Annotated in this window: 56 protein-coding genes, 1 tRNA gene and 1 pseudogene (2 of these 58 running past the window's edge); 41 read left to right on the forward strand and 17 right to left on the reverse strand. The window is 63.1% G+C overall.

The window, feature by feature from the left end:
- Positions 1-538: the 3' end of a magnesium transporter gene (mgtE, locus tag NTD82_RS01320; protein ID WP_110969527.1), read on the forward strand. The gene continues 905 nt to the left of window position 1, outside the view; only the last 538 of its 1,443 coding nucleotides appear in the window; the start codon falls outside the window, past its left edge; it ends in the stop codon at positions 536-538.
- Between the two features lie 123 nt (positions 539-661).
- On the opposite strand, the gene NTD82_RS01325 is transcribed toward mgtE, so the two are convergent.
- Positions 662-988, reverse strand: a complete 327-nt coding sequence (locus NTD82_RS01325; RefSeq protein ID WP_003254499.1) for an Arc family DNA-binding protein — start codon at positions 986-988, stop codon at positions 662-664.
- Positions 989-1,326: 338 nt separating this feature from the next.
- On the opposite strand from NTD82_RS01325, the gene phnN reads away from it, so the two are divergent.
- Positions 1,327-1,923, forward strand: coding sequence for a phosphonate metabolism protein/1,5-bisphosphokinase (PRPP-forming) PhnN (gene phnN / locus NTD82_RS01335; RefSeq protein ID WP_262127485.1), 597 nt, complete (start codon positions 1,327-1,329; stop codon positions 1,921-1,923).
- On the opposite strand, the gene NTD82_RS01340 is transcribed toward phnN, so the two are convergent.
- A complete protein-coding gene (locus NTD82_RS01340) occupies positions 1,920-2,108 on the reverse strand; it encodes a hypothetical protein (RefSeq protein ID WP_095156842.1) in 189 nt (62 codons plus the stop codon). The genes phnN and NTD82_RS01340 overlap by 4 nt on opposite strands.
- Positions 2,109-2,402: 294 nt before the next feature.
- Here NTD82_RS01340 and NTD82_RS01345 point away from each other — a divergent pair.
- A tRNA-Arg gene (locus NTD82_RS01345) sits at positions 2,403-2,479 on the forward strand.
- An 8-nt stretch (positions 2,480-2,487) separates the two neighbouring features.
- Here NTD82_RS01345 and NTD82_RS01350 read toward each other — a convergent pair.
- Entirely contained in the window at positions 2,488-2,952 is a 465-nt protein-coding gene (locus NTD82_RS01350) for a MarR family winged helix-turn-helix transcriptional regulator (RefSeq protein WP_262127486.1), read from the reverse strand.
- 257 nt (positions 2,953-3,209) lie between these two features.
- Between NTD82_RS01350 and NTD82_RS01355 the strand changes: the two genes are divergently transcribed.
- From NTD82_RS01355 to NTD82_RS01365, 3 genes are all read left to right on the forward strand, one after another.
- Entirely contained in the window at positions 3,210-4,163 is a 954-nt protein-coding gene (locus NTD82_RS01355) for a PDR/VanB family oxidoreductase (protein WP_262127487.1), read from the forward strand.
- A gap of 31 nt (positions 4,164-4,194) precedes the next feature.
- Complete coding sequence (locus tag NTD82_RS01360; protein WP_262127488.1) at positions 4,195-5,274, forward strand: aromatic ring-hydroxylating dioxygenase subunit alpha; 1,080 nt, start codon at positions 4,195-4,197, stop codon at positions 5,272-5,274.
- A 93-nt stretch (positions 5,275-5,367) separates the two neighbouring features.
- A complete protein-coding gene (locus NTD82_RS01365) occupies positions 5,368-6,297 on the forward strand; it encodes a LysR family transcriptional regulator (protein WP_262127489.1) in 930 nt (309 codons plus the stop codon).
- On the opposite strand, the gene NTD82_RS01370 is transcribed toward NTD82_RS01365, so the two are convergent.
- Both NTD82_RS01370 and NTD82_RS01375 read right to left on the reverse strand, forming a co-directional pair.
- Complete coding sequence (locus NTD82_RS01370) at positions 6,288-6,731, reverse strand: GlcG/HbpS family heme-binding protein (protein WP_095156851.1); 444 nt, start codon at positions 6,729-6,731, stop codon at positions 6,288-6,290. The two genes, NTD82_RS01365 and NTD82_RS01370, sit on opposite strands and share 10 nt — an antisense overlap.
- A gap of 2 nt (positions 6,732-6,733) precedes the next feature.
- A complete protein-coding gene (locus tag NTD82_RS01375) occupies positions 6,734-8,077 on the reverse strand; it encodes a metal-dependent hydrolase family protein (protein ID WP_262127490.1) in 1,344 nt (447 codons plus the stop codon).
- 259 nt (positions 8,078-8,336) lie between these two features.
- Here NTD82_RS01375 and NTD82_RS01380 point away from each other — a divergent pair, with 259 nt between their 5' ends.
- Positions 8,337-8,714 (forward strand): nuclear transport factor 2 family protein, encoded by a 378-nt coding sequence (locus tag NTD82_RS01380; RefSeq protein ID WP_262127491.1) that lies wholly within the window; start codon positions 8,337-8,339, stop codon positions 8,712-8,714.
- Positions 8,715-8,763: 49 nt separating this feature from the next.
- Here the strand turns inward: NTD82_RS01380 and NTD82_RS01385 are convergent, their stop codons facing one another.
- The gene (locus tag NTD82_RS01385; RefSeq protein WP_110969514.1) at positions 8,764-9,702 is read right to left on the reverse strand and encodes a LysR family transcriptional regulator; all 939 of its coding nucleotides are present in this window, start codon (positions 9,700-9,702) and stop codon (positions 8,764-8,766) included.
- A 400-nt stretch (positions 9,703-10,102) separates the two neighbouring features.
- Between NTD82_RS01385 and NTD82_RS01390 the strand changes: the two genes are divergently transcribed.
- The 12 genes from NTD82_RS01390 to NTD82_RS01445 all read left to right on the forward strand — a co-directional run bounded on the left by NTD82_RS01390 (position 10,103) and on the right by NTD82_RS01445 (position 24,377).
- The gene (locus NTD82_RS01390; protein ID WP_262127492.1) at positions 10,103-11,782 is read left to right on the forward strand and encodes a DUF1302 domain-containing protein; all 1,680 of its coding nucleotides are present in this window, start codon (positions 10,103-10,105) and stop codon (positions 11,780-11,782) included.
- A gap of 10 nt (positions 11,783-11,792) precedes the next feature.
- Entirely contained in the window at positions 11,793-13,157 is a 1,365-nt protein-coding gene (locus NTD82_RS01395; RefSeq protein ID WP_095156856.1) for a DUF1329 domain-containing protein, read from the forward strand.
- A 57-nt stretch (positions 13,158-13,214) separates the two neighbouring features.
- Positions 13,215-14,312: a WD40/YVTN/BNR-like repeat-containing protein gene (locus NTD82_RS01400; protein WP_262127493.1), complete on the forward strand. Its 1,098-nt coding sequence runs from the start codon at positions 13,215-13,217 to the stop codon at positions 14,310-14,312.
- A 5-nt stretch (positions 14,313-14,317) separates the two neighbouring features.
- Positions 14,318-16,741 (forward strand): efflux RND transporter permease subunit, encoded by a 2,424-nt coding sequence (locus NTD82_RS01405; RefSeq protein WP_262127494.1) that lies wholly within the window; start codon positions 14,318-14,320, stop codon positions 16,739-16,741.
- Positions 16,734-17,927, forward strand: coding sequence for an MFS transporter (locus NTD82_RS01410; protein ID WP_262127495.1), 1,194 nt, complete (start codon positions 16,734-16,736; stop codon positions 17,925-17,927). The genes NTD82_RS01405 and NTD82_RS01410 overlap by 8 nt, the downstream gene beginning before the upstream one ends.
- 10 nt (positions 17,928-17,937) lie before the next feature.
- On the forward strand, positions 17,938-18,705 hold the full coding sequence (locus tag NTD82_RS01415) for an SDR family NAD(P)-dependent oxidoreductase (RefSeq protein WP_262127496.1): 768 nt from the start codon (positions 17,938-17,940) through the stop codon (positions 18,703-18,705).
- A gap of 12 nt (positions 18,706-18,717) precedes the next feature.
- The gene (locus tag NTD82_RS01420) at positions 18,718-19,290 is read left to right on the forward strand and encodes a cupin domain-containing protein (RefSeq protein ID WP_262127497.1); all 573 of its coding nucleotides are present in this window, start codon (positions 18,718-18,720) and stop codon (positions 19,288-19,290) included.
- Positions 19,287-20,279, forward strand: coding sequence for a fumarylacetoacetate hydrolase family protein (locus tag NTD82_RS01425; protein WP_262127498.1), 993 nt, complete (start codon positions 19,287-19,289; stop codon positions 20,277-20,279). Before NTD82_RS01420 ends, NTD82_RS01425 begins: the two co-directional genes overlap by 4 nt.
- Positions 20,270-21,256 (forward strand): NAD-dependent epimerase/dehydratase family protein, encoded by a 987-nt coding sequence (locus NTD82_RS01430; protein WP_262127499.1) that lies wholly within the window; start codon positions 20,270-20,272, stop codon positions 21,254-21,256. Before NTD82_RS01425 ends, NTD82_RS01430 begins: the two co-directional genes overlap by 10 nt.
- Before the next feature lie 11 nt (positions 21,257-21,267).
- Complete coding sequence (locus NTD82_RS01435; protein ID WP_262127500.1) at positions 21,268-22,062, forward strand: cyclase family protein; 795 nt, start codon at positions 21,268-21,270, stop codon at positions 22,060-22,062.
- Between the two features lie 15 nt (positions 22,063-22,077).
- A complete protein-coding gene (locus tag NTD82_RS01440; protein WP_262127501.1) occupies positions 22,078-23,715 on the forward strand; it encodes an arylsulfatase in 1,638 nt (545 codons plus the stop codon).
- 257 nt (positions 23,716-23,972) lie between these two features.
- Positions 23,973-24,377, forward strand: a complete 405-nt coding sequence (locus tag NTD82_RS01445; protein ID WP_262127502.1) for a hypothetical protein — start codon at positions 23,973-23,975, stop codon at positions 24,375-24,377.
- 108 nt (positions 24,378-24,485) lie between these two features.
- On the opposite strand, the gene NTD82_RS01450 is transcribed toward NTD82_RS01445, so the two are convergent.
- A complete protein-coding gene (locus NTD82_RS01450) occupies positions 24,486-25,421 on the reverse strand; it encodes a VOC family protein (RefSeq protein ID WP_095156866.1) in 936 nt (311 codons plus the stop codon).
- 21 nt (positions 25,422-25,442) lie between these two features.
- Positions 25,443-26,600 carry an alpha/beta hydrolase family protein gene (locus NTD82_RS01455; RefSeq protein WP_262127503.1) on the reverse strand — a complete coding sequence of 386 codons (1,158 nt, stop codon included), beginning with the start codon at positions 26,598-26,600 and terminating at the stop codon, positions 25,443-25,445.
- A 1,252-nt stretch (positions 26,601-27,852) separates the two neighbouring features.
- On the opposite strand from NTD82_RS01455, the pseudogene NTD82_RS29180 reads away from it, so the two are divergent.
- Positions 27,853-28,044 (forward strand): annotated as a pseudogene (locus tag NTD82_RS29180) (HAMP domain-containing protein); the annotation flags it as partial.
- Positions 28,045-28,119: 75 nt separating this feature from the next.
- Positions 28,120-28,905 carry a methyl-accepting chemotaxis protein gene (locus NTD82_RS29185; RefSeq protein WP_371864300.1) on the forward strand — a complete coding sequence of 262 codons (786 nt, stop codon included), beginning with the start codon at positions 28,120-28,122 and terminating at the stop codon, positions 28,903-28,905.
- Positions 28,906-28,914: 9 nt separating this feature from the next.
- On the opposite strand, the gene NTD82_RS01465 is transcribed toward NTD82_RS29185, so the two are convergent.
- On the reverse strand, positions 28,915-29,838 hold the full coding sequence (locus tag NTD82_RS01465) for a LysR family transcriptional regulator (protein WP_095156869.1): 924 nt from the start codon (positions 29,836-29,838) through the stop codon (positions 28,915-28,917).
- Positions 29,839-30,025: 187 nt separating this feature from the next.
- On the opposite strand from NTD82_RS01465, the gene NTD82_RS01470 reads away from it, so the two are divergent.
- The 15 genes from NTD82_RS01470 to NTD82_RS01540 all read left to right on the forward strand — a co-directional run bounded on the left by NTD82_RS01470 (position 30,026) and on the right by NTD82_RS01540 (position 43,440).
- The gene (locus NTD82_RS01470; protein ID WP_175651457.1) at positions 30,026-31,150 is read left to right on the forward strand and encodes an FAD-dependent oxidoreductase; all 1,125 of its coding nucleotides are present in this window, start codon (positions 30,026-30,028) and stop codon (positions 31,148-31,150) included.
- A 61-nt stretch (positions 31,151-31,211) separates the two neighbouring features.
- Positions 31,212-31,544, forward strand: coding sequence for a Rieske (2Fe-2S) protein (locus NTD82_RS01475; RefSeq protein ID WP_262127505.1), 333 nt, complete (start codon positions 31,212-31,214; stop codon positions 31,542-31,544).
- A gap of 488 nt (positions 31,545-32,032) precedes the next feature.
- The gene (locus NTD82_RS01480) at positions 32,033-33,031 is read left to right on the forward strand and encodes an ATP-grasp domain-containing protein (protein ID WP_177454436.1); all 999 of its coding nucleotides are present in this window, start codon (positions 32,033-32,035) and stop codon (positions 33,029-33,031) included.
- Positions 33,032-33,104: 73 nt separating this feature from the next.
- Complete coding sequence (locus NTD82_RS01485; protein ID WP_262127506.1) at positions 33,105-34,244, forward strand: trypsin-like peptidase domain-containing protein; 1,140 nt, start codon at positions 33,105-33,107, stop codon at positions 34,242-34,244.
- Positions 34,245-34,314: 70 nt separating this feature from the next.
- A complete protein-coding gene (locus NTD82_RS01490) occupies positions 34,315-35,442 on the forward strand; it encodes a phosphoribosyltransferase domain-containing protein (protein WP_095156873.1) in 1,128 nt (375 codons plus the stop codon).
- Positions 35,432-36,190: a trehalose phosphatase gene (locus tag NTD82_RS01495; protein WP_262127507.1), complete on the forward strand. Its 759-nt coding sequence runs from the start codon at positions 35,432-35,434 to the stop codon at positions 36,188-36,190. Before NTD82_RS01490 ends, NTD82_RS01495 begins: the two co-directional genes overlap by 11 nt.
- Positions 36,183-37,277, forward strand: coding sequence for a cysteine protease StiP family protein (locus NTD82_RS01500; protein ID WP_262127508.1), 1,095 nt, complete (start codon positions 36,183-36,185; stop codon positions 37,275-37,277). Before NTD82_RS01495 ends, NTD82_RS01500 begins: the two co-directional genes overlap by 8 nt.
- Positions 37,277-38,227 carry an HpcH/HpaI aldolase/citrate lyase family protein gene (locus tag NTD82_RS01505; protein WP_095156875.1) on the forward strand — a complete coding sequence of 317 codons (951 nt, stop codon included), beginning with the start codon at positions 37,277-37,279 and terminating at the stop codon, positions 38,225-38,227. Before NTD82_RS01500 ends, NTD82_RS01505 begins: the two co-directional genes overlap by 1 nt.
- Positions 38,224-38,937: an HAD family hydrolase gene (locus tag NTD82_RS01510; RefSeq protein ID WP_095156876.1), complete on the forward strand. Its 714-nt coding sequence runs from the start codon at positions 38,224-38,226 to the stop codon at positions 38,935-38,937. Before NTD82_RS01505 ends, NTD82_RS01510 begins: the two co-directional genes overlap by 4 nt.
- A gap of 2 nt (positions 38,938-38,939) precedes the next feature.
- The gene (locus tag NTD82_RS01515) at positions 38,940-39,530 is read left to right on the forward strand and encodes a TerD family protein (protein WP_095156877.1); all 591 of its coding nucleotides are present in this window, start codon (positions 38,940-38,942) and stop codon (positions 39,528-39,530) included.
- The gene (locus tag NTD82_RS01520; RefSeq protein WP_262127509.1) at positions 39,527-40,684 is read left to right on the forward strand and encodes a TerD family protein; all 1,158 of its coding nucleotides are present in this window, start codon (positions 39,527-39,529) and stop codon (positions 40,682-40,684) included. The genes NTD82_RS01515 and NTD82_RS01520 overlap by 4 nt, the downstream gene beginning before the upstream one ends.
- 50 nt (positions 40,685-40,734) lie before the next feature.
- Positions 40,735-41,184 (forward strand): tellurite resistance TerB family protein, encoded by a 450-nt coding sequence (locus tag NTD82_RS01525; RefSeq protein ID WP_095156879.1) that lies wholly within the window; start codon positions 40,735-40,737, stop codon positions 41,182-41,184.
- Positions 41,185-41,228: 44 nt separating this feature from the next.
- Complete coding sequence (locus NTD82_RS01530) at positions 41,229-42,233, forward strand: TerC/Alx family metal homeostasis membrane protein (protein ID WP_177454443.1); 1,005 nt, start codon at positions 41,229-41,231, stop codon at positions 42,231-42,233.
- A 21-nt stretch (positions 42,234-42,254) separates the two neighbouring features.
- A complete protein-coding gene (locus tag NTD82_RS01535; RefSeq protein ID WP_095156881.1) occupies positions 42,255-42,830 on the forward strand; it encodes a TerD family protein in 576 nt (191 codons plus the stop codon).
- A 31-nt stretch (positions 42,831-42,861) separates the two neighbouring features.
- A complete protein-coding gene (locus NTD82_RS01540; RefSeq protein ID WP_095156882.1) occupies positions 42,862-43,440 on the forward strand; it encodes a TerD family protein in 579 nt (192 codons plus the stop codon).
- A gap of 108 nt (positions 43,441-43,548) precedes the next feature.
- Here the strand turns inward: NTD82_RS01540 and NTD82_RS01545 are convergent, their stop codons facing one another.
- The 3 genes from NTD82_RS01545 to NTD82_RS01555 all read right to left on the reverse strand — a co-directional run bounded on the left by NTD82_RS01545 (position 43,549) and on the right by NTD82_RS01555 (position 46,492).
- On the reverse strand, positions 43,549-44,799 hold the full coding sequence (locus tag NTD82_RS01545) for a VWA domain-containing protein (RefSeq protein WP_262127511.1): 1,251 nt from the start codon (positions 44,797-44,799) through the stop codon (positions 43,549-43,551).
- A 130-nt stretch (positions 44,800-44,929) separates the two neighbouring features.
- Entirely contained in the window at positions 44,930-45,829 is a 900-nt protein-coding gene (locus tag NTD82_RS01550) for a DMT family transporter (protein WP_095156884.1), read from the reverse strand.
- Positions 45,830-45,865: 36 nt separating this feature from the next.
- Positions 45,866-46,492 carry a glutathione S-transferase family protein gene (locus NTD82_RS01555; RefSeq protein WP_262127512.1) on the reverse strand — a complete coding sequence of 209 codons (627 nt, stop codon included), beginning with the start codon at positions 46,490-46,492 and terminating at the stop codon, positions 45,866-45,868.
- A gap of 85 nt (positions 46,493-46,577) precedes the next feature.
- Between NTD82_RS01555 and NTD82_RS01560 the strand changes: the two genes are divergently transcribed.
- A complete protein-coding gene (locus NTD82_RS01560; protein ID WP_262127513.1) occupies positions 46,578-47,435 on the forward strand; it encodes an AraC family transcriptional regulator in 858 nt (285 codons plus the stop codon).
- A 15-nt stretch (positions 47,436-47,450) separates the two neighbouring features.
- On the opposite strand, the gene NTD82_RS01565 is transcribed toward NTD82_RS01560, so the two are convergent.
- Complete coding sequence (locus NTD82_RS01565; RefSeq protein ID WP_262127514.1) at positions 47,451-48,245, reverse strand: hypothetical protein; 795 nt, start codon at positions 48,243-48,245, stop codon at positions 47,451-47,453.
- Between the two features lie 71 nt (positions 48,246-48,316).
- On the opposite strand from NTD82_RS01565, the gene NTD82_RS01570 reads away from it, so the two are divergent.
- Together NTD82_RS01570 and NTD82_RS01575 are read left to right on the forward strand one after the other, a co-directional pair.
- Complete coding sequence (locus NTD82_RS01570) at positions 48,317-49,030, forward strand: conjugal transfer protein TraX (protein ID WP_262127515.1); 714 nt, start codon at positions 48,317-48,319, stop codon at positions 49,028-49,030.
- 70 nt (positions 49,031-49,100) lie between these two features.
- Complete coding sequence (locus tag NTD82_RS01575) at positions 49,101-49,850, forward strand: FadR/GntR family transcriptional regulator (protein ID WP_262127516.1); 750 nt, start codon at positions 49,101-49,103, stop codon at positions 49,848-49,850.
- Positions 49,851-49,889: 39 nt separating this feature from the next.
- On the opposite strand, the gene NTD82_RS01580 is transcribed toward NTD82_RS01575, so the two are convergent.
- From NTD82_RS01580 to NTD82_RS01595, 4 genes are read right to left on the reverse strand one after another with little or no spacing between them, the layout of a single operon-like run.
- Entirely contained in the window at positions 49,890-50,804 is a 915-nt protein-coding gene (locus NTD82_RS01580) for an aldose 1-epimerase (RefSeq protein WP_262127517.1), read from the reverse strand.
- On the reverse strand, positions 50,797-51,675 hold the full coding sequence (locus NTD82_RS01585) for an SMP-30/gluconolactonase/LRE family protein (protein ID WP_262127519.1): 879 nt from the start codon (positions 51,673-51,675) through the stop codon (positions 50,797-50,799). The genes NTD82_RS01580 and NTD82_RS01585 overlap by 8 nt, the downstream gene beginning before the upstream one ends.
- Positions 51,676-51,687: 12 nt before the next feature.
- The gene (locus NTD82_RS01590; protein ID WP_262127520.1) at positions 51,688-52,497 is read right to left on the reverse strand and encodes an NAD-dependent epimerase/dehydratase family protein; all 810 of its coding nucleotides are present in this window, start codon (positions 52,495-52,497) and stop codon (positions 51,688-51,690) included.
- Between the two features lie 51 nt (positions 52,498-52,548).
- Positions 52,549-53,277, reverse strand: coding sequence for an oligogalacturonate-specific porin KdgM family protein (locus tag NTD82_RS01595; RefSeq protein ID WP_095156892.1), 729 nt, complete (start codon positions 53,275-53,277; stop codon positions 52,549-52,551).
- 357 nt (positions 53,278-53,634) lie between these two features.
- Here NTD82_RS01595 and NTD82_RS01600 point away from each other — a divergent pair, with 357 nt between their 5' ends.
- Positions 53,635-54,789 carry a mandelate racemase family protein gene (locus tag NTD82_RS01600; RefSeq protein ID WP_262127521.1) on the forward strand — a complete coding sequence of 385 codons (1,155 nt, stop codon included), beginning with the start codon at positions 53,635-53,637 and terminating at the stop codon, positions 54,787-54,789.
- A gap of 71 nt (positions 54,790-54,860) precedes the next feature.
- Positions 54,861-55,546, forward strand: the 5' portion of a protein-coding gene (locus NTD82_RS01605; protein ID WP_262127522.1) for an ABC transporter substrate-binding protein. The gene runs 925 nt beyond the window's last position; the window shows 686 of its 1,611 coding nt (coding positions 1-686); the start codon lies at positions 54,861-54,863; the stop codon falls past the right edge of the window.

Raw genomic sequence — 55,546 nt, forward strand, 5'->3', positions numbered from 1 at the left:
AGAAGATATCTTCGCATCGGTCTGGCGCTCTCTGCGCAACCGCTGGGCCTGGCTGGCGATCAACCTGATCACGGCCTTCCTGGCCTCGCGGGTGATTGGCCTGTTCGAGGGTTCGATCGAGAAGCTGGTTGCACTGGCGGCATTGATGCCGATCGTGGCCGGTATTGGTGGTAACTCGGGTAACCAGACCATCACCATGATTGTGCGAGCGATGGCGCTGGATCAGGTCAGTCCCGGTAACACCACGCGCCTGATGCGCAAGGAACTGGCGGTCTCTCTGCTCAATGGTCTGATCTGGGGTGGTGTAATCGGTGTAGTTGCCTTCCTGCTTTACAGCAGTTGGTCGCTGGGGCTGGTGATGATGGCGGCGATGACGCTCAACCTGTTATTGGCGGCGCTCATGGGCGTACTCATTCCGATGACCCTGGTACGACTCGGGCGAGATCCCGCCATGGGCTCCAGCGTGATGATTACCGCAGTGACCGACAGTGGTGGCTTCTTCATCTTCCTCGGCCTGGCCACGGTGTTCCTGCTGTAACGCCCAACTGAAGCAAAAGAAAGCCAGCAGAGATGCTGGCTTTTTTGTGGGCGCTGAAAAGCAAAACGCCCGATGCAATGCATCGGGCGTTTTGTTCTGAAGCGGGTTCAGGAATAAAGAGGGTCAGGAAGCGTCCGCTGCCATCTCTACGTCGTGGGCGATCAGAGCCACCAGGGCGTTTTGCTGGCGATGGGACAGTTGACGGAAGCGTTGTAGCAGCTCGCGTTCATGCAGGGACAGTTCCGGGCTGTCCAGGCGCATGCTCAGCTCGTCTCCCAGTGCGCCTTCCTGGATAAGGCTCTGCTCCAGGCGGGCAATGATCTCGGAGTTCATGCTGCGGTGATGGTTACGCGCAACCTCGGCAATGCGCTCACGCATTCCGTCGGGTAGGCGGACGACGAATTTGTCTGCGGTGCGGCTTGAGTAAATAGCCTGTTTCATTGGGCGCATATAATTGACCGGTTTAGTTCAGGGGAAGCGGTTCTTGAAATTGGCCGCGCGATGAGACTACGACCATCATCACGGTCAAATGTTCAACCTGAATTGTGAATGAGGCCGTTATGATGCCTCATTGTCGCCGGTTCCTTGGCGTCAATTCTGTGACAAATATTGAACCGGGTGGAGGCTTTTTGCCAGTACCAATTATCAGAAATGAGTACTGGTTTGAAAAGTTTTGTGTCACCACTTTTCCGATTCAGCCACCTTTTTACCTGCCATCAGCAACAGGCGAAAAGGTCATGGAAAGCGCCTAGAATGCGCGGGCTTTCCTATCTATGAGCATAGTGGCTATGCAGCATGACGCAAGGGGCGACGGCCCGTTGGCCGCCCACGGCAGGTTGATCTACCTGATGGGACCCTCCGGGTCTGGCAAGGACAGTGTGATTGATCACGCACGACCTGCGTTGCAGGCGTTGGGGGTGGCTGTCGCCCGACGCGTCATTACTCGTTCCGCCGAGGCGGTGGGCGAAGTGGCGCATAGTGTATCGCCATGGCAGTTCGCCACGCTACGTTCGAATGGGGCTTTCGCGCTGGATTGGCAGGCAAATGGCCTTTCGTACGGCATCCCTGTGGAGATCGATACCTGGCTCGCTGAAGGCCGGTCGGTCCTGGTCAACGGCTCCCGTGGCCACTTGCCGGCGGCGCGTGCGAAGTATCCTGACTTGGTGCCGATTCTTCTTACGGCGTCTGCAGAAGTCTTGAGAGACCGACTGCTGCGCCGCGGCCGGGAAGGCGTAGCGGAAATCGAGGAGCGACTGGCGCGCAACCTGCGGATTGCAGGTCAATTCGATGAGGGTGTGTACCTGCTGGACAATTCCACGACGCTCGACGCTGCCGTGCAGCGCCTGCTGGCGATACTGCGGGAGGAGGGCGTCAGTAACGTCTAGAAGGAGAGGGTATGCTCGGCGACCGGAGTGGCGGACTGCTGCGGTGCCTCGCCCAGAACGGCACGGTTTGGCTGCATCGAGGTTTTGTAATCCAGAGAGCCCACAGAAGTTTGCGCAGGCATGAGGTTCAACCCGATCACGGCCGTCAGGGCAAGGGCGTTCAAGGCGATGAGGACGTGATTCATGGCGTGGGTTCCAGGGCTGTGGGATCAATACATTCCATTGTGGTTGATACAGCAGTTGTCGTGCCAATCGAATTTTTTAAAATTTTACTTTTAAATCAATTAGTTAGATGTTATTTGAGCTGGCGTTTTCGTGCATCCTGCAATGATGGCTTTATGCTTTATTGCAGAATGCACGATTGGTTACGTAAGCCTCGCGACGTCGGCAGGCAAAAAGCCCGATTCACGGCATGACAAATAACTCCCTGCTGGTTAACATGCACGCCTTCCGCCGCGCGGCGTCCGCTGCCGGCTTGTGTCCCAGTAGCTCAATTGGATAGAGCATCCCCCTCCTAAGGGGAAGGTTGGCCGTTCGAACCGGCCCTGGGACACCATCTCGATTTCACTCCTCCGGCTCCACCGCATTCACCTTGTCCAACTGAGCAGTCATCCGGTGCAGAAAGCCGATGAGTGTTTCAACTTCGGTTTCTGTCAGATCCCCCAGCAATAGCCGCTCCCGCTCCAGCGCGGTGACCAGCACCCGATCATGCAACGCATGCCCCGCTTCAGTGAGCGAGACGGTGTAGCGACGCGCATCTTTTGCATCCACCTCAGTCGATACGTGCCCATCCCGTTCAAGCGTCTGCAGCGCGCGGCTGATGGCGCTTTTATCCAGCCCGATCACCTGCACCATGCGGTTCGCGCTGATGTTGTTCTCAACCGCGAGCATCGCCAGCAGTCGCCATTCGACGATGCCAATCCCGAAATGCTTGCGGTAGCAGGCGGATGCGCCACTCGACATTTTGTTGGTCAGGAAGGTCAGCAGCGCCGGTACGTAGCGCTCCAGATTCAGTGGCGTATGTGGCATGGCAGGAAAGATACCCGTGCATTGAAATGAAATTAGTTGACACCGCAACTAAAATGACTAGGATGAAAATCACGTGAGGATTACGCGTCCGCATCATAAGCGCTCGCGACACTACAACAAAAACCAGAGGTCCCGTGTCATGACTCGCTTGTGCCCTTCGTTCCTGCCTGATCCGTAAATCCCGCTTTTCCCGCCGGTGTGCCCGGCATTCCCGTACTCATTTTCAAACACTGCATAACCGTGGTGAGGGCAGGCTCATGCTCGAAGTTTGTGTGTCACAGAAAACCATCGAAGCCGACGGCGTTTGCAGTTTCGAACTGCTCGCCGTGGAGGGGGCGGCGTTGCCCGCGTTCACCGCGGGTTCGCATGTCGATGTTCAGGTTGCGCCAGGTGTGGTTCGGCAGTATTCGCTGTGCAATTCCCCGCAGGAGCAAGGTCGCTATTTGATTGCCGTGCTTCACGAAGCCGAATCCCGTGGCGGTTCAAGGGGCATGCACCTGGATGTCGGGGAGGGTGCCCGGCTCACTATCGGCACACCGAGAAACCTGTTCGACCTCGATCTGACGGGGGAGCGCTATCTGCTGTTCGCGGGCGGCATCGGCATTACGCCGATCCTGGCAATGGCTCACACGCTGATTGCCGCCGGCAAGGATTTCGAGCTGCATTACTGCGGACGTTCGGTTCAGCGCCTGGCCTTTGTTGAACTGCTGAACAGCCCGCTTTTCAGCCGCCACCTTCGACTGCATGTGGATGACGGACCTGTCGAGCAGCGGTTCAACGCCGCGCAGGTGCTCGCGAGCCCTGCCGCGGGTGACCAGCTTTACGTCTGCGGCCCGGCGGGCTTCATGACCCATGTTCAGTCCACCGCCAACGCCTGCGGCTGGAACGACCAGCAGATTCATCGAGAGGATTTCGCCGCGCCGCCCCAGGTGCTTGAGGGCGACCGTGCTTTTGATGTCGAGCTTGCGCGCTCCGGGCGGGTCATCAGCATCCCGGCCTGCCGCACCGTGCTTGAGGTGTTGCTGGAGAACGCCATCGATATCGACAGCTCCTGTGAGCAGGGTATTTGCGGCGCCTGCGTCACCGCGGTGCTGGCCGGCGAGCCGGATCATCGCGATCAGTTCATGACCGAAGCGGAACACGCCCGCAATGACAGTTTCACCCCGTGCTGCTCACGTTCGAACAGCCCCCGCCTGGTGCTGGACCTGTGACCCCCCAACAAGAAGATGAAAGGAGATCGTTATGAGTGCATCCCATGCTCACGCGCTTGCCCACGCGGTAGGCGCGACAGCCGAAGAACCGAAGTTCCCGCTGAACCAATGGTACGTCGCCGGGTTCGCCTGGGAGCTCAAGGACAAGCCGCTTGGCCGGACATTGCTGGGCAAGCCAGTGGTACTTTTCCGCACCGCTGACGGCAAGGCCGCCGCACTCGAGGATCGTTGCTGTCACCGGGCACTTCCGCTGTCCAGCGGCACGCTGGAAGAGCAGGGTTTGCGTTGCGGTTATCACGGCCTTTTGTTCGACGCCATGGGGCAGTGTCTCGAGGTGCCTGGCCAGGCGAAGGTGCCGACCAAGGCTAGGGTCCAGGCGTATCCCGTTCAAGAGCGCGACCAGATTATCTGGATCTGGTTCGGCAGCGCCTCGCAGCCGCAGCCAATGATCGAGCCGCCGGCGTACGACGTTCACAGCAGCGGCGAATACGTCTTCGAAGGCGGCATCTATCACTACGATGCGCCGTATCAACTGATCCACGACAACCTGCTGGACCTGAGCCACCTGGGCTACGTGCACCTGCGCACCATCGGCGGCAACGCCAGCGTTCACATGAATGCGCAGATGCGCGTCGAGAGTGATGACACCTCGGTGAAAGTGGTCCGCCATATGCCCGGGTCGCAGCCACCCCCGACGTACAGCGCGGCGTATCCCTTCAAGGGCAAGGTCGATCGCTGGCAGGAAATCGAGTTTCTGGTCAGTCATCTGCGCATCTGGACCGGCGCGGTCGATGCCGGAACGGACGCTCTCGATGACCCTCGTCGTGGCGGCTTCCACATGCGCGGTTTCCATGGCGTGACGCCAGAGACCGAGACGACCAGCCACTACTTCTGGACCATGGCGACCAACCCCGAAAGCAATGTCGAAGAGGTCAAGGCCAAGGTCGTCGAGCAGACCGCGCTGACTTTCGATGAAGACAAGGTGGTGATCGAGGCCCAGTACAAGAACATGCTCGGTTTCGGTCCCAGGCCGATGGTCGATATCCACGTGGATGTTGGCGCCAACCGCGCGCGCAAGATCATCGAACGGCTACGCCTGGCGTCTGCCTGATGTCACCGGCCACAGGCGAGGTATCGCCTGTGGCGATACCTGGTAGCGCGAAACTGGCACGCGGGCGATGACCCGGCAGGGTATAAGTCGCCCATGCGCTACCGTCGTCTCGATCTGAACCTGCTGGTCGCTTTGAATGTGCTGCTGGAAGAATGCAGCGTCAGCAGAGCGGCCCAGCGCCTGAACCTCGGCCAGTCGGCAACCAGTGCCGCGCTGGGGCGGCTGCGCGAGCATTTTCAGGACCCGTTGCTTGTCCCGCTCGGTCGCGGCTTGCAGCTCAGCCCGCTGGCCCGTCAACTCGCACCCAAGGTGCGCGATGTACTCGACCTGGCCGGCGAACTCGTGGAAACCACCGCCGACTTCGACCCCGCCCGCTGTGAGCGGCGTTTCACCCTCGTGGCGTCGGACTATGTGGCGGCCACGCTGATACCCGCCGTCAGCCGCGAACTGTGCCGTCTGGCGCCCGGCGTATCGCTGGTGGTGCGGGATCTGTCGCTGTCGCGTGACGGCGACCAGGTGGGCGAAGCGCTGGAGTACCGCCGCAGTGATCTGGTGATCGTGCCGCAACGGCGGATCAATCCCGCGTATCCCCACGCTCCGCTGCTCGAGGATGAACTGTGCTGCATTGTCTGCGCGGAGCATTGGCCTGAAGGCAATGACCTGAACCTCGCCCGTTACCGCGCCGCCGAGCACGTGGTGCGAGAGTTCGCCGATGGGCAAAGCCTGTCGCTGGACACGCAGCACCTGAGGGACATCGGCATCGACCGACGGGTGGTCGCGACGGTGCAGAGCTTCGCCCTGATGGCGGATTTCGTGATCGACACCCCGCGGGTTGCCACGCTGTTCCGCCGCCAGGCCGAGGCGCTGGCGCGACGGTATCCGTTGCGGGTGCTGCCGGCGCCTATCGAATTTCCGCCAGCCTCCCAAGCGCTGCAGTGGCACCCGCAACAGGTGTGCGACCCGACGCTGGCCTGGTTCCGCCAGGTGCTGGTGGAGCAGGCCGGGTTGCTGCGTCAGGGCTGAGGGTCACCGGTTTCGCCGTGCAAACCGACCTCTTCGATGGCCAGTAGCGCACAGCGCTCGTCATTGTCCGAGGTGTCGCCGCTGACGCCGAGGGCGCCCAGCAAGCGGCCTTCGGCGTCGCGCAGGAGTATGCCGCCGGCCACCGGGATCACTTCGCCGTCGGTCAGGCTGTTGATGGCATCGAAGAACGCCGGCATCGCCTGGGCCCGGCGCGCCAGTTCGCGACCGCCCATGCCCATGCCCAGGCAACCGCGAGCCTTGCCGGTGGCGATTCGCGGACGCAGGAAGCTGGCGTCCTCATCGCGCAGCACGGCCAGCGGGTGGCCGGCGCCATCGAGCACCGCCGCGGCGAGCGGGCGCAGGCCGAGCTTGCGGGCATGGCGAAGGGTGGCTGCCGCGAGGCGCGCGGCGTGTTCGACGTCGAGACGGGTCATGTTCATTGGCTCCATTTGCCGAGTTCCGCAACGCGGCTGCGGGTGTAGAGATCGGTCCACTTCAAGGTGTTGAAGTCCGACACCTGTTTCGGGTTGTAGGCGGTCCGTTGCAGGTTCACCGGTTCGCCGGCTTTGTAGACGGCGTGCAGGCGGTTGCGGTCCTGAAGGATGCGGATGTCATCCAGCGGCGAGCCGTCGAGTATCAGCAGGTCGGCCTGCTTGCCCGGCTCCAGGGTGCCGATGGTTTCACCGCGGGGCATCAGGCGCGCGCCGACGTTGGTCGCGGCAAACAGTGCTTCCGCCGGGGTGAAGTCCAGGCGGCGGACCAGCAGTTCCAGTTCACGGGCATGCCACTCGCCGTAAGGCGTGACTGCAAAGCCGCTGTCGCTGCCGCAGGCAAAGGGGATACCGGCGGCTTTGGCCCGCTTGAGTACCGGCGTACCGACTTCCAGAGTGCGTGCGCAGTAACCGGCGTAGCCGGTGGTGATGGCCGGGTCGTGGGGCTGGCAGAAATCCACGGTGTTCTGCGGGAAGGTCATCGTCGGCGCCAGCACGGTGCCGGCTTCGAGCAAGGCCTCGATGCAGGCGTCGTCCATGTAGAACGCATGAAAGACCAGGTCCACGCCCGCCTTGGCGGCGTACATCACGGCCTCGCGACCGTAGGCGTGAGTGGCCACGCGGCAACCGAGCCGATGGGCTTCCTCGACCATCTCGCGGGTTTCGTCGGCGGTGAAGGCGGCGATGATTTCGCCGTTGGGACGACGCTGGGTGCCGTCCATGGCGATCTTGATCAGGTCCACGCCATCCTTGGCCTGCTTGCGGATTTCCGCGATGGCGTCGGTACGGCTGGTGACCAGCGCGGCGGTGAAGAATTCCGGTGCGCCGACGCGGCTCGGGAACCAGTCGTTGAGGCTCTGCCGGTTGGTGATCACGCGGCTGCTGGCGGCGATTCGCGGCCCGGCGAAAAGCCCCGCGTTGACCGAGTTGCGCACGGCGATGCTGAGTTGGCCGCTGTCGCCGGGACAGACCATGGACGTCACCCCGGCAGCCAGCACGTGCTGGGCGAAGAACAACCCGCGCAGGGCGCGAAATTCGTCACTGGTCCAGATGTCGATATCTTCCTCGCTCTGGGCGTTGCCGAACGCCAGGTGGGTATGCACGTCCACCAGGCCCGGCATGACGAAATCGCCACGGACTTCCCGGTCGCCTGCCGCGGGCCGTGGGGCCTGGGCTGTCGGGCCGACATGGCGGATCACGCCGTTCTCGATGACCAGGGTCTGCTGCTGGCGGACTTCCAGGCTGGTGCCGTCAAACAGGGTGGAGCAGTGCAGGTGCAGGGCGCTCATGGTTGTGGATCTCCTCGTCTTGTTTGCCCCGGAGGCTAGGGCGCCACTGCCTTGATGCACTATCAGATGCTATCGATGGCGAACCATCGACGCCGTGGATAGCTGGCGCAAGCCGCGCAGGGCCTGGGCGCGAGAGGAAAAACAGCGGGGCCGAGCAGGTATCGGGAGTGGCGATGCCAGGCATGGGGATTGGCGATTTTTCCCCGGGGCGTGGTGAGGCGAGGATGCGCCTCCCAATCACCTCGGAAGGAAAATGCCCATGAATGTTGTTGATGACCTCCTGCGACGGGAAGCCGAACGCCAGCGCGCGCTGGTCGAAGAAGACCATGCCGGGCTCGAAGGTCTGTTTGCCGATGAGCTGGTGTATGTCCATACCACCGGACTGGTGCAGGACAAGGAGCAGTACCTGGATTATGCCCGGCAAGCGGTGCGTTACCTGGCGGTGGAGCGGGGTGAGCTGACGGTTCGCCTGTTTGGCGACAGCCTCGCGTTGATGAGCGGGCCGCAGTGCAATCTGCTGCAGAAGCGCGGAGGTGGCGAGCCGGTGCGCGCCGAAGGGTTTGCCACGCAAGTCTGGGTGAGGGAGGACGCCGGTTGGCGCATCGCCTCGTTCCATGGCACTCGCACCGCGGGCTAGGCAAACACCGCCCCGACGCCGGCGCGGCGCTCGGGGTGGCGGGGCGGTTTCAGCCGGTTGCCAGCCAGTCGCCTTCCTGCTGGTCGATGCGCTGGATGCAGTCGCGGATGCGCTCGCGCAACCAGCGGTGCATGGGGTCGCCCTCCATGCTCCGGTGCCAGAGCATGAATTCGCGCATCACCGGGATTTCCATCGGCGTCGGCAGGATGCGCAGGGGCAGGTAGCGCGCATAAAGCCGGGCCAGGCGACGGTGCATGGTCGCCAGGCGCGGGGTGCCCACCAACAATTGCGGCAGGGTGTTGAAGTCGTTGCTGATCACCTCCAGCCGGCGGTTGACGCCGTACTGGTTCATGATCCAGTCCTCGATGCTCAGGTGCCGGTTGCGGCCGAAGCCCACCGAGATGTGGCCCATCTCCAGGTACTGCTCCAGCGTCAGCGAATCGCCGACGGCGGGGTTGTCGCGCCACACCACGCAGACATGGTCTTCCTCGAACAGCAACTGCGCGGGATGGTCGTCGATGATGTAGCGCTCGGGGACGATCATCATGTCCACCTCGCCGCGCATCAGCAATTCACCACTGTTGTCGCCGGGGCTGATGATCTCGAAGGTGATGTGCGGCGCTTGCTGGTGGATCTTCTGAATGACCTGGGCGAACAGCACGCTGATCAGGTAATCCGAGGTCACCAGGCGAAAATGCCGCTTGCTGCTGGCAGGGTCGAACACCGGGCGTGCCGTGATGGACGAGCGGATGGTCAGCAGCACTTCACGCACCGGTCCCGCCAGTTCCAGCGCATAGGGGGTGGGCTGCATCTTGCGCCCGACCTGCACCAGCAATTCGTCTTCGAAGAATGTCCGCAGGCGGCCCAGCACACCGCTGGTGGCCGATTGGGTCATGTGCAGGCGCTCGGCGGTGCGGGTGATGTTCTGCTCTTCCAGCAGCACATCCAGCGCGACCAGGAGATTGAGGTCCAGGTGGTGAAAACGCATGGTGATGGCTCGCGGTTCTTGTAGTTGTTTTGCCGATACCTTCCCGTCGCTCCCGCGTTGCGTCAATCCCCCGGTTCCCCTGAAAAGCGGCAAATGCCCGGCGCCATGGCCCGCCGCACAGGTATCGCGATTGCCGATGCCTGGCATCCCCGTTGGCGATGGATCCGGTCGCTCACGCCCCGTGTAACGGCGCGTTTCAGGTATCGCGCTGCTCGATAGGTCACATCCCGACAAGCGATTAGTCAGAGGCGGCAGCGCAAGTCAACCTGTGCCCGTCGCCCGGTCTATCCCGCCGGGTGGCGCCACCTCGGCATTTCGACCGTACCGGTCCGGCTGCCTTACCGGCCGGTGGTGGCTGAGAAAAAAATGCCAACAAAAACAATAAAAGAGGGTTAGTTCGATGGCTATTCGCTCCATCGCCGCATCGCGGCGTGCGCCCTTCACCCTGACGCTCGCGGCGGCGCTGGTAATCGGTCTTCCGTCTGCCCAGGCGTTCGAGATCCAGACCGGCAACCCCGACCTGAGCCTGCGTTGGGACAACACCATCAAATACAGCGCCGCCTGGCGCACCCAGGACCAGAGCAGCAAGCTCACCACGGGCCAGGTCGCCCTGAACCAGGACGACGGTGACCGCAACTTCAACAAAGGCCTGATTTCCAACCGCCTCGACATCCTCTCGGAACTGGACATCGGTTACCGCGATTTCGGCGCACGCGTCAGCGGTGCCGGCTGGTTCGACACCGAGTACCAGAAGGACAACGACAACAACGATCCGTCCCGGGCCAACGTGCGCTCGGTGGCCTATGACCAGTTCAGCGACGACACCCGTCACCTGCACGGCGGCGATGCCGAGTTGCTGGATGCATTTGTGTACTGGAACGGCGACGTGGCGGATCGCGCCGCCTCGGTACGGCTCGGTCGTCACGGCCTGATCTGGGGCGAGAGCCTGTTCTTCGGCGCCAACGGCATTGCCGGCGGCATGGCCCCGGTGGACGTGGTCAAGGCCGTGTCGGTGCCCAACACCCAGTTCAAGGAAATCACCCGTCCGGTCAGCCAACTCTCCGGCACCTTTCAACTGACCGACGCGCTCTCGCTCGGCGCCTACTACCAGTTCGAATGGGAAGAAACCCGGCTGCCGGGGGCCGGCAGTTATTTCTCGGTCAGCGACACCATTGGCGAGGGTAACGAGCGCCTGATCACCGGCGCACCGTTCCCGGCGTTCCTCGGTGGCAATCCGAACAGCCCGGCGGCGTTCTTCCACGGCAACGACAAGGAAGCGAAAAGCTCGGGGCAGGGCGGCCTGCAGTTGCGCTACACCGCCGACACCGTCGAGTACGGCCTTTACGCCATCCAGTACCACGACAAGTCGCCCAAGCTGTACCTCAAACCCAACGCCACCGGCCCGAACTTCGCCACCGGGCAGATCGGCGAGTACTACTGGGTTTACCCGGAGGATATCCGCGCACTGGGCGCCAGCTTCGCCACCAGCGTCGATGAATTCAGCTTCGCCGGTGAGGCGTCGATGCGCTGGAACATGCCGCTGGTGTCCAACGGCCAGACCGTCACGCCGGGCATGGTCGCGGACAACGACGACCACCCGCTGTATGCCGTCGGCCGCACCGCGCACCTCAACCTGAACATGATCGCCTCGCTGGGCCCGTCGTTTATCGCCAATGAGGCCAGCCTGGTGGGCGAGGTCGCCTGGAACCGCCTGCTCAGCGTGACGAAGAACCGCGCCGCGCTGGACCCGGGCGCCACCGACGATGGCGTCGGCCTCAAGCTGGTCTACACCCCGACGTATCGCCAGTTGTTCCCCGGCATCGACCTGAGCGTGCCGCTGGGCATCAGCTACTTCCCCATGGGCAAGTCGGCGGTGGTCGGCAGTTTCGGCCCTGACCGCGGTGGTGATTTCAACGTTGGCGTCACCGCCACCTACCTCGACCGGGTCACGTTCGGCCTGACCTACACCCACTACTACGGCCCCGAGGACACCAACCTCAATTCGCTGTCGCAGTTCACCTTCAAACAAGCACTGAAAGACCGGGACTACCTGGCCTTCTCGGTTAAAACAACATTCTGAGGGGACGTTCATGACCTTGCCTTTTTCTCTCAAGACCTTCTGCGTCGCCGTGCTCGGCGCCGCGGCCCTGAGCCTGCAACCGGCCCAGGCCGCCAGCCCCGATGACCTCGGCAAGCAGTTGACGCCCATGGGCGCCGAGCGCGCCGGCAACGCTGACGGCAGTATCCCGGCCTGGGATGGCGGCTACACCAAGGTGGATCCGTCCTTCAAACAGGGCGGCACGCGCAGCGATCCCTTCAGCGGCGACAAGCCGCTGTACAGCATCACCGCGAAGAACCTCGACCAGTACGCCGGCAAGCTCAGCGATGGCACCAAGGCCATGTTCAAGCGCTACCCGGAGAGCTACCGCATCGACGTCTACCCGACCCGCCGCAGCGCCGCCGCACCGCAATGGGTCTATGACAACACGCTGAAAAATGCCCGCGACGCGAAGCTGGTGGACAGCAGCGCCGGGCCGGTGCCGGAAGGTGCTTATGGCGGCATCCCGTTCCCGCTGCCGAAGAATGGCGCGGAGGCGATGTGGAACCACCTGCTGAACTGGCGCGGGACTTCGCTGGCCATGGATTTCCGGCACTACCTGATGACCGCCGACGGCGCCCAGGTGATGACCACCGACGGCAAGGCCATCCAGGAAATGCCGTACTACTACCAGGACGGTAACGCCGCCAGTTTCGATGGTGATTACTGGCTGTTCCGCCTGCTCAACGTCGGCCCGGCGCTGCGGGCCGGCGAGCAGATCATGGGCCGCACCAACATCAACGGCGACAAGTCCCAGGCCCACGTCTACCTGACCGGCCAGCGCCGCGTGCGCAAGTTGCCCAACGCCTGTTGCGACACGCCGACGCCGGCCACCGCCGGGGTCATGTCGTTCGATGAACTCAGCGTGTTCCAGGGCCGCATGGACCGCTTCGACTGGAAGCTGGTGGGCAAGCAGGAGATGTACATCCCCTACAACACCAACAAGATCCAGACCGCCGCGAAACCCGAGGACCTGTTCGCCAAGCACCACCTCAACCCCGACTACGTGCGCTGGGAACTGCACCGGGTCTGGGTGGTGGAAGCCGACCTGGCGCCGGGCAAGCGCCACCAGTTGCCGAAAGGCCGCTACTACCTCGACGAGGACACCTGGCAGGCCATGCTCGGCGACCGTTGGGATGCCAATGGCCAACTGGCCAAGACCCTCTGGTCGCTGCCGTCGGTAATGCCTGACCTGCCCGCCGTGGCCCAGTTGTCCTCGGGCTTCTACGACCTGGTGTCCGGGGCCTGGTTTATCCAGAACCTCTACACCGGCAAGGACCAGCAATACGCCATCGTCGATCGCTACAAGGCCGCCGAGTTTTCCCCGGCCGCCATGGCCGGACGCGGCGTGCGCTGATGAGCCGAGGGGAGGGCGCCCGTCGTCCTCCCGTCCAGGACTGGAATCGAGGTAGATATGAACAGAGTGCTTCAGTTGAGCGGCCTGTTGCTGGCCCTCGCCTTGCCGATGGCGTCGCAATGCTTCGCCCAGGCGTCGCTGCATCGGCTGACGGTGGGCGATGTGCTGGAGAGCCCGGCGAGCCAGGTGCCGAACCCGCAGCGGGCGGTGTACACCGCGCTGGCGCGGGCCGGCGAGCGGCTGGTGGCGGTGGGGGAGCGCGGGCTGGTCCTGCTGTCCGATGACAATGGCCGGCAATGGCGGCAGGTGCCGGTCCCGGTATCGGTGGGCCTGACGGCCGTGCAGTTCGCCGATGCGCGCAGTGGTTGGGCGGTGGGGCACGCCGGGGTGGTGCTGGCGACCCGCGACGGCGGCGAAAGCTGGGTCCTGCAACTGGACGGAAAGGATGCTGCTCGACTGGAGCTGGAGGAAGCCACACGGGCCTTGCCCGGCGCGGCGGATCAGGCGGCGCAGTCGCGCCTGGAGACCGCGCAGCGCATCGCCGCGGAACAACCGGACAAACCGTTCCTGGCCATCGCCGCCAGCGATGCCGCCAACGTGCTGGTGGTCGGCGCCTATGGCCTGGCCATGCGCAGCACCGACGGCGGCGAGCATTGGCATTCGCTGATGGGCCGCATCGATAACCCGGACGGCTTGCACTTGTACGCCGTCGCCCGCCAGGGCGAGGCCTGGGTGCTGGCCGGCGAGCAGGGTTACCTGGCCCGTTCCGCCGACGGCGAAGACTTCCAGCCATTACCCAGCCCTTACGGCGGCAGCCTGTTCACCCTGGCACCGCGGGGTGATGGCGCGCTGCTGATCGGCGGGCTCAAGGGCAATGCCTTCGTGCTCGCGGCCGACGCGCAAGAAGCCGAAGCCCTGCCGGCCCTGGCGCCGGTGTCGTTCAGCGACGCCATCACCCTGGGCGACGGCCGCGTGCTGTTGGCCAACCAGGCGGGCGGCTTGTTCGCCAGCTCGCCCGATGGCTTTGCCGCCGTCTTCGAGCCGCTGCGCAAACCGGTGTCGGCCGCCATCCAGGCCGCCGATGGCAGCCTGGTGTTCGCCGGCTTTACCGGGCTCTCGCGCGTCGCGCCGCCCGCTGTTTCCGCTTCGGAGTGACCTTCATGAATTGCGCTAGCCGCCCTCCCGCCGACAGCGGCCCGGAGGCGTTCGATCCCCGTTCCGGCTCGCTGGTCGAGCGGGCCTTGTTCAACCACCGCCACTGGGTCCTGCTGCTGTGCCTGCTGACCACCGTCCTGCTGGGCTGGCAGTCGGCACGCCTGGAACTCAATGCCAGCTTCGAGAAGATGATCCCGACCGGGCATCCCTACATCGCCAATTACCTGGAGCGGCAGCAGGAGCTGTCGGGCCTGGGCAACGCCTTGCGCATTGCCGTGGCGAACCCCAAGGGCGATATCTATGACGCCGGCTACCTGCGCACGCTGCAGGCCCTGAGCGAGCAGATCTACCTGCTGCCGGGCGTCGATCGCGCCTACATGAAATCGCTGTGGACCCCGGCGACCCGCTGGGTCTCGGTCACCGAGGACGGCCTGGATGGCGGTCCGGTGATCCCGGACGACTACGACGGCAGCCCGAAGTCCCTCGGCGAACTGCGGCGCAATGTGCAGTTGTCCAACGAGATCGGCCAACTGGTGGCGTTCGACCAGCGCTCGAGCATCATTTACGTGCCGTTGCTGGCCCGCACCCCGGACGGCCAGGCGCTGGACTACGCGGTGCTGTCCGAGCGGCTGGAAGCCTTGCGGGCGAAGTTCCAGGGCGACAGCGTCGACATCCACATCACCGGCTTCGCCAAGAAAGTCGGCGATCTGATCGAGGGGCTGCAACAGATCCTGCTGTTCTTCGCCGTGGCCATCCTGATTACCACCGCGGTGCTCTACGCCTACACCCGCTGCGTGCGCAGCACCTTGCTGGTGGTGGCCTGTTCGCTGGTGGCGGTGGTCTGGCAACTGGGCCTGCTGCCCTTGCTGGGCTTCCAGCTCGACCCCTATTCGGTGCTGGTGCCGTTCCTGGTGTTCGCCATCGGCATGAGCCACGGCGCACAGAAAATGAACGGCATCATGCAGGACATCGGCCGCGGCATGCACCGCGTGGTGGCGGCGCGCTTCACCTTCCGCCGGCTGTTCCTGGCCGGGCTGACGGCCTTGCTCTGCGATGCGGTGGGTTTCGCCGTGCTGATGATTATCCAGATCAAGGTCATCCAGGACCTGGCGATCATCGCCAGCATTGGCGTGGCGGTGCTGATTTTCACCAACCTGATTCTGCTGCCGGTGCTGCTCTCTTACGTTGGCGTCAGCCCACGCGCCGCCGAGTTGAGCCTGCGCAGCGAGCGGGCCGAGGAGAGCGGCAAGGCGCGTCATCCGTTCTGGCGTTTTCTCGATCTGTTCACCCGCAAGCCTTGGGCGAAGCTGTGCATTGGCGTCAGCCTAGTCATGGCCGTGCTCGGTTTTCTGGTCAGCCTGCACCTGGCCATCGGTGACCTCGATGCCGGTGCGCCGGAGCTGCGCGCCGACTCGCGCTACAACCGTGACGATGCCTTCATGACCCAGGCCTACGGCGCCAGCAGCGACCTGTTCGCGATCATGGTGCAGACCCCTGCGGGGGCCTGTGCCCGGTACGACGTGCTGCGCAAGGTCGATGAACTGGATTGGCAACTGCGCAGCCTGCCGGGCGTGGACTCTACCAATTCGCTGGCGCTGCTCAATCGGCGGATGCTGGTCGGGCTGTCCGAAGGCAACCCGAAATGGTACGAGCTGCAGAACAACCAGGCGATGCTCAACATGATCACCGCCAGCGCGCCGCGCGGCTTGTACAACGAGTCTTGCAGCCTGTTGACGCTGTACGTCTACCTCAGCGACCACAAGGCCGAGACCCTGACCCGGCTGGTCGAGCATGTCGAAGGCTTCGCCGCGGCCAATGACACCGACGAGGTGAAGTTCCTCCTCGCCGCCGGCAACGCCGGGATCGAGGCCGCCACCAATATCGTCGTGCGCGAGGCCAACCGCGAGATGCTGTTCTGGGTCTACGGGGCGGTGATCCTGCTCTGCCTGGTGACCTTCCGTTCCTGGCGCGCCACGGTCTGCGCGGTGATTCCGCTGATGCTCACCTCCATCCTGTGCGAGGCGCTGATGGTCTGGCTCGGCATCGGGGTCAAGGTCGCCACGCTGCCGGTGATCGCCCTCGGGGTAGGGATCGGGGTCGATTACGCGCTGTACGTGATGAGCATCCTGCTCGGCCATCTGCGCCAGGGCGCGAGCCTTTCCGAGGCGTATTACCGTGCCCTGGTGTCCACCGGCAAGGTCGTCATGCTGACCGGCGTGACGCTGGCCATCGGCGTCGGCACCTGGATGTTTTCCCCCATCAAGTTCCAGGCCGACATGGGCGTGCTGCTGGCCTTCATGTTCGTCTGGAACATGGTCGGCGCGCTGGTGCTGCTGCCGGCGTTGGCGCGCTTTCTGTTGCCGGTGCGCAACCGGCCCGGGCAGGACGCCGCGCAAGCGTCCGCCACCAAGGAGGTGACCCATGCGTAATCAAGCCCAGGCGGGCCTGCCGCAATCGCTGTTGCTGTTGCTCGGCAGTTGCCTGCCCGTGTTGGGTGCCGTGCTGTTGGCGCCGGTGCTGCCGCGCATGCACGAGCACTTTGCCAACGATCCACTGGTCGCCGTGCTGGTGCCGGTGAGCCTGACCATCCCGGCGCTGGTGATTGCGTTGTTGGCGCCCTTCGCCGGACTGATCGCCGATCGCCTCGGGCGCAAGCCCTTGCTGCTGGGTTCGATGCTGCTGTACAGCCTGTTCGGCCTGTTGCCGCTGTGGCTGGAATCGTTGCCGGCGATCGTCGCCAGCCGCGCCGGCCTGGGCCTGGCGGAGGCGGGAATCATGACTTGCTGCACCACACTGATTGGCGACTACTACCAGGGCGCCCGGCGCGAGCGTTTGTTCGCCTTGCAGATGGTTTGCACCTCGCTGTCGGCGGCGGTGTTCATCAGCGTTGGCGGCGCATTGGGACAGGACGACTGGCGCACCCCTTACACCTTGTATGGCGTCGGCCTGCTGTTTTTGCCGCTGATGGCGTGGCTGTTGTGGGAGCGCGAGACGTCCTCGATCCCGCTGGAGGCCGAACCCTCCGGGTTCCCCTGGAGCACCTTGCTGCCGCTGTACCTGTTCAGCTTGCTGGCCGGCGCCAGCCTATTCATCGTGCCGGTGCAGGCGGGCTTTTTGCTGGGGCTGTTGCAGGTCGATTCGCCGCAGCAGATCGGCATGGTGATGGGCGCCAACCAGTTGGGCGTGATGCTCGGCGCCCTGAGTTTCCGCCTGTTCCATCGCTGCGCCCGGCAACACTTGTTGCTGCTGGCCTTCGTCACCGCCGGGCTTGGCGGATGGTTGATGGCGCGTGCCGGTGACCCAGCGTTGCTGACCCTCGCAGTCGCTCTCAATGGCCTGGGGATCGGGCTGATGTTGCCGACGCTGATTACCTGGATCATGTCCCGGGCCAGTTTCGCCCAGCGTGGGCGGGCGACCGGCGGTTTCACCGCCGCGCTGTTCGCCGGCGAATTTGCCAGCCCGCTGCTGGTGCTCGGGCTGACCGGAGGCAATCACCAGGCACTGCCGGACGCGCTGGCGCTGGTGGGGTTGGCGCAACTGCTCCTGGCCGTGAGCTGCCTGCTGTTGCCGCGCTTGATCGCGTCGCGGGCGGTGCCTGCGCCGACCTTGCCGTGAGGGCGCGAACATGAACGTCCATCCGCTGTTTTCCCTCGCAGGCAAACGCGCCCTGATAACCGGCGGCACCCGCGGCATCGGCCTGGCCATCGCCCGCTTGTACGGGCAGGCCGGCGCCCGCCTGGTGATCAGTAGCGAGAACCAGGAGGACTGCCAGCGGGTTGCCGCCGAGCTGAGCGAGGAGGGCTTCGACGCCAGCGCGTTCGCTGCCGACCTGGCTGACCGTCAACAGGTCCTGGCCCTGGCCCGTCAGGCGGGCGCCGTCGATGTGCTGGTGTGCAACGCCGGCGTGGCGCCGCACTTCGGCCCGTTGCACAGCATCGACGAGCCGCAGTGGCGTACCACCCTCGGCGTCAATCTTGAAAGTGCGCTGTGGCTGAGTGCTGCCCTGTTGCCCGGCATGGCCGAACGCGGCGGCGGCAGCGTGGTGCTGATGGCAAGCATCGCCGGTGTGCGCGGCAACAAGGCGCTCGGCGCGTATGGGCTGACCAAGGCGGCGCTGGCGCAGTTGGCGCGCAACCTGGCGGTGGAGTGGGGGCCGGCCGGTATCCGGGTCAACGCCATCAGTCCGGGGGTGATCGAAACCGCCTTTGCCCGCCCGATGACCGACAACCCCGACATCATCCAGCGCCGTCTGGCGCTCACCCCGCTGCGCCGTGTCGGCACGGCCGACGAGGTCGCTGCACTGGCCTTGCTGCTCGCCACACCCGGCGGCGCCTTCATCAGTGGACAGAATCTGATCGTCGATGGTGGAACCACCATTGGCGATGGCAATTGAACGGAGTACCCCATGCAATCACTTCCCCCCTTCAAACGCGTCGTCACCGGTCACAGCGCCGCAGGCACGGCGCTGGCGGCGCTGGTCGGCGCGGTGCCCAACAGCTTCGATCTCAAGGCCGTGCCCGGTACGGTTTTTCATGAGGTCTGGAACAGCGATACCAGCCCGGCGGCGCTGGACAACGGCGCGGACCCGACGCTCAAACCGCTGGTGCTGAGCCCTGCAACGCTGGGCAGCCTGATCCGCGTCGTGGACATCCCGCCCGACAGCGTGCAGAACCAGGTCAGCGACGCCAGCGCCGCGGCGGTGTTTGCCGAAATCGGCCAGGCCCATGCCGGCACTGGCCAGCGCGATTCGAAGCACAAACTGATGCACCGCACCGAAACCCTCGATTACGGCATCGTCACCGAAGGTGAGGTGTGGCTGGTGCTGGACGATGAGGACGTGCACCTCAAGCGCGGCGACATCGTTGTCCAGCGCGGCACCAATCACGCCTGGAGCAACCGCACCGATGCGATGGCACGGATGGTCTTCATCCTGCTCGACGGGCGTTATGCCGACAGCCTGCGGGAGGTGCTGCCATGAAGCTGGCGACCTTGGCCGACGGCAGCCGCGATGGTCGCCTGCTGCTGGTTTCCCGGGACCTGGGCCGGGCGGTGGAAGTCACCGATATCGCCACGACGTTGCAGGCGGCCATCGACGATTGGGCCCGCGTCGAGCCTGTGTTGCAGGCGCGCTACGAGGCCTTGAACCACGGCGATATCGAAGGCGCCTTCGCCTTCGATCCAGAGCAGGTCATGGCGCCGTTGCCGCGCGCCTGGCAATGGCTCGATGGCTCGTGCTTTCTCAGCCATGGCGAGCTGATGCAGCGGGCGTTTCACCTCGACCCCATCGAAGGGGTCGAAGACACGCCGCTGATGTACCAGGGCGCGGGCGATGACTTCCTCGGGCCGCGCCAGGACATCGCGTTGCCCAGCGAAGCCCATGGCATCGATTTCGAAGGTGAGTTCGCGGTGCTGGTGGGCGAAGTGCCCATGGGCTGTTCCGCCGCCGATGCGCTGAAGCATGTGCGCTTGATTCTGCAAGTCAACGACGTCAGTTTGCGGGCGCTGGCGCCACGGGAAATGAAGACCGGTTTCGGCTTCATCCAGGCCAAGTCGTCCTCCAGCTTTGCGCCGGTGGCCGTGACCCCGGACGAACTGGGCGAGGACTGGCGGGACGGCCGCGTGCACCTGCCGCTGAACGTGACCCGCAATGGCGAGTGGTTCGGTCATCCACACGGCGGCGCGATGCACTTCGGCTTTCACCGCTTGATCGCCCATGCGGCCCTGACCCGGCGCTTGAGCGCCGGCACCCTGATCGGTTCCGGCACCGTCTCCAACGCCGATCGCAGTGTCGGCTCGGCGTGCATCGCCGAACGTCGCGCGGTGGAGATGATCGAGCACGGCGCGCCCCGCACCGCGTTCATGCACTTCGGCGAGCGGGTGCGCATGGAGGTCCGCTGCCGTGACGGCGCGGCGCTGTTCGGCAGCATTGACCAGCAGGTGGTCGAGGCAGGTGCGCCATGCGCGTGATGGTCACCGGCGCCGCGGGCTTTCTCGGTCGCCAACTGGTGCAGCGCCTGCTGGCGGAGGGGCAACTGCGCGGGCGTCGCATCGAGGCGCTGATCCTGCTTGATCAACGTCTCGACGGCTTTCCCGACGACCGCCGCCTGCGCCATCTGAGCGGCAGCATCACCGACCCTGCGCTGCTGCGCCGGGGGCTGGCCGATGGCGTCGATGTGGTCTTCCACCTGGTCAGCATCGCCGGAGGCGCCGCCGAGGAAAACTATGGCCTGGGCCGGCAGGTGAACCTGCTCGCCAGCCTGCAGTTGCTGGATTTGCTGCGTAATGCGCAACAGCCGCCGGTGCTGGTGTACGCCAGCAGCGTGGCGGTCTACGGCGGCGACTTGCCGGCGCGGATGGACGAGCACTATCGGCCGCGACCGGCGCTGTCCTATGGCGCTCATAAGCTGATGATCGAAAACCACCTGAACGATCTTGGCCGGCGCGGCGAGGTCGATGGTCGCGCCTTGCGCTTGCCCGGCATCGTCGCCCGGCCGGGTGACGGCAACGGCCTGCGCTCGGCGTTCATGAGCGTGCTGCTGCAGCGTTTCGCCTCGGGCGAGCCGTATGTGTGTCCGGTATCCGCCGACGCCACTTCGTGGTGGATGTCCGCGTCCTGCTGCGTGGACAACCTGCTGCATGCCGCCGGGTTCGACCTGGCGGCGGATGCGCCGTCGCGGGTCTGGCAACTGCCGGTCTTGCACCTGTCCATTGGCGACGTGGTGGATGCCCTGGCCGAGGTCTTCGGCGAGGAGCGCCGGTCGCTGGTCAGCTTCCAGCCGGATGCGGCCCTGGAAGCCCTGTTCGGACGTTTTCCAGCGTTGCGCACCCCGTTGGCCCGCGAGCGTGGCTTTCGTCACGACGGCACGGCACGGGCACTGGTGCGCCACGCCCTTGACCTTACTCAACGTCCGCGCGTTCCACGCGTGGACGCCGCAACCGCTTGAGAGGAACTGCGATGACTCTGCCCCTGACCCGAAAGCGCCGCCTGGTCGATCTGTCGGTAACCCTGGACAACAACCCCTACACCGACCCGCCGCCGCTGCTGCCGAAAATCGACTACATGGACCACCAGCAAGGCTGGCCGGAAATGGCCGCGATGTTCCCCGGCCTGACCCTCGATCAGATGCCCGGACAGGAATCCTGGGCCGCCGAGCGCCTGTCGATCACCACCCACAGCGGCACGCACATGGATGCGCCCTGGCACTACGCCTCGACCACCGACGGTGGCAAGCCGGCCTTCGGCATCGATGAGCTGCCGCTGGACTGGTGCCTGCAACCGGGGGTGAAGCTGGACTTCCGGCACCTGCCCGATGGCCATATCGTCAGCGCCGCCGAGGTCGAGGCCGAACTGCAACGTATCGGTCACGCGTTGCAGCCGCTGGACATCGTGCTGATCAACACCCGCGCCGGCAGCCTGTTCGGCCAGCCGGGCTACCTGGATGCGGGGATCGGCATGGGCCGCGAGGCGACCCTGTACCTGCTCGATCGCGGTGTGCGCGTGGTCGGCACCGACGCCTGGAGCTGGGATGCGCCGTTCAGCTTTACCCGCCAGCGCTTCGCCGAGAGCGGTGATGCGTCGATCATCTGGGAAGGGCACAAGGCGGGTCGCGACATCGGCTACGGGCAGATGGAAAAGCTCGCCAATCTCGACGGCTTGCCGGCCAATGGTTTTCTGGTGTCGTGCTTCCCGTACAAGATCAAACACGCCTCCGCCGGGTTTGTCCGTGCGGTTGCCATCTTCGAAGAATAAAAAAGTGAGGTTCGCATGCGTTTTCCCTTTCTCCTGGCCGCGCTGGCATGCGCGGCGCCGACTTTTGCTGCGACTGCCGAGCGGCCGAATATCCTGCTGATCGTCGCCGATGACCTCGGCTATTCCGATCTCGGCGCCTTTGGTGGCGAGATCGACACGCCAGTGCTGGATCAACTGGCGTCCACAGGGCTGCAACTGACCAACATGTACGCGGCCCCGACCTGCTCGCCGACCCGCTCGATGCTGATGTCCGGCACCGACAATCACCTGGCCGGGCTGGGCACCATGGCCGAGGGCATCCAGCCGTTCCAGCAGGGCAAACCGGGCTATGAGGGCTACCTCAACCAGCAGGCCCATTCGATTGCCGAGCTGCTGCGCGACGGCGGCTATCGCACTAGCATGGTGGGCAAATGGCACCTCGGCCTCACGCCCGAGCAGGGCCCTGACCGACGCGGCTTCGAGCAGTCGTTCACCTTGCTCGAAGGCGGTGGCGTGCACTTCAAGCCACCGGCGCAGGCTACGGCGAAAATCGAGCAGATCACCTACCGCGAGAACGGCAAGCCGGTGGAACTGCCGGACGATTTCTACTCCTCGGACTTCTACACCGACAAGCTGATCGACTACCTGCGCCAGGGCCAGGGCAGCGGCAAGCCGTTCTTTGCCTACGCCGCCTACACCTCGCCGCACTGGCCGTTGCAGGCGCCGGATGCCTGGCGGGACATTTACCGCGGGCGTTACGACGAAGGCTACGACAAGGTCCGCGAGGCGCGGATCGAGCGGCTGCGGGAGAAGGGCCTGCTACCGGCGGACTTTGTGGCGGCGCAGCGTTTGCCGGTGGCGCCGAACCTGCCTGGCTGGGAGCAACTGAGCGCGGATCAGCGCCGCGTTGAAGCGCGCAAGATGGAGATCTACGCGGCGATGGTCGGCAACCTCGACCACAACATCGGCCGGCTGCTGGACTACCTGAAAAGCACCGGGCAGTACGACAACACCCTGATCGTGTTCATGTCCGACAACGGTGCTGCCGGTGAACGGCATGAGCAGTTCTACCCGGCGGGGCCGGATACCGATAACCGGCTGGAGAACCTCGGCCGACGCGGTTCGCAGGTCGACTACGGTCTGCGCTGGGCGGAGGTCAGTGCTGCGCCGTTGCGTCTGTTCAAGGGCAGCACTGCCGAGGGCGGCATCAGCGTGCCGGCCATCATCCATCTGCCGCAGGCGCTGGCTCGCCAAGGGCTGGAGCGCAGCGTGGCGCGGGTCGATGACCTGGCGCCGACCTTCCTCGCGCTCGCCGGCCTGCCAGATCCGGGTGATCGCTACCAGGGGCAGCCGAAGCATCCGATCACCGGTCGCTCGATGGTGCCGATGCTGGAAGGCAAGGCGCCGGCATCGCCTGTGCTGGCGGGTGAATTGTTCGGCAGCCTGTATTACCGCGAAGGCAACCTGAAACTGCTGGGGCTGCGCCCCTGGACCATGCCGGGCGAGGCGCCGCAGCCTTTGCGCTGGCAACTGTTCGACGTCGCCCGTGACCGCGGCGAGGTCGAGGATATTGCCGCACGGGAGCCGGAGACGTTCGAGCGATTGAAGCGTGCATGGCAGGAGTACGCGCAGAGGGTTGGTGTGGTCTTTCCACCTCAGGCCAAGGCGCCTTGAGCCGGACGGGTGTCGTCCTCGGCGGTGTGCAGCCCTACAGTATTGCTGTCTATGTGCCCAAGAAATGGGCGCTATACAGCGCCGACGTCATGACCTGCCACTGACGGAGTATTCCAGGCGGATCACCGGAACCTTCCTACATCTATTCCTTTTCCTCCTTGTTAGCGTACTCGGCCATTCCCCATGTCCTACCACCAAGGAGGCGCTGAGCCAGCCGTACCATGGGGTTCGGAATATGAAAAAAAGGAAATGAAGTTGTGACGGTTACGCCGAAAACGGTGCTGCGCCTCTGGGGCGGTCTGGATGTTTTTTATGTGCTTTGGTACTGCCTGAAGAATGTAACTGAGGGGCGAGCCCCGTATGTGTCGGACTTCTACCATATGCTGCAATTGGGCGGTCAGATCGGTTGGCCCTTGCTGAACATGGGAATTCTTGCCTGGGTTCTCCAAGTATCGTTGCTGATAAGTGGCATTTTGCTGCTGTGTGGCTATGGGCCGGCGCGGTATATCGCGTTTGCACAAGTTCCCTTTCGGATGCTTTTTCTCTACCCGTCACTGTTACTGGTTTTGGAGGTGGCGGGTTATCAGTCCGCTTTGCTGTTTTTGGCGCTGGTGGTCGCGTTTGAATACCTGAAAGTCCGGAGTCTCTGGAAACGCTCCTGAGGCCGCATACAGCCGTTAGAAGTTTAGATATCCATGCCTTCAAGGGCAGTGTGAACCAAAAAAAGGGGCGTCTTCCGACGCCCCGATTCACCACGTTAAAACCCCGACTCAGTGCTTGGCAGGCGGTCCGCCTGGGAACCATTTCTCCTGATAGTGGAAGAGGAAATACTGCGAGTTGTCCGCGCCGGGTGCGGCGGTGCGGGCGGTCCAGTGTTCGTCATGCAGGTCCATGTCGGCGTCGTATTCGACATGGCAGCCCATGGGGCTGTTGAAGTACCAGAACCAGTTGGAACCCAGTTGGTGGCGTCCCGGTCCCCAGAACGATTCATACCCTTTTTCCACGAACCGGGTGCCGGCCACCAGCACTTCGGTCGGGCCGCCCATATGGAAGGTGAAGTGCTCGATACCCTTCATGAACGGTGGCGTCTGGATCAGGAACAGGGTGTGGTGGTCCTGGGTTCCGCCCGGGCGCAGGAACGGGCCGGTGTCGGCGAAACGGTCGGTGCAGACGAAACCGAGGCGCTGGTAGAAGGCCTCCGCCTTGGCCGGATCGGGAACGAAATACACCACGTGGGAAAGGCTGCGCGGCAGCGCCGGCATGTCGTCGCTGGCGCCCAGCGCGTTGATCGGCCGTGCGGCAGGCGCGCCCGGCGCATGGCTGGCTTCGCCAGGCAGTTCGAGGGTGCGGCGCTGGGTGATGCGAAAGCCCAGGGCGAAGCCCATGTCGTCCACACAGCGCAGCACGCCGTCTTCGCCGCGCACTACCTCGCGGTCCTTGCTCAGTTCGGCTTCGATGGCCTGCAGGGTGGCTTCGTCAGCCACGCCATACACGGTTTCCCGCAGGGTCGTGGCGGTTTCCATCGCCGCCGGCAGGCGCGGGTCGTTGCGCGGGCGGATCAGCACGCCGGTGCCGTCCAGGGCTTCGAGGTAGCCGCCGTTTTCGTCCAGGTTGCAAGGCTTGAGACCGTAGTCGGTCATGTACTGCACGCAGTCGGCGACGTTGTCGACGCCGAACACCAGGTAATCGGGTCCGATGATGTTCATGATCTTTTATCTTCTCTGCATTCAGGCGGTGCGGCCGCCGAGGTTCTCGGCAACCCAGTCGGCGATGAACTGGCCAGCGTTGATGGAGTTGTCGAAGCTGGAGTGCTGCACGCCGCCTTCGCGGGAGGTGAAAATCTTCAGTTCGCGTTTCGGGCTGTTGACCAGTTGCTCGTAGGTGCGGTGCGCCCACTTGAGCGGAATCTGCGAGTCCTGTTCGCCGTGGGTCACCAGGAACGGCACGCGGATTTTTTCCACCACGCCGTCGAGGTGGACGTTCTCGGCGATCTGCATGAACTCTTCGATGTCCTTGCCACCCCAGACCCAGCGAACGTGCTCCCAGTAATGCGGAACCGGGAAGCTGCCTTCACGCTCCAGGCGGCGCTTCTGCACGTCGCGCCAGTCGTGGTTGGCGCCCCACACCACGCCGCAGGCGAAGCGCGGTTCGAAGGCCACGGCGCGCGGGCAGTAGTAACCGCCGAGCGACACGCCTTCGCAGCCGATGCGTTTTGCATCGATGTCCTGGCGGTCTTCCAGCCAGTCGACCACGCGGCTGGCCCAGTGCTCGGCGTCGTAGCGCGCCTTGAGGTCATGCAGGCGCAGCGCCTCGCCGGTGCCCGGCTGGTCGATCAGCAGCGAGGCGATGCCACGCTTGGCCAGCCAGGCCGGCAGGCCGACGCGGTATTTCATCTCTTTGGTGGAGTCCAGGCCGTTGAGCTGGACCAGGATCGGCGCCGGGCCGCTGACGCCTTCGGCACGCACGTAGAGGCCGGAGATCACTTTGCCTTCGTACGGAATTTCGACACGCTCGCAGTTCTCTTTCGACAGCGCCACGCCGCGGGCGAAGGTGTCGAGAAAGCGCTGGTAGAGCGCCATGCGGCCGGGGGCACCGTGAGCCTGGAGGCGTTCGCACGTCAGGTAATAGGTCGCGGCGCGGTTGTATTTTTCGCCGGCGGAGAGCAGCCGCCCGAGCGCTTCATCCTCGCGGGCCATGTCGCAGAGCTTGTCGGCCATCTCGGCCCAGGTCTGACGAAAGGCCCGTGTGCCTTCGGCGTCGGGTTGCTTGGCGGCCTCCAGCAGGGGCTCGCACATTTCAACGATCTCGCCGATGCGTGCGCCCATTTCCAGGGCCAGGTTCACCGACAGGTTCCAAACGTAGTTGGTCGGGAAGTAGCGGAACATAGTGTTTTCCTTCTTGTTATGCGGATCGCCAGCAGCTTCGGGCGCGCAAGGCAGGTATCGACGGCACGCCGTCAGGCCACCGCTGATGACGCGAAGCAGGCGACGACCACCCTTCGGGCGGTGATTGCAAGCTCGCATGGGGTCAGGAAGTGGACAAATCGCTTGTTCGGATGCCAGCTATCTGGGGCGGCGATACCTGGGCGCGAGGCGGTTGCAGGCATGGCGATTACCGATGGTTCGCATCGCCAGTCTCGATTGGTTGCCTGCAAGTGGGGGAGGCTAGGGTACGCGGCCGTGCACGACGCGCAGGTTCCCAAGGAGGATGCCCTTGTCTGTTACCACCGTATTCGAAACGCTCCCGACCACGACGATTGGCGCCACGCTGGGCCGGCTCAGTGTTGGCGGCAAGTTGTCGCTGGGTTTTGCCCTGGTACTGTTCTGCACCCTGGGCATGGGGCTGGCCGCCTGGTATGCGCTGCAGGTCAATCAGGCGAGCAGCGCCCGCTTGAGTGCGCTGGAGCGCTTGCACAATCACCTGGTGCAGGCGAGGCAAGCCGAGAAGGAATTCGCGCTGCTCGCCGGTCCTGAATCAGCCAATCGCCTGGAGAGCGCTTTGCACCTGTTGCAGGGCCAGGTGGCCGAGGCTCAGTCCGGGGAGGCGTTCGAGCGCACCTTGCGTGAGCGCAGCGACGACTACCTGCAAGGGTTCCGCGCGTATGCAACCGCACGGCTGCAAGCCCAGGACGCGCGACTGCGCATGCAGGCGCTGGCGCAGAGTGCGGGTCAGCGATTTGCCGCGCTGTTCATCGATCAACTGGACGATATCAATACCGGGCTGGAGCATGACCGACCGCCAGACGCGACGGCCATGCAGCTTCTGGAAGATGCCGCGACGTTGCGCGAGCGCCTGGCCAATCTGCGCGACAGCGAGCTGTACTTCATCCTCGATCCGCAGCAGCGCTATCGCGATGACTGGGTCAACCGGGTCAGTGAACTCGGCAGCGCCTTGAGCAATCTGGCCGCGCAACTGGAGGGCGATCGCCGTCTAAGCCTGGGCGAAGCCGCCACGGCGCTGGAGGAATACCGACAGGCGTTCCTGCGCTACATCAGCAGCGGTGAGCAGGCCGTGGCGCAGCAGGGCAGCATGAACACCTCGGCGCAGCAGGCGATTCAGGCACTGGATGATGAGCGCGCGCGGGCATCCAGCGCCTGGGAGACGCAGCGCCGGCGTCTGGACCTGCAATTGGCGGCGATGCTGGTTCTGGCATTGCTGTCGAGCGTGAGTGCCTGTGTGCTGATCCGCCGCTCGATTGCCGTGCCGGTGCGGCAGATGCTGGCGCTGGCCCAGCGGGTTGCCGCGGGGGATTTGCAGGGGCGTCCGCCGCGTCTGGGGCGCAGTGATGAGCTGGGGCAATTGAACGACGCGATTGGCGTGATGCTGCAGGCGCTGCGCGAATTGGTCGGGCGGATCGGCGAGGATGCCGATCAGCTCGATGCTGCCGCCGAAACCCTGGCCGAGATGGTTGAGCGCACCGGCCGTGGTGTTAGGGCCCAGCGCCAGCAAACCGGCGATGTGCTGCACGCCATGCAGGCGATGACCCAGTCGACCGTCCAGGTCAACCAGCGGGTGGATGGCAGCCAGGCCAGTCTGGGCGAGGCCAGTGCCTTGATTCACGAGGGCGACCGGCTGGTGCGCGAGGCGAGCCAGAGCCTGCAACGGTTGTCACTGGAAATGGGCGCCGGGACCGTCGCCATGCAGCTTTTGCAAAGCCAGAGCGAGGCCATCACGGGCGTACTGGATGTGATCAGCGCGGTCGCCGAGCAGACCAACCTGCTCGCCCTCAATGCCGCGATCGAAGCGGCGCGGGCCGGTGAACATGGCCGCGGTTTCGCCGTGGTGGCGGACGAGGTTCGCGGGCTGGCCAGCCGCACCCGCGCCTCCACGGGCGAAATCGACGGCATGATCCAGCGTCTGGGCCAGGTCACCCGCGACGCCGCGGCCAGCCTGGAGGACAGCCAGCGCCTGACCGGCGAAGGCGTGGAATTGACCGCGCGGGCCAGCGAGGTTCTGGCGGCGATTACCACCAGCATTGTCGAGGTCGAGAACGCCGGCCGGCACATCGCCGAGGCGGCGCGGACCCAGCATCATCTGGCGGGTCGTGTGGACGGTGCGGCGGGAGAGGTCGAGCGGGTGGTGGAGCAGAATGCCGAGGATTGCGCCCGTCTCGAAGAGGCCTGCGGCAGCCTGCAGCGCCTCAGCGCCAGCCTGGGGCAGGCGCTGGGAGCGTTTCGTCGCGGCGCCTAGCGCAGGTGTTCAAGCGGCCAGCGGCGTGGTCGGGCGGCTGGCCATCTCCAGCAGTTTTTCGCGCAGCCAGGCGAGCACCGGGTCGCGGTCGAGGCTGCGATGCCAGCTCATGTACTCCTGCATGGCGGGGAGATTGACCGGTGGCGGCACGATGCGCAGTGGCAGGTTGCGCGCGTAGAGACGGGCCAGGCGGCTGTGAACCGTGGCAACCCGTTGGGTGCCGATGACCAGTTGCGGCAGGGTGTTGAAGTCGTGGGTGATCACCTCGATGCGGCGTTTGCAGCCGTACTCGGTCATGAACCATTCTTCGATGCCAGGCGTGCGGCTGCGGCCGAACACCACCGAAACGTGCCCCAGCTCCAGGTACTGCTCCAGCGTCAGGCGGTCACCCACCGCCTGGTTGTCCTGGCAGATCACGCAGACATGCTGCTCCTCGAACAGCAACTGCGACGGGTGCTCCTTCACGATGTAGTGCTCCGGGGCGATCATCAGGTCGACCTCGCCGCGCATCAGCATTTCCCGGGCGGTTTCGCCGGGGCTGATCAGTTCGAAGGTGACCATCGGCGCCTGCTGGTTGATCTCGCGGATCACCTCGGCGAACAACACGCTGATCAGGTAGTCCGAGGCCATGATGCGGAAATGGCGCTTGCTCTCGGCGATGTCGTGCACCGGCTTGGCGGTGATCGAGGTCTGAATTTTCAGCAGCACTTCACGCACCGGAATTTCAAGGTCGCGGGCCAGGGGCGTGAGCATCATCTTGCGTCCGACCTGGACCAGCAAGTCGTCCTCGAAGTAGGTCCGCAAGCGACCGAGTACGCCGCTGGTGGCCGATTGAGTCATGTGCAGACGCTCGGCGGCACGCGTGATGTTCTGCTCTTCGAGCAATACATCCAGCGCCACCAGGAGGTTCAGATCCAGGTGTTTGAAGCGCATGGCAGGCACTCTCTTGTTGTATTTATTTTCGCGATACCCTGCATCCCCAGTAACGATTAGTCAAATTGTTCGCGTGTTTCTAGCCTGTGCTTCCAGGCTCCCGATGGTGGCCGTCGCGTGAGCCGGAAAAGGCTGTGGCGACGGGCCCGGAGGGCCGGTCCACACAACAAGAACAAAGGATTCACGCATGAGCGATATCAACAAAGTACTGATCGTGGGCGGAGGCATCGGTGGCCTTTGCGCGGCGATTGCACTGCGCCGCCAAGGGATCGAGGTCGATCTGGTGGAGATCAAGTCCGAGTGGACGGTCTACGGCGTCGGCATCATCCAGCAGAGCAACGTGGTCCGGGAAATGGCCCGCCTCGGGGTGCTGGACCGGTACCTCGACGCCGCCTATGCCTTCGAGGACGTCGGGATCTACGACCTGCAGGGCAAGGCCCTGGCGCGCATCCCCGGACAACGCCTCGCGGGGCCGCAATACCCCGCCAACGTCGGCATCTCCCGGCTGGCCCTGCATCAGGTCTTGAGTGATACCGCCATCGAACTGGGCACCCAGGTGCGCCTCGGTGTGACGGTGGAAACGTACGAAGAATTCCCACGTGACCTGAACGTCACGTTCACCGACGGCAGCTCAGGCCGCTACGACCTGATGGTCGGCGCCGACGGGGTGTATTCGAAGGTTCGCGGCATGCTCTACGGCGACACCTACACTCCGCGGTTCACCGGGCAGGCCGTGTGGCGTTACAACTTCCCGCGCCACCCCTCCATCGACCACCTCGCCAGCTACACCGGCGCCGAAGGCAACGCCGGGCTGGTGCCGCTGGCCGACAACCTGATGTACATGTTCTCCACCTCCCACGAGCCGAACAATCCCTGGTACGAGCAGGATCAACTGGCCGCCACCATGCGTGACCGTCTTGCCGGTATCGGCGGGCTGGTGGGCGAGTTGCGCGAGCAGATCACCGACAACAGCCAGGTGATCTACAAACCGATGGAAGTGTTGTTCGTCGATGATCCGTGGTTCAAGGACCGCGTCGTGCTCATCGGTGACGCGGCCCACGCCACCACCCCGCACCTTGGGCAGGGCGCCGGCATGGCCATCGAGGATGCGCTGGTGCTGGCCGAGGAACTGTTCGGCGAAGGCGACCTGCGCACCCGCCTGCAACGGTTCATGATGCGGCGTTTCGACCGCTGCAAATACATCGCGGAAAACTCGATCATGGCGGGTGAGCGGGAGATGGCGAAGGATGCCGCTTTCGATCGCATCGGCCTGACCAAAGCCATGCTGGCGCGCACTGCCGAGCCTATCTGATCCTGAGCGCGGCACTGCTGGCAGTGCCGCATTTCTGTTCGCCAGATGCGAGAAGCCAGCCGTGGCCACATTTCTTTGCCACCGTGAGCAACTGCTGGAGGGACAGGCCCGTGGCTTTGATCCTTGGCAGCAGGGGCGCGACACGGTCATCGCGCTGCTGTGGCAGGGTGAGGTGAAGGCTTACCGCAATCTTTGCCCCCACCTCGACGTTGCCATGCAGTACCGCAAGGACCGCTTCATGTCGGGTGATGGCCGTCACATCGTCTGTTTTGCCCATGGTGCGTTGTTCGATCCCGCCGACGGTGCCTGCCTGCTCGGGCCTTGCCTGGGGCAGGCGTTGCAGGCGCTGGTAGTGACGGCGGACGGCGACCTGAACCTGTGGATTCAGGCCTGAGCGTGTCTGTCCAACGTTGCCGCACCCTTGTGATGGGGCTTCAGCCAAATCAGGCAGAGCCCCGTAATTACGTCACACAAGGGCAGTTACACTCCTCCTGCTTCAGGTCGCGTTGACCTGTTTGATCTGAAAGACCTCTTCTGGTGACGGGAACGCTGGCAGTTCAAATCTGCTCAGAGACCCCATCTCTTGGCTCATTGCTCATTCGCGACTTCTTGATCTCGGTATTTATTTTCTGGGTACCAGTAGAACTTTCCGACTCACATCCATCTAAGAGTCGATTGTCGGGTGATGGGTAATCGCCAGTATGCCGTGGTTCTCGTTGTACACATTCAGTGGCAAAGTGTTCCTGCTCGACCAGGCGCACCGCGTTGACAGGTTGAGTAGAATGCTCGCCGGTAAAGAGCTGCTGACGTCAGTCAGTGCTTTTTCCTCGGTTTCAATCAGCGGCTGCCACTGTTCAGAACAAAACATTGAGGATCTACATCTTGATCTGGTTTCTTGAAGGACAGTCCAGTCAGCGTGACATTATTCTGGGCGCCCGTGATGCACTTCCTTCTGAAGTGAAAATCTTCGCATCGCATCGTCAGGATCGTCCGGAAATCACCAGCATCGCTGATGTAGCCTTTATGGAGCCCAAGGACGATCAGCAACGTATCGACTGGATTATCCAGACGTCTGAAGCCCATGGCATCAAGGTGATTCTGGCAGGAAGGGCAGGGCGTATCCATGAGGCTGAGCGGCATCGTTTCGAGTCCGCCGGCCTGAAGCTCGTCACTGGCGGCCTGTCATTGGAAACCTTTGATCTTGTCGACGACAAGAGCAGGTTCACCGCCGAGGCCGAGAAGGCCGGATTGAACTGTGTTCCGGCGATCACCGTGAACAATGCCCGTGAACTGGTGAATGCCTACGAAATTCTCCGGGCACAGGGCGAGGTCTGCGTGAAGCCTGCGGTAGGCATCTATGGCCAAGGTTTCTGGCGGTTCAAGGAGTCGGTCGATCCATTCCGCTGCTTCGCCAACCCTGATGCACGGGATGTTGATTTCGAGACCTATCTCGCGGCATACAGCACCCAGGCCGACCGACCACCGATGCTTGTGATGCCTTACATGAACGGCGCGGAGTGTTCTGTCGATATGGTGTGTGAGGCTGGGCGTCCCGTTGCCTATGTTGGCCGGCGCAAACAAGGCCTGCATCAAACATTCGAGAGAAATTCCGCTGCAGTTGAACTCGCGCTGAGCGCCGCTGCTCACTTCAAGTGCGATGGTCTCGTCAATGTTCAGACACGGGATAACACTGTTGGCGTTCCGCATCTGCTGGAAATCAATCCGCGTTATTCCGGGGGCATCGGATATACGCGCCACACAGGTATCAACCTCCCTGGAATCTTCGCCACTCGACAACTTGGTTTACCCGAGCCTGCGACCGATTGGCAGGCAAACATCAGAGTCAAAGCTGTTACCGTTGCGGTGCCGATCGCGAACTGATATTTAACCCAATGCAAGCTCGATATCATTTCGACATGAGTTGGATGGATTCAACATCAAGGAGCGTTCAGGAATGATCGCGTTAGCGCCTGGCGCGAATATTACTCTGGGATCGGCTCAGTGTTCCTGGACTATCGAGTGTGCGAATACTTCTGCTTTTGGGGAGCACGCTGCGATCGCACTGCTCCCTACGGATGACAAGCGTCACTCCAAAGGCGAGCCTGCTCTGTTCCACCTTGAGCAGCCCTGGATGGATTGGGTCGGCAGACCTGAGCGCCCGGGTTGTACGCTGAAGCTCGCCACGCTGCCTGCGGGTGCGGACCGTTTGCTCCTTGTGGTCTACACCTTCTCTGCTGCCGGCCCGGTCAGCGAGCTTCGTTCGTTGCGGCTGCAGCTTGACGGTCAAATCGAGTCCCATGTGGATCTCAGCGCGAATGGTGAATCAGCCATCATCATTGGCGAATTCTATTCTCGTAATCAGTCTTGGAAGTTCCGGGCGTTGGCGGAAGGCTCTGCTTATGGGCTATCGGCCCTGGGGCGCAGGATAGGCCTGGACATCGACGATGCCCATCCTCATCGGCGCTCGTCGCCTTCCGATGCAAACCGGGCACGTAGCAGCGCAACCGGGACCGGGTTTGCGGTAACCACCACACACATCCTCACCTGTGCACATGTCATTGAAGACATGCAGGAAATCCATGTTTCTTCGTTCGAGGGAAGGCACCGTGCCGAGCCAGTGGTAGTGGATCGCCGCAACGACCTGGCACTGCTGCGGGTGCAGAACTCGCCGTTGCTCAAGCCCGCCTCATTCCGTGATGGCGCGCGTTGTGACCTGGGAGAACCGGTCGTAGCACTGGGCTTTCCCTTGGCGGGGCTCGCCGGTGGCGGTATCCATGCGACCCAGGGCGGAGTATCGGCACTGTTCGGCTTGCACAACGACGCCAGCGTATTGCAGTTCACCGCCCCCATTCAGCCAGGCTCCAGTGGCAGTCCGCTTTTTGATACTTCGGGTGCTGTTATTGGAATGGTGACTTCCACGGTACCTGACGCACAGAACATGAATTTCGCGGTGAAGGCCGGGCTCACTTTGGCTTTCTTGAATGCGTGTGGCATCCAGGCTCTTCGATCTGACTCCGACACTACCTTCACTACCGCGCAGATCACCCGCGAGGCGCAGCATGGCCTATGGAAAATCGAAGCGCGTAACCCTTAGCAACACTTGAGTTGAACCCCAGGAAAAGAGGTGTCAGGTCACCGACCTCGCACCCGATCAGGAAGCAGTCATGGAAAGCAACGTAGTACCCACATCCCTTAGCGCTCAACTCACGCGGGGAGTGCTCGAAGTCAATGTTGACGACGCTGTCCTGACGCCAGCCGAGTTGTTCGGCTTTGCCGAGCGCCGAAACCCCAAACGCGCATTTCTTTTTGTTTCAAAGGTGCTGGGGCGTCATATACCCGTGCGTCCGTCCATCATGCGCGCTTCTTTCGAAAGCCTGGCAGCTGAAATTCCGGCTGATCTTCCGGGGCCGGTGCTGGTAATCGGCATGGCCGAAACTGCGGTGGGCCTGGGCGCCGGTGTACACCGCGCCTACAGTGCGACACGCTCGGACACCGTGTATCTGGTCAGCACCCGCCATCCGGTGGGCACCGAGTTGTTCACCCGATTCGAGGAAGAACACAGCCACGCCAGTGCCCATCTCATCCACCTGCCTGTCGATCCGGACCTTCGGGAGCGCATGCTCAAGGCTCGATCACTGGTACTGGTTGATGACGAAGCCTCAACCGGAAAGACGTTCGTCAATTTGCACCGTGCCCTTGTCGATGCTGGCTTGAGTCATATCGAGCGGGTGGTGACCTGCGTGCTGACGGACTGGTCGGTGGGTGCTGCGCAGCAAATCATCGGAGCATCGGCAAGCTCGGTCGCGCTCATGAAGGGGTCTTACCAGTTTCATGAGGACCTGCATGCCCCTTTGCCGGACATGCCGGACGTCGGCACTGTATCGATGGGCGACTGGCCGCTGTCGCCGGATCGCGATTGGGGACGTCTGGGTGTGAGCCATGTGGAAGATAGCCTTGCGCCTGACCTGCAGGTTCGCGCCGGTGAGCGCATCATCGTGATCGGTACCAGCGAGTTTGTCTGGCGTCCGTTCCTGCTGGCTGAGCGCCTGGAGCGCGCGGGGGCCGATGTTCATTTCAGCTCCACTACACGCTCTCCCATCGCCATCGGCCATTCCATCAAGCATGCGCTGTCGTTTTCCGACAACTATGGCCTTGGTATCCCGAACTTCCTCTACAACGTCGAGCCCGGTCAGTTCGACCGGGTGCTGATATGCACGGAAACACCACTGCCGGCGGTTTCGGCGGAGTTGGTGGCTGCCCTGGGCGCGGAGGTTGTCGTCGATGGCCAATAATCGCCCGCTGATCTTCGTTGACCTCGATGACACGTTGTTCCAGACCGCGCGCAAAATGCCGGAAGGGACGCCGAGAACGTCGGCGACCCTCGATGTGAACGGTCAACCCAACGGCTACATGAACCCCGTCCAGTATGCGTTCGTCAACTGGTTGCTGGACTGCGCCGATGTCGTTCCGGTAACGGCCCGCAGTGTCGAGGCGTACAGTCGCGTGAGCCTGCCGTTCACCCAGGGCGCCATTTGCTCGCACGGCGGTACCATGCTGCGCCGCGACGGCTCGCTTGATCAGGATTGGCACACGCGGATGAGCGATGCCCTGGGAGCATTTCAGGACCGCTTGCCGTTGCTGAGCGAGGCGACGTTGCAGATCGGCGAGGAACTTGGCCATTCCCTGCGTGGCTGGGTGGTGGAAGAGGAGGGGCTGCGCCACTACGTGGTGACCAAACATAACGAATCCGATGACGCGGTGCTGGCTGATGTGCTGGCCCACGTCCAGTCCCGGGGTTTGCTGAAGGGCATGCATGTCCATGGCAATGGCAACAACCTTGCGTTCCTGCCTGAGCACCTGGCCAAACGCATGGCTGTCGAGGAATGGTTGCGCCGTGATCGCGACGTGAATGGCGAGCGACCGGTATTGGGTTTTGGTGACAGCATCACCGATCTTGGATTCATGGACCTCTGTCACTGGTGGGCAACGCCGTCGCGCAGCCAACTGGCCGGTGCCGTGGAGAAAATGATCCGTGACTGACCTTCTCGCAAGCCTGATGACCGTGGGCAGCGGTAGCTACGCATCGGCAGACGTGCATTTTCTCCTGCAGGCCATGCAGATGCAGGTTACAGACGTCGAGGAAAAGGAGCGCCTGATCCAGACGAAGCAGAAACACTATTCAGACATGATCGGCATGGAGCATGTGCCGACGGCCATGCATATGACCCTTTATGCGCGAGCGCTGGCCCAGAACGGCAAACGCATGGCAACGGATGTTCAGGCGCTGGCCCAGGCACTGAATGCCGCTTGCCACGGTCCGTCCATTGCCTTGGTTTCCTTCGTTCGTGCCGGCCTGCCGCTGGGTGTCCTGTTGCGTCGTGCACTGACCGGAATGGGCCGCGATGCCCATCACTATGGCGTCAGTATCATTCGTGACCGCGGGATCGACCGTGTGGCCCTGGAGGCAATCATCCAGGCGCATGGCGCCGAGAATATCGTCTTCGTCGATGGCTGGACCGGGAAGGGAGCCATTTCGGGCGAGCTCAAGCGAACCCTGGCCGGGGACGATCGCTTTGCGCCAGAACCTCGCCTCGTGGTTCTGGCTGATCCCTGCGGACGTGCCTGGTTGGCGGCGTCCTCGGACGATTGGCTCATCCCCTCGGGAATTCTCGGGGCAACGGTCTCTGGCCTGGTGTCACGCTCCATCTGGCCAGCGCAGGGCGGACTGCATGGCTGCGTTGTCTACGACCACCTGCAAGCGCATGACGTGACCCGTGAGTTCGTCGACCAGATCGAAGTCGAGCGCCGCACGTTGGGCGAAACGTTGACTGCAACAGCCTGGACTGTTGAGCAGCGGCGGGAGCTGCAATTGGGCGCGGACGGTGTGGTGACAGCCCTTGCCGCTCGCTTTGCCATCAGCAACCTCAATCGAATCAAACCGGGTATCGCCGAGGCCACCCGGGCGGTCTTGCGCCGCGTGCCTGAACACGTGCTGGTACGCAGCCGCGATGATGAGGACGTCCAGTTGCTGATGCACCTGACGGACAGCGCCGGAGTGACGGTGGAGGAAGCGGGTGCAGAGTTGGGGCCTTATCGCGCGGTGACCATTATCCGGAGCGTCAACTGATGAGGGTGATTTCCCCGTTCGCCCTGGGCGCGACGCTTTATATGCCGGCCACTCGTGGTGACATGCTCGAGGTGGTGTTCGGCGCCAAATTTCCCGAGCTGCGTTCTCTCGTTGTTTGTCTGGAAGATGCCGTATCGTCAATCGATGTCGAGAGCGCGCTGGAGAACCTCAAGACGCTGCTCCTGGCCATCAATGCCTGTGGTGGGCGTCCCGAGCATGGGCCGCTGCTCTTCGTCCGACCGCGTGATGCGGCAATGGCCGCCATCCTCAATGACTGGCCTTTGATGAAGCACGTCGATGGTTTCGTCGTGCCGAAGCTGACCCTGCTGTCGCTCCCGGCATGGGAGCAGGCGATCAGCAATCCGGACCTGTACCTGATGCCAACCCTGGAAACCGCTGACGTCTTTAACCCGGGTGCCATGGTGGAGTTGGGGCAAGCGCTCAAGTCCAGCCTGAACCAGCGGATCATCGCGCTGCGCATTGGTGGCAACGACCTGATGGGTTGCCTGGGACTGCGTCGCAATCCTGTGACCACGCTGTACAGCACGCCGATGAGCTACGTCATTCCCATGCTCGCCGGAATCATGGGGGCGCAAGGTTTCGCGCTGACGGCGCCGGTGTTCGAGCAACTGGCCACGCCGCTGTTGTTGAAGGAGGAGCTGGAACTGGATATCTCTCATGGGTTAGTTGGAAAAACCGCCATCCATCCCAGCCAGATCAGCCTCATTCAAGACGCGCTCCGGGTCAGCCTCGAAGATCTCAATTGCGCCCGGCTGATCGCCAATGACGTGGCCCCTGCCGTTTTTCGGCACAACGATGCCATGTGCGAGCCAGCCACGCATTACAAGTGGGCGACGAACATTCTCGAACGCGCCAAATGGCACGGGGTCAAGCCCGCGGAAGCGGGTGGCGGCGAACCCGGGTTCCGTCTCGCGGAGATCAATGGATGAGTCTGGATATGCTCGAAGCCGGCCCGGAAGGGGCAAAGGTGCTCTCGGTATTCGACTTCGATGGCACGCTGACCCGGCACGATAGCTTCGTCCCGTTTCTGCGCTTTGCCTTCGGCAAGCGTGAGTTTTTACGCCGTGTCCTCAAGCTGGTGCTGCCCGGCCTCAGGTATGTCATGCGAGGCATGACCCGGGATGAACTCAAGGCTCATCTGATCAGTGCTTTCCTGACCGGCGTGGAGGCTTCCTGGTTGAGAAGCCGGTCCGTGGCGTTCTGTGAACACAGTTGGTCTGGACTCATGCGCCCGTCCGGCCTGCGCGCGGTGGAGTCCGAGCTGGCCTCCGGCGCCGAGGTCACGCTGTGCTCGGCGTCGCCCGCGCTGGTGCTGCAGCCCTTTGCGAATCGCCTTGGGGTCAAGCTGATCGGCACCGAGCTTGAAGTGATTGATGACCGTTTGACCGGCCGAATCAACGGCAACAACTGCCGCTGTGAACACAAGGTCCTTCGGCTCGAAGCGGTCTACGGCCCATTGACCCAATACCGCCTCAGGGCCTGGGGCGATACCCGTGGCGACCACGAACTGCTGGCCGCCGCCCAGGATCCTCACTGGCGTCATTTTCACCCTGCGTGGCGGCGATCCCGCGCGCAATTTGGCAAAGCCGGGAACCTACCCGACTCTCAACGGAACACCAAAGATCAACATGGAGCGTAAGCATGGCACTCACCCTGAGCAAAAATCAGAGCATCTCGCTGGAGAAAACTGCCGGCACTGGCTTGACCTCGGTCAGCCTGGGGCTGGGTTGGGATCCCGTGAAACCGACAGGCTTCTTTTCCAAGCTATTGGGTGGTAACGAATCGATCGATCTCGATGCGTCGTGCATCGTTCTGGACGCTGGCCTGAATCCGGTTGATGTGGTCTGGTTCCGTCAGTTGCAGTCCCGGGACGGCTCGATCAACCATTCCGGCGACAACCTCACGGGCGAAGGCGATGGCGACGATGAAACCATCTACGTCGATTTGCAGCGCCTGCCTGCCACCGTTCATTACCTGGTGTTCACCGTCAACAGCTTCCGCGGGCAGACCTTCGAGCAGGTTCAGAATGCCTACTGCCGCGTGTTGGACCAGTCCACCAACAAGGAACTGGCGCGTTTCAACCTGGCCGAGAAAGGCGGGCATACCGGTGTGGTAATGGCCAGCCTCAGCCGTGACAGCGGTGGCTGGCAGTTCAAGGCCATCGGCCAGTCCACCAATGGCCGTACTGCCGAAGAGCTGGTCGACCTGGCCATCCGGGCGGTGCGCGGATGACTACCCTGACGCCTGGTGGTAATGCGCCGGTAGCCTCCGGCCAACTGCGTGTCGATATCAATTATTCGCCCATTCCTGGTGCTGATATCGATGTTTCCGCCTTCGCGCTGGGCAGTGCGGGCAAGGTCCGTGGTGACGGTGACATGTGCTTCTATGGGCAGACCGGCATTCTCGGTGGGGCGATCCAGTTGAGTGCGACCTCGCCGGGGCGGGCCGAATTTACCCTGGATCTCGCACGTCTCGATACGTCCGTGGAAAAAGTCGCCCTGACGGCGACCATCCACGAGAACAAGGCGAGCTTTGATCGTGTGTCCACGCTGTCGCTGGCGGTCAGCGGTGGTATCGAAGCACAGATTCCGACCCGTGGCATGAACGAGACAGCGCTGATTCTCGGCGAGTTCTATCTGCGCCAGGGGTTGTGGAAATTCCGCTGCGTGGGCCAGGGCTTTGCCGGCGGCCTGGAACCACTGGCCAGGCATTTTGGCGTCGAGGTCGCGGCGCCGGCGAGCCCGGCTCCGGCTCCGGTCCCGCCGGTACCTGCCGCGCCGAAGTCCTCGGTCAGTCTCAGCAAGGTCACCCTGGATAAAACCCGCTCCAGCATCAGCCTGGAGAAAACCGCTGCCGGTTTCGGCGAAATCAAGGTCAACCTGAACTGGCACCGTGGCAGCGGCGGCGGTTTCTTCAGCCGCAACAAATCCATCGACCTGGACGTAGGCTGTCTCTACGAACTTCAGGATGGTGAAAAAGGAGCGGTCCAGGCGCTCGGCAACAGCTTTGGCGATCTGGACTACGCACCCTTCATCCAGCTCATGGGGGACGACCGCACAGGATCGGTCGCCGGTGGCGAATGGCTGCATATCAACGGCAAGAAGTGGAGCGAGATTCGCCGCATCCTGATCTACGCCTTCATCTACGAAGGTGCGCCCAACTGGCGGGCTACCGACGGTGTCGTCACGATCTTCGTTCCCGGTCAGCCGGAAATCGAGGTTCGTCTCAATGAAGAAGGCGGCAGCCTGGGCATGTGCGCGATCGCGATGCTCGAGAACGTCGGCGGAGGCGTCAAGGTTACCCGCCGGGTCGACTTCCACCAGGGTCACCGCAAAATGGACGAAGCCTACGGCTGGGGCATGCGCTGGTCCGCCGGCTCGAAATGAACAACTGATCCAGCGCAGCCATCTGGCTGCGCTGAACGAGGGAACAAGCAATGCTCGAGTGGCTTAAAACCAACGCGGCGAAAGCCCGTGAAACCTTGACGACCGAAGTCGGCAAGATCAAGAACCGGTCCTTCATGGAGGCCGCGGCCAATGCCTGTGCACTGATTTCCGCTGCCGATGGCGAGATCAAGTCTGAAGAAAAGATGAAGATGGCTGGCTTCATCAACAATTCGCCTGAGTTGAAGGTCTTCAACCTCAACGATGTGATCAAGGTATTTACCGATGCCTGTGGCAAGTTCGAATTCGACTTCCAGATTGGCCAGGCTGAAGCCCTGAAAAGTATCAGCAAGATCAAGGGCAAGGATGCCGAGTCTCGCCTGCTGGTTCGCGTTGCCTGTGCCATCGGTGCATCCGATGGCGACTTCGATGCAAAAGAAAAGGCCGCCTGCCGCCTGATCTGTCTTGAGCTGGGTCTGAACCCGGCTGATTTCGAACTCTGAGGAACTGAAACGTGGAATCTCATATCGGCTTCCCACCGCTGACCATGGCGGTCTTTGTCGGCATCGCGCTCGGCGCGCTACTGCTGGACATGGTTACTCACCGTAATGACAAGCCAATCACCCTGGCCGGTGCGTCGATCTGGTCGCTGTTCTGGGTCGCGATTTCCCTCGCCTTCGCCGGTTTTCTGTACGTCCAGCATGGCCCTGAAGCTGCCAGCCTTTTCGTTACCGGCTATGCGCTGGAGAAGGTGCTGTCTGTAGACAACCTGTTCGTGTTCATGGCCATTTTCGCCTGGTTCAAGGTTCCGGATGGCTTGCGTCACCGCATCCTTTACTGGGGCATCATCGGCGCCATCGTTTTCCGTGGCGTGTTCGTGGCCATCGGTACGGGGCTGCTGGCCTTCGGTCCGTGGGTGGAAATCGTCTTCGCGCTGATCGTCGCCTGGACCGCAGTCATGATGCTCAGAAGCGGCGGTGACGATGAAGGCGAGGAGGACTACTCCCAGCATATCGCCTACCGTTTTGCCAAGAAGCTGTTCCCGGTATGGCCAAAGCTGTACGGCCACAACTTCTTTGTCAGTCGCAAAGCGCTCGAAGTGGAAATTCAGAAGCCCGAGAACAAGGGCATGAGCCTGGCTGCCAAGGGTGGCATTTTCGCGACCCCGCTGTTCCTCTGCCTGGTAGTGGTCGAGGTTTCGGACGTCCTGTTCGCGTTCGACTCGGTTCCGGCGGTCATCGCCGTGAGCCGCGAGCCCCTGATCGTCTACTCCGCCATGCTGTTCGCGATCCTCGGCCTACGGACCCTGTACTTCGTTCTGGAAGCGCTGAAGCGTTATCTGGTACACCTGGAAAAAGCGGTTATCGTGCTGCTGTTCTTCATCGCAGCCAAGCTGGGCCTGAACGCCACCGATCACCTGTTCCACCATGGCATCAGCATCGATCCGAACACTAGCTTGCTTATCGTGATGGCCGTTCTGGTCATCGGCATCCTGGCCAGCGTAGCCTTCCCCGAAAAGGAAGATACGTCGGCTGACAGCAGTAATCAGTAGCAATCACAAGGAGTTGTATTCATGGCACTGACTCTTCAAAAAGGCGGCAACCTGTCCCTCTCGAAAACCGATCCGAGCCTGACCAAGATTCTGGTCGGCCTTGGCTGGGACCCGCGTGCTACCGATGGTACCGAGTTTGACCTGGACGCCAGCGCCTTCCTGCTGGGCGCCAGCGGCAAGGTTCGCGGCGAATCCGATTTCATTTTCTACAACCAGCTGAAAAGCCTGGACGGTTCGGTCGAGCACACTGGCGACAACCGCACGGGTATCGGTGAGGGTGATGACGAAGTGATCAAGGTTGACCTGAGCCGCGTTCCGGCTGACGTCGACAAGATCGCGTTCACTGTCACCATCCATGACGCCGAAGCCCGCAAGCAGAATTTCGGCCAGGTCAGCAATTCGTTCATCCGCATCGTCAACGAGGTCACCGGCGCCGAAGTGGTTCGCTATGACCTGGCAGAAGACGCTTCGGTGGAAACCGCGATGATCTTCGCGGAACTGTATCGCAACAATGGCGAGTGGAAATTCCGTGCAGTCGGTCAGGGCTACGCCGGTGGCCTGCGTGCGCTGGCCAACGGCTACGGTCTGAACTTCTGATCGCCCCCTCAACTGAACAAGGAATCACATCATGGCTGTAAGTTTGTCCAAGGGCGGTAACGTCTCGCTGTCGAAAGAGGCACCAGGCCTGAGCGAAGTCATCGTGGGCCTGGGCTGGGACCCTCGCGTTACCGACGGCACTGAGTTCGACCTCGATGCCTCCATCTTCATCACCGGTGAAAGCGGCAAGGTGCTGAACGACAGCAGCTTCATCTTCTACAACAACAAGAAGTCGGCCGACGGTTCCGTCGAGCACCTGGGCGACAACCGCTCGGGTCAGGGCGAAGGCGATGACGAACAGGTTGTCGTGAAACTGACCAGCCTGGCTGCTGAAGTGAAGAAGCTGGTCTTCGCGGTCACCATTCACGATGCCGATGGTCGCAAGCAATCCTTCGGTCAGGTTTCCAACGCCTACATCCGTGTGCTGAACAAGGCTGATGGCAAGGAAATCGCGCGCTACGACCTGTCCGAGGACGCCTCCACCGAAACCGCAATGATCTTCGGTGAGCTGTATCGTCACAACGACGAGTTCAAGTTCAAGGCGATCGGTCAAGGTTTCGCCGGTGGCCTGAAGCCGCTGGCTGAAGCCCATGGCGTAAGCATTGGCTGATGCTCCCGATTGGCCTGAGTCCCGGTTAGGGATTTGAGTCAAACTCGGAGTTTCCAGAGAATCCGATACCAGCTCCTGGTATCGGATTTTTTATGTCGACTCACCCGGTCAACGAATGATGTTTTTCGCGGTGGCTTCCTTGAGCCAGCCGGGGAACTCCTCCATCAACTGGTCGTAAAGCTGCTCTTCCGAGATTTGCTGGAGGTCGTCCAGCGCGAAGAAACCGCAGTTATCGACAACGCGTCCCTTCATGTCGTCGAGCTTTTCGAGGATGCCGTAACCGTTTCCGCCCAGGCCGACGAACTGCCAATACAGCGGCAGCTTCGCCGCTTCGCTCATCAGTGCGGTGATCTTGCGATTCTCGTGCACGCCGCCATCACTGATGAACAGCACATACACCGGGGAGCGATCGTTGGACGCCAAGTAGTGCTGCATCACCTGTTCCATCACCTTGGGCTCGTCGTTGACCCGGCTGCCCAGGTCCCAGTCGCGCCAGCCGCCCTTGTCACGGGCGATGAAGTCCTTGTAGTTGGCGAGGGTGATCTCGGACAGCTTCTGCGGCCTGGAGGCGAACGCCCAGCAATCGATGGAGCCATCATCATCGAAGTGGACAGCCAGTGGCAGCAGACGGTTGACGACTTCCTGCACCCGCCCCTTGGAGTACTGGCCGTTCATCGAGCCTGATGCATCGAGTACCAGTGCCACGCGAGCCTTTACATGGGTGAGCTTGGCCTTTTCCAGACTGACCTGCGCCTTCTTCGCCAGGCTGAGCAGTTGCGGGGCTGCGGCCGCGACCTTTTTCTCCAGTGACACCGTGGACTGGATGACGGCAGGCGGTGCGACAGGTTCATCAGCGACCTCTCCACCGAAATGCTTCACTAGCGCCCCGAGGCCTTCGTTGAAGCCTTGCAGGTTGGACGCGAGTCGCCATTGCCCGTCCTTGCGGTAGATGTCCGCCACCATGATGGCTTTCTCGCCACTGAACGTGCTGGCGCTGAACGGGCAGGTGGCAACCACTTGCCCGGCACTGTTCTTGATGTTGAACAAACTTGGCTGGATGTCACGCATCGCGCCATGGCCGTCGATGGCGGCGGTGAACACCAGGCGGTCGATCGAGGGCGGCAGACTGCCGAGGTTCAGCGCGAAATCGCCAGGTCCGGTCTGGCGCACGCTGTTGCACGGCGTGGTGGGCTGGTTGAAGAAGGTCATGTAGCGATCATCGGACAGTTGGCCACGAGCATCCAGGCCAAAGCAGGCGAGATCGATGGTGTGCGGCGAGTGAATCTGGATCGAGAACGACAGGGTGTGATCCTGGATGAGGTTCGACAACGGCACACGTTGTCCTTGGCTGATCTGCATGAAGCACTTCCTTGAATGATCGAATAGGTCCTGGGGGCCGGGCGCAATAATAGCCTGTCATCGGGCGCGCTGCGCAGATCAGGCGCGGCCCCATGAACAGGCTCCCGGCGTGGTCGGTAGCAGACCTTCGTCAGACCTCCCCCGTCACCGATCGCACCTTTTCCGGCGGCTTCAACGAGCCGATATACACCGCCACCACCGTCAGCAGCGCACCGCCGATCTGCAGGGCGGAGCTGGCTTTGTCGAGGAACACCACGTCGACGAAGTAGGTGATCACCGGTTCCAGCAGCAGGATCAGGCCGGCGAGGCCGAGGCTGATGAAGCCGATGGAGCGGTTGACCATCAGCCAGCCGACGAACTGCACCATGACGCCGTAGATCACCAGCATCAGCAGGGTCTGGCCGTCGACGATGGCCAGGCTTTCTCCGGTCAGCAGGGCGTAGCCGAGCATCACCAGGCCGGCCCAGATGCTCAGGTTGAGCATTTGCGCGATCTTGTCGCCGCCGCTGTCAGGCAGGTTGCTGGCGGCTTTGAGGTAGTAGACGCAGATGGCGTAGGCCAGGCCCGAGGCGATGCCGAAGATCACGCCTTTGGTGCCGAGGCTGCTGCTCATTTCCGGGGCCAGCAGCAAGTACAGGCCGAAGAACGCCAGGACGATGGCGATGGCGAAGTTCAGCGACGGCTTTTCCTTGAGCAGGTAAAGGCCGAGCAGGGTCATGAAGAACACCTGGCAGTTGGTCAGGATCGAGCCGATGCCGGGGCCGACGATGTAGATGCTGTGGTGCCAGAGGATCAGGTCGATGGCCAGGAAAACCCCGGCCAGCGCGGTGAGTATCACGGCCTTGCGGCTGGGAAGGCGCACCGGGACCTTGCGCCATTTCAGGCTGAGGTAGAACAGCACCGAGGCGAACAGCATGCGGTAGAACCCCGCACCGCCCGCGCCGATGTTGGCGAAGGCCACGGCCAGCGCCGAGAGGCTGAGCATCAGGCCGCCCAGGGTCAATTCAAGTAAAGCGCGTTTGTTGTGCATGACAGTGACTCGACGTTAAGCGTCTTTCAATCCGGTTCAGGGCCGGGTGGAGGCCAGTTGCAGCCAGGTGCGCACGGGCGGGTAGGCGAGGATCGCGTCGGCGTAGGCCTGCAACGGCGCCGGCAGGGCGATGCCGAAACGGCGGAAACGGAACACGATTGGCGCGTACATAGCGTCAACGATGCCGAAGTGCTCACCGCACAGGTAAGTGCCGTGGCCGCTGCGGGCACGCAGGTCGCCCCAGATCTGGAAGATCCGCGCGATTTCTTCGCGGGTTGCCTCGAGCAGCGGTTCGCTGGTATCGCCGGTGTTCAGGCCGAAGGACATCTGCGTGCGCAGGTTGACGAAGCCCGCGTGCATTTCCGCAGCGGCGGCGCGGGCGAGGGCGCGCAGGTCACGCGCGTCGGGCCAGAGGTTGGCCTGCGGGTGGGTTTCGGCGATGTACTCGGCGATGGCCAGGCTGTCGTTGATGACCAGATCGTCGACCAGCAGCGCCGGGACTTTGCCCGACGGCGACAGTTTGAGGATGTTGGCGTGGGTGTCGTCCTGTTCCAGCAGGACCTGAGGGGTTTCGAAATCGACCCCGGCCGCATTCAGCACAAGCCATGCGCGGAACGACCAGGAAGACTTGTTGAAATCGCCGATTGCCAGCTTGATTGCCATGGGTGTGAGCCGCCTGTTAGGTTTGAATGGAAATCAAACTTAACAAGCTGTTTCAAACGGCGATTGTACGAAACTGGACTGCGACATGAATGACAGGCCGCACAACCGCAGTGTTGAGCCCACCGGCGACTTCTCCCGATTCCTGCGCATCCCCGAAGGCCGCTGCGAGTTGCTCAGCGCCCGCTACAGCAATCAGCACTTTGGCCGTCATTCCCACGACCGCTATGCGCTGGGGGTCATTACCCAGGGCGTGGAAAAACTCTATTACCGCGGCGCCAATCACCTCGGCACGGCCGGCACGGTGGTGACCCTCACGCCCGGTGAAATCCACGACGGCGTGCCGGTGGACGAGGCCGGCTGGGTCTACCGCATGCTCTATATCGAGCCGACGTGGCTGAACGATGTGGTGCTGCAAGGGCGTGGCGGCACCAATCATGTGCACTTGTTCCGCGAGCCGATGGCCCATGACCCGGCCCTGGCCAGCGCCCTGCTCACGGCCCACAGCACCCTCGCGGCTTCGGCCCTGCCGCTGGAGCGCGAGACGGTGCTGATCGAGGCGCTGGCCGGGTTGTTCCAGCGCCACGGTGTAGAGCTGGCCGGGCAGGGGCGCTCCGAGCGCGACGCGGTGCGGCGGATTCGCAGTCGGCTGGACAGCGAGCTGGAGCATAACCTTTCGCTGGAAACCCTCGGCCTGGAAGCGGGTATGGACCCGCTCTACCTGATCCGCGTGTTCAAGCGCGAGGTGGGGGTGGCGCCGCACAGCTACCAGATCCAGAAACGGGTGGCGCGGGTGCAGGCGCTGCTGCGTGCTGGCATGGACCTGGCGGAAGCCTCGGTGGCGTGCGGCTTCTTCGACCAGAGCCACATGGCCAGGGCCTTCAAGAAAGTCGTCGGGGTGACGCCGAAGGCCTTTCGCGACGGCCTGTTTCGCGCCGCGAGATAAGCCGTCGGCACCGGCTCACGGCTGCGGGTTGCTCCACCAGAAGGAAGGGTATTCGTCGAGCGGGTAGCGGTTGCCATCGTAGCGCAGGGTCTTGCTGACCGTGCGCGACACCGGCTTGGCGTAGCCACTGCTGACCTGGGCCTGGACGATCAGGTCGGCGTAGCCCTGCGACTGCTGCGTGCCAACGCTGAAGGTCAGGGTGGCCTGCTCCATTTCAAAACCTTCGCTGCAACTGACGCCTTTCAGGGTGGTCCAGTTGCTCAGGTGGGTGGTGAGTACCGGGCGCAAGCCATCGGCGTCGGGCACCACGAGGGTGAGCAGGTTGCTGTAGCCGGCATCGGGGCAACTGGCGCCGCGGGCGGTGCTGGTCATGACCACGCCGAAGGCGCGTACTTCGGGGGCGAGGCGATAGCGGGCGGTGTCCAGCCACAGGCTATTGGCGCCGACCTCCAGCTCGGCATCTTCCGCCATGTCCTGGTCGAGGCGTTCGCGCAGCCGCCCGCTGTCGGTATCGACTTTCGCCACCAGCAGGTGCGGGCTGCGTTCGCCGGGCGGCTGGTGATCGTCGGCGTCACGGTAGGCCACCGCGACCACCGACAGCGCCGGGTCATCAGGCCAGCGCTTGCAGGCCGCCGCAAGCAGTGGGCCGTCACTGTCATCGGTCGGCGTGGTCCAGCCCTGCTGTTGCAGTTGGGTGGCCAGCGAATCGAGCAGTGGCTGCGGGCAAGGTTGCGGTTCTCGCGCCACGGCATCGGCGAGCGGCAGCAGGCAGAGCGTCAGGATGGGCAGGAGGCGGGGTGGACGGTCCATGTCGGGTCTCGATCAGCACGAAGGGTCGCGTATGCTACAGCGCTGATGGCCAACCCGCGAAGGAGCATTCATTGGCTCGACCCGTCCGCTCGGCTTCCCTTGATCTGCTGAAGTGGCTGGCAATCGTCACCATGGTCGGCGATCACCTGCGCTACCTCTGGCCCGAGCAGCATTGGCTGTTTGTGGTGGGGCGGCTGGCCTTTCCGTTTTTCTGCCTGGCGATTGCCGCCAATGTCGCCCGTGCGCTTCCCGGCACGCTGTTCACCGCCGTCAACCTTCGCTATCTGGGCTGGTGCCTGGGTTTTTCGCTGCTGTCGGAGCTGCCGTACCGCTGGCTGGACAGCGGCTCGCCGACCCTCAACGTGATGCCGACCCTGACCCTCGGCCTGTTGGTCGCCTGGGGTGTGCACCACCGCACGCGGCAGGCCGGGCTGCTGGCGCTGGCGGCGCTGCTGGTCGCGGTCTTCACCAGCGACCGGTTGATGTACGGATGGCCGGGGGTGTTGCTGCCGGCGGCGTTCGTCCTGGCCTTGCACGACCGGCGCTATATGTGGCTGGCCGGCGCGCTGGCGGTGGGCGGCAACCTCACCAATGGCTGGATCTTGCACAACGCCTTGCAGCCGATATCGATCGTGGTCCTGGCCACGGCGTTTCTGTGCGCGCCGTTCGGGCTCGGGCTTCTACGCATGGACGTGCGCCGTGCTGTACGCCCCGTCGGGCGCTGGGGCTATGCCTTCTATCCGCTGCACCTGGCGGTAATCAAGCTGTTGAGCGTTTTTAGTTGACTGCGGGGATGACCGCCCGCGTTTCCCTTGGCTATGATGCACCCCCTCGTTCCCACTAGCCGTGCACTCGATGAATAACAACAGCACCTTCTCGCAACCCTTGCGCAAACGCCGCAGCCTGGCCGAAGAGCTGGTGGCTGCCCTCACCGGGCAGATCCGCGACGGCCTGCTCAAGCCGGGCGAGAAGTTGCCGACCGAAGCGCAGGTCATGGAGCAGTTCGGCGTCAGTCGCACCGTGGTGCGCGAGGCGATTTCCCGCTTGCAGGCCGCCGGCCAGGTGGAAACCCGCCACGGCATCGGCACCTTTGTGCTGGAGCCGCCGAGTTCGGGCCTGTTCAACACCCCGAGCGACACGGTGATGACCCTGGCCGATGTGCTGGCGGTCATGGAATTCCGGATCAGCCTGGAAGTGGAATCCGCGGCCCTGGCGGCGCAGCGCCGCACTGGCGAACAGCTTGCCAGCCTGCGCGAAGCGCTGGATACGCTCAACGGGCTGATGGCCAGCGGCAGCGATTCGGCTGGCGCCGATTTCGCCTTCCACCTGTTGATTGCCGAGGCGACCGGCAACCGCTACTTCACCGATATCCTCGGCCACCTGGGAACCAAGGTGATTCCGCGGACCCGCCTCAGCACCCGCACTTATGCCCGTGCCGACGACCAGCGCCAGTACCTGGAACGCCTGGAGCGCGAGCATGAGCAGATTTACAGCGCCATCGCCTCGCAGGATTCGGAGTCGGCCCGCGCGGCGATGCGTCTGCACCTGGGTAACAGCCGCGAGCATCTGCGCCAGGCGTATGAGAAGGCTCAGGCGCAGGGTTGATCTGCTTTGGGTTCTTCGCGAGCAAGCTCGCTCCTACACCTATACGGCGCAACTCGTTCTGTAGGAGCGAGCTTGCTCGCGAAGGGGCACTGACCGATAAGCCATCCGCCAGCGCCCGCTGACCGACTGCCCCGCCTGCAACAGCACCAGCCCCGGTCGTCCCGGCAGGTGATGAGCATTGACCGGATGACTCACCGGCTCGAAGCAGAAGAACGGCTGCCCCGGCGGGCAATACAGCAGGTAGTGATCGAAACCCTCGGCCTGGCAGTCGAGCCAGTAGCCCGCGTCGGCTTGCAGGATCCGGCAGTGGCCGTCCCATCCGGTAAAGCAGTGATCGACTTTCCCCGCCGGCAGCTCCGCCGCGTTCTCCAGATTCCATTCCTCCGGCACCGCGCGGTGTTCTGTGGATAACTGCTGCCCGTCGCACAACCACACACCAGCGGCCCGCGCCTGGACCTGGGTGGCCGCCGTGCGCGGGAAGAACGGGTGGAAACCCAGCCCATGCCACAGCGGGCGCGGGTCGAGGTGGGTGACTTTCAGTTCCAGAGTCAGGCAGCCGTCGGCCAGATGAATGCGCTGCTCGGCGCGGTAGGCGAAGGGCGTCGCGCTTTCCAGGCGCAGCAGCACCGTGTCGGCGCTGTGCGCGAGGATTTCCCACGGCTGTTGCCAGGCGCTGCCGTGCACCGCCAGCGGCGAGTCGGGCGTATTAGGCGGCAGTTCGAACCAGCCGTCGGGCGCTTCGAAACCACCACCGGCAATGCGGTTGGACCAGGGCACCAACGGGAAGCTGGCCTGCTGCCGCGCCGTCAGTGGCCGTGCCTGCAAATTGCCCGGACGCAGCAGCGGCTGGCTGTCGGCGCGGCGGCGCCAGTCCACCAGGCTACCGCCCAGCCCTGGCGCCAACAGCAGGCGGGTGAGCCGGTCTTCCAGTACCAGCAGTTCCGGCTCAGCCATTGAACGACGGCTCTTCCAGGCCCTTCACCCCGACGTTCAGGGCGAACAGGCCGCCTGCCAACGGCTGGTCGCCGAGGTCCACGCCTTGCGGTCGGATCGAGGTGACGAACAGGGTGTCCAGGCCCGGACCACCGAAGGCGCACATCGCCGGTTTCTTCACCGGCAGCGGCAGGCTGCGGTCGAGCTTGCCCTCGGGGGTGAAGCGCAGCACCAGACCGGCGTCGTTGGCGCAGGTCCAGTAGCAGCCGTCGGCGTCCACCGCGGCGCCGTCCGGGCGACCGGGATGGGCGTTCATGTCGACGAAGACCCGACGGTTGTGGGCGGTGCCGCTGTCGGTGTCGTAATCGAAGGCCCAGATCAATTGCACGCTGGCGTGGGAATCGGACAGGTACATGGTCTTGCCGTCGGGGCTGAAGGCCAGGCCGTTGGGCACCAGCAGACCGTCCAGTTGCGGCACCAGGCCGTCGCGGGTGGTGTAGCGGTAGAGTTTGCCCACCGCTTCGCTGCCCATGTTCATCTGCATGGTGCCGGCCCAGAAGCGGCCTTGGCGGTCGCAGCGCCCGTCGTTGAAGCGCATCCCGGTGCGGGCGTGGTCGACCTCGGCCACCGATTCGCCGAGCAGCCGACCGTGGTCATCGGCGCGCAGGCGGAACAGACCGCTTTCCCGCGCCGCCAGCCAACTGCCGTTGGCGAGTGGTGCGACGCAGCCAAGCATTTCGTCGCCCTGCCAACTGTCCAGTGCGCCGTCGAGGCGCCAGCGCTGCAGGCAGCCGCTGGGGATATCGACCCAATACAGCGCCTGCTCGCTGGCGACCCACACCGGGCTTTCACCCACGCCGTTGCGCGCATCGACAATCAATTCAGCAGTCATGGTCATGCTCCCTCACTCGAACGGGCCGGCGGCGGTAAACGCGCCGCCCTGATAGCGGGCTTCCGGCGAGTCGGCGGCGGGTTTTGGCTGGGCTTCCATCTGTGGCCGGAAGCGCTCGGAGCTGTCTTTCGGCACGAAGTCCAGGTGCGCGGCGTAGCGGTTGTCCCACCAGGTGTCGCGGTTGGCGGATACGCCGTAGACCACGGTGTGGCCGACTTCGGCGCTGAGCAGCGCGCGTTCCACCAGATGCCCGAGGTCCGAATAACTCAGCCAGGTGCTGAGCATGCGCAGGTTGCGCGGTTCAGGGAACGACGAGCCGATACGCAGGCTGACCGTCTCGATGCCATAGCGATGGAAATAGAAAGTCGCCAGGTCTTCGCCATAGGACTTGGACAAGCCGTAGTAACCGTCCGGGCGGCGCTCGGAGCGGGCGTCGAGGCGGTCCTGCGGCGAGTGGAAGCCGGTGACGTGGTTGGAGCTGGCGAACACCACCCGGCGGATGCCGTGGATGCGCGCGGCTTCATAGATGTGGAAGGTGCCGCGGATGTTGGCCTCGAGAATCTCCTCGAACGGCCGCTCCACGGACACACCGCCCAGGTGCACGATGGCATCGACGCCTTCTACCAGGGCCAGCACGCCGGCCTTGTCGGCCAGGTCGCAGGGACGCACTTCTTCATGGCTGCCTTCGGCCGCGGCCATGGCACTGATATCGGAAAGACGAACGACCTCGGCGTGGGCCTGCAGGCTCTGCCGCAGCACCTGGCCGAGGCCGCCGGCCGCGCCGGTGAGGAGGATGCGCTTGAAGGGTTTGCTCGCTGTCATGGGATTCCTCGAAAGGCAGGGAAGGGGGGAGGCCGCTCGCGCGGCCTTGGCTTACATGAAGTTGTACTGGATGCCCAGGCGCCAGCGGGCCTGGCGGTCATCGGTGGTGGAGTTGACCTTGATATCACCGATTTCCATGAACGGCTGCCATTGCTTGGTCAGCTTGTACTTGATGATCAGGTTCTGCTCGTAGTCGCTCTTCTTGTCGTCGTAGCGGATGTAGTCCGTCAGGAAGTGGATGTACTGGTACTCGTAGGCCAGTTTGCTGCCGGTCGGCGTGTAGCCCAGCCAGCCTTCGAAACGGTTGGTGTTCTGGTTGTTCTTGCCGCGGTCGTCCACGTCCTCGTTGATCTGGTCGCGATCCAGGCGCTTGGCGTCATAGCGGTAGCGGGCGGCGACGTACCACTGATCGTCGATCTTGTAGTTGTACTTCAGGCCGAACTTGTAGGTGGTGCTGTCCTTGGAACTGTCCATCTGAAAGGCAGGGGTCAGCGTGGACTTGGGGCTGAGCTTGTAGTTGTAGCTGACGGTCAACTCGTGGCCGTTGTTGATGATGTTGTCGTAGGCAACATCTTTGCGGTCGCCGGCGGTGCGGTACTTGATCTCGGCTTCGAAACCCAGGCCGCTGTCCATGCGATAGCCGAGCTTGACCCGGTCGGCGTGTTGGCGGTCGTCGTCGGTGTACTGGTGGCGGTAGTTGATGCTGGCGGAGTCGGCGTAGGCGTTGATCGACAGGGCGAGGGTGGTCAACGCAATAAACAAGCTGTGAGTGGTTTTCATGCGATCTACTTTTTTGTTTTTGTTGGGTAGGGGCGATGTTTGGCAGTTCAGGGTGGTAAACGGCGCGGGGTCCTCAGTAGTTGTTGGAATATACGTTATCGTACAACAACGACGACTGTCTATGGTCACCAGCACCAAGGTCGTATGTTTTTTTCATGTTATTGAAACATAAAGAAATTTACTTTCTTTACAGTCACAAAAATGCTGTTTCGGCCAGGTTTTGAAGGGGAATCAGCAGGTTAAAAGGAGGCGAAAAGGGGACGACATTGAGGGGTTGCAATTGTTATACGATGACGTATGATCGGCCTCACAACGTTACTCCAGACACAATTCCAAGAAGAAAGGCATACGACGTCCATGAGAATTACATCAGTCAATGTGCAGGTTTTTTCCTACCCGACCCGCCGCTCGGTAGACAGCGCCGGGCATGCCCACCCGGGTGATGTCACCCAGGCCCGCATGGCCCTGCTGCGTATCCGTACCGAAGACGGCACCGAGGGCTACGCCTTTGGCCCTCCCGAGTTGCTGCGTCCTTATCTGCTTGATGGTTTCGTGCGCAAAGTGCTGGTCGGGCAGAACGCCTTCGACCGCGAACGCCTCTGGCAAGACCTGGCCCACTGGCAGCGCGGCAGCGCCAGTCAGTTGACCGACCGTTCCCTGGCGTTGGTGGAGCAGGCGCTGTGGGACTGGGCCGGGCGCAAGCTGAATATCCCGGTGCACAAGCTGGCCGGTGGTTTCCGCGACAAGGTCCCGGCCTACGGTTCGACCATGTGCGGTGACGAACTCGAAGGCGGCCTGGCGACCCCGGACGACTACGGCCGCTTCGCCGAAACCCTGGTCAAGCGCGGCTACAAGGCGATCAAACTGCACACCTGGATGCCGCCGGTGTCCTTCGCGCCAAGCCCGCGCATCGACGTCAAGGCCTGCGCCGCCGTGCGTGAAGCGGTCGGCCCGGACATCGCGCTGATGCTCGACGGCTACCACTGGTACAACCGCACTGACGCGCTGTATATCGGTCGCGAGCTGGAGAAGCTCAACTTCGCCTGGTTCGAAGAACCGATGATGGAAGAGTCCGCCGAGTCCTATGCCTGGCTCGCGGCCAACCTGGACATCCCGGTGCTCGGCCCGGAAACCCTCGCCGGCAAATACATGAGCCGCGCCAGTTGGGTGAAGAACGACGTCTGCGACATCCTCCGTGCCGGCGTCGCCGGGGTCGGCGGCATCGGCGCCTGTCTGAAAGTGGCGCACCTGGCCGAATCCTTCGGCATGGATTGCGAAGTCCACGGCAACGGCGCGGCCAACCTGGCAGTGGTCGGCGCGATCAAGAACTGCACCTGGTACGAGCGCGGCCTGCTGCACCCGTTCCTCGACTACGACGAGGTGCCTGCCTACCTCAATCGCCTGGTCGACCCGATGGACAACGACGGCTTCGTCCACCTGTCCGACCTGCCTGGCCTGGGCGAGGACATCAACTTCGACTACATCGAGACCCACACCCTGCAGCAGTACTGACCTGTGCCCGCGGCACGGCCTCGATGCCGTGCCGTTCGAGATGCGAATAACTACAACAAAGGTCTTCTCACATGCGTCGATTTCCACTCCTGTTTGCCGGGCTGTTCGCTGCGTCGTTGACGCTGGCGCCCCTCACCACCGTCCACGCGAAAACCCCCGCCGACCAACTGATCGTCGGCATGAGCATGATCAACCTGCTGTCCCTCGATCCGGCCGCCGCCACTGGGCTGGACGTCTCGGAGGTCAACGCCAACCTCTACGACATGCTGCTGGTGCAGGACGTCAAACAACCCGATCAACTGGTTCCGGCCCTCGCCGAGAGCTGGCAGGTCAGCGATGACCGCCGCACGATTACCTTCAAGCTGCGGGACGGGGTCAAGTTCCAGTCCGGCAATTCGCTGAGCGCCGACGATGTCGCCTGGTCGCTGCAGCGTGTGCTCAAGCTCAACCTGGCCCTGGCCTCGACCTGGAAGGCCTACGGCTTCAGCGCCGAGAACGCCGAGCGCAGCCTGCGCGCGGATGGTCCGAATACCTTCGTCGTCGAGTTGCAGCGGCCGACCGACCCGCAACTGGTGCTCAACACCCTCGCCACCTCGCCGAGCGCCTTCATCCTTGATCGCCAGGCCGTGCTCAAGCACGAGAAGAACGGTGACCTGGGCGCCGCCTGGCTGACCACCCACGCCGCCGGCAGCGGCCCGTTCATCCTCAATGACTGGCGCGCCAACGACGTGATCCTGATGACCCGTTTCGACGGTTA

The sequence above is a fragment of the Pseudomonas sp. 5P_5.1_Bac1 genome (genome assembly GCF_025466015.1).
Lineage (GTDB): Bacteria > Pseudomonadota > Gammaproteobacteria > Pseudomonadales > Pseudomonadaceae > Aquipseudomonas.

Bases quoted from the DNA above. Each gene is read 5' to 3' on its own strand.
- NTD82_RS01325 (WP_003254499.1), bottom strand. From the start codon at position 988: ATGCGCCCAATGAAACAGGCTATTTACTCAAGCCGCACCGCAGACAAA.
- phnN (WP_262127485.1), top strand. From the start codon at position 1,327: ATGCAGCATGACGCAAGGGGCGACGGCCCGTTGGCCGCCCACGGCAGG.
- NTD82_RS01340 (WP_095156842.1), bottom strand. From the start codon at position 2,108: ATGAATCACGTCCTCATCGCCTTGAACGCCCTTGCCCTGACGGCCGTG.
- NTD82_RS01350 (WP_262127486.1), bottom strand. From the start codon at position 2,952: ATGCCACATACGCCACTGAATCTGGAGCGCTACGTACCGGCGCTGCTG.
- NTD82_RS01355 (WP_262127487.1), top strand. From the start codon at position 3,210: ATGCTCGAAGTTTGTGTGTCACAGAAAACCATCGAAGCCGACGGCGTT.
- NTD82_RS01360 (WP_262127488.1), top strand. From the start codon at position 4,195: ATGAGTGCATCCCATGCTCACGCGCTTGCCCACGCGGTAGGCGCGACA.
- NTD82_RS01365 (WP_262127489.1), top strand. From the start codon at position 5,368: ATGCGCTACCGTCGTCTCGATCTGAACCTGCTGGTCGCTTTGAATGTG.
- NTD82_RS01370 (WP_095156851.1), bottom strand. From the start codon at position 6,731: ATGACCCGTCTCGACGTCGAACACGCCGCGCGCCTCGCGGCAGCCACC.
- NTD82_RS01375 (WP_262127490.1), bottom strand. From the start codon at position 8,077: ATGAGCGCCCTGCACCTGCACTGCTCCACCCTGTTTGACGGCACCAGC.
- NTD82_RS01380 (WP_262127491.1), top strand. From the start codon at position 8,337: ATGAATGTTGTTGATGACCTCCTGCGACGGGAAGCCGAACGCCAGCGC.
- NTD82_RS01385 (WP_110969514.1), bottom strand. From the start codon at position 9,702: ATGCGTTTTCACCACCTGGACCTCAATCTCCTGGTCGCGCTGGATGTG.
- NTD82_RS01390 (WP_262127492.1), top strand. From the start codon at position 10,103: ATGGCTATTCGCTCCATCGCCGCATCGCGGCGTGCGCCCTTCACCCTG.
- NTD82_RS01395 (WP_095156856.1), top strand. From the start codon at position 11,793: ATGACCTTGCCTTTTTCTCTCAAGACCTTCTGCGTCGCCGTGCTCGGC.
- NTD82_RS01400 (WP_262127493.1), top strand. From the start codon at position 13,215: ATGAACAGAGTGCTTCAGTTGAGCGGCCTGTTGCTGGCCCTCGCCTTG.
- NTD82_RS01405 (WP_262127494.1), top strand. From the start codon at position 14,318: ATGAATTGCGCTAGCCGCCCTCCCGCCGACAGCGGCCCGGAGGCGTTC.
- NTD82_RS01410 (WP_262127495.1), top strand. From the start codon at position 16,734: ATGCGTAATCAAGCCCAGGCGGGCCTGCCGCAATCGCTGTTGCTGTTG.
- NTD82_RS01415 (WP_262127496.1), top strand. From the start codon at position 17,938: ATGAACGTCCATCCGCTGTTTTCCCTCGCAGGCAAACGCGCCCTGATA.
- NTD82_RS01420 (WP_262127497.1), top strand. From the start codon at position 18,718: ATGCAATCACTTCCCCCCTTCAAACGCGTCGTCACCGGTCACAGCGCC.
- NTD82_RS01425 (WP_262127498.1), top strand. From the start codon at position 19,287: ATGAAGCTGGCGACCTTGGCCGACGGCAGCCGCGATGGTCGCCTGCTG.
- NTD82_RS01430 (WP_262127499.1), top strand. From the start codon at position 20,270: ATGCGCGTGATGGTCACCGGCGCCGCGGGCTTTCTCGGTCGCCAACTG.
- NTD82_RS01435 (WP_262127500.1), top strand. From the start codon at position 21,268: ATGACTCTGCCCCTGACCCGAAAGCGCCGCCTGGTCGATCTGTCGGTA.
- NTD82_RS01440 (WP_262127501.1), top strand. From the start codon at position 22,078: ATGCGTTTTCCCTTTCTCCTGGCCGCGCTGGCATGCGCGGCGCCGACT.
- NTD82_RS01450 (WP_095156866.1), bottom strand. From the start codon at position 25,421: ATGAACATCATCGGACCCGATTACCTGGTGTTCGGCGTCGACAACGTC.
- NTD82_RS01455 (WP_262127503.1), bottom strand. From the start codon at position 26,600: ATGTTCCGCTACTTCCCGACCAACTACGTTTGGAACCTGTCGGTGAAC.
- NTD82_RS29185 (WP_371864300.1), top strand. From the start codon at position 28,120: ATGGTTGAGCGCACCGGCCGTGGTGTTAGGGCCCAGCGCCAGCAAACC.
- NTD82_RS01465 (WP_095156869.1), bottom strand. From the start codon at position 29,838: ATGCGCTTCAAACACCTGGATCTGAACCTCCTGGTGGCGCTGGATGTA.
- NTD82_RS01470 (WP_175651457.1), top strand. From the start codon at position 30,026: ATGAGCGATATCAACAAAGTACTGATCGTGGGCGGAGGCATCGGTGGC.
- NTD82_RS01485 (WP_262127506.1), top strand. From the start codon at position 33,105: ATGATCGCGTTAGCGCCTGGCGCGAATATTACTCTGGGATCGGCTCAG.
- NTD82_RS01490 (WP_095156873.1), top strand. From the start codon at position 34,315: ATGGAAAGCAACGTAGTACCCACATCCCTTAGCGCTCAACTCACGCGG.
- NTD82_RS01495 (WP_262127507.1), top strand. From the start codon at position 35,432: ATGGCCAATAATCGCCCGCTGATCTTCGTTGACCTCGATGACACGTTG.
- NTD82_RS01505 (WP_095156875.1), top strand. From the start codon at position 37,277: ATGAGGGTGATTTCCCCGTTCGCCCTGGGCGCGACGCTTTATATGCCG.
- NTD82_RS01510 (WP_095156876.1), top strand. From the start codon at position 38,224: ATGAGTCTGGATATGCTCGAAGCCGGCCCGGAAGGGGCAAAGGTGCTC.
- NTD82_RS01515 (WP_095156877.1), top strand. From the start codon at position 38,940: ATGGCACTCACCCTGAGCAAAAATCAGAGCATCTCGCTGGAGAAAACT.
- NTD82_RS01520 (WP_262127509.1), top strand. From the start codon at position 39,527: ATGACTACCCTGACGCCTGGTGGTAATGCGCCGGTAGCCTCCGGCCAA.
- NTD82_RS01525 (WP_095156879.1), top strand. From the start codon at position 40,735: ATGCTCGAGTGGCTTAAAACCAACGCGGCGAAAGCCCGTGAAACCTTG.
- NTD82_RS01530 (WP_177454443.1), top strand. From the start codon at position 41,229: ATGGCGGTCTTTGTCGGCATCGCGCTCGGCGCGCTACTGCTGGACATG.
- NTD82_RS01535 (WP_095156881.1), top strand. From the start codon at position 42,255: ATGGCACTGACTCTTCAAAAAGGCGGCAACCTGTCCCTCTCGAAAACC.
- NTD82_RS01540 (WP_095156882.1), top strand. From the start codon at position 42,862: ATGGCTGTAAGTTTGTCCAAGGGCGGTAACGTCTCGCTGTCGAAAGAG.
- NTD82_RS01545 (WP_262127511.1), bottom strand. From the start codon at position 44,799: ATGCAGATCAGCCAAGGACAACGTGTGCCGTTGTCGAACCTCATCCAG.
- NTD82_RS01550 (WP_095156884.1), bottom strand. From the start codon at position 45,829: ATGCACAACAAACGCGCTTTACTTGAATTGACCCTGGGCGGCCTGATG.
- NTD82_RS01555 (WP_262127512.1), bottom strand. From the start codon at position 46,492: ATGGCAATCAAGCTGGCAATCGGCGATTTCAACAAGTCTTCCTGGTCG.
- NTD82_RS01560 (WP_262127513.1), top strand. From the start codon at position 46,578: ATGAATGACAGGCCGCACAACCGCAGTGTTGAGCCCACCGGCGACTTC.
- NTD82_RS01565 (WP_262127514.1), bottom strand. From the start codon at position 48,245: ATGGACCGTCCACCCCGCCTCCTGCCCATCCTGACGCTCTGCCTGCTG.
- NTD82_RS01575 (WP_262127516.1), top strand. From the start codon at position 49,101: ATGAATAACAACAGCACCTTCTCGCAACCCTTGCGCAAACGCCGCAGC.
- NTD82_RS01580 (WP_262127517.1), bottom strand. From the start codon at position 50,804: ATGGCTGAGCCGGAACTGCTGGTACTGGAAGACCGGCTCACCCGCCTG.
- NTD82_RS01585 (WP_262127519.1), bottom strand. From the start codon at position 51,675: ATGACTGCTGAATTGATTGTCGATGCGCGCAACGGCGTGGGTGAAAGC.
- NTD82_RS01590 (WP_262127520.1), bottom strand. From the start codon at position 52,497: ATGACAGCGAGCAAACCCTTCAAGCGCATCCTCCTCACCGGCGCGGCC.
- NTD82_RS01595 (WP_095156892.1), bottom strand. From the start codon at position 53,277: ATGAAAACCACTCACAGCTTGTTTATTGCGTTGACCACCCTCGCCCTG.
- NTD82_RS01600 (WP_262127521.1), top strand. From the start codon at position 53,635: ATGAGAATTACATCAGTCAATGTGCAGGTTTTTTCCTACCCGACCCGC.